Origin of the sequence: Gordonia sp. 'Campus' (assembly GCF_022206305.1) — a bacterium.
Lineage (GTDB): Bacteria > Actinomycetota > Actinomycetes > Mycobacteriales > Mycobacteriaceae > Gordonia.
Genome location: NZ_JAKOIW010000017.1, coordinates 57,672 through 115,342 on the forward strand (window position 1 = coordinate 57,672; position 57,671 = coordinate 115,342).

The 57,671-nt window shown below is 67.1% G+C and carries 51 protein-coding genes and 1 pseudogene (2 of these 52 cut by a window edge); 31 read left to right on the top strand and 21 right to left on the bottom strand.

Annotated features, from left to right (window positions below):
• From MAY35_RS17385 to MAY35_RS17395, 3 genes and pseudogenes are all read right to left on the bottom strand, one after another.
• Positions 1-16 carry the beginning of a GlsB/YeaQ/YmgE family stress response membrane protein gene (locus MAY35_RS17385; RefSeq protein WP_238422548.1) on the bottom strand. 263 nt of this gene lie to the left of the window's left edge, so 16 of the gene's 279 nt are visible here — the first part of the coding sequence; the start codon lies at positions 14-16; the stop codon falls past the left edge of the window.
• A gap of 200 nt (positions 17-216) precedes the next feature.
• Positions 217-663 carry a lipoprotein LpqH gene (locus MAY35_RS17390; protein WP_238422549.1) on the bottom strand — a complete coding sequence of 149 codons (447 nt, stop codon included), beginning with the start codon at positions 661-663 and terminating at the stop codon, positions 217-219.
• Positions 664-797: 134 nt separating this feature from the next.
• Positions 798-1,665, bottom strand: a pseudogene (locus tag MAY35_RS17395) (ParA family protein).
• Positions 1,666-1,977: 312 nt separating this feature from the next.
• Between MAY35_RS17395 and MAY35_RS17400 the strand changes: the two are divergent.
• The 4 genes from MAY35_RS17400 (at position 1,978) to MAY35_RS17415 (ending at position 6,266) form a co-directional block, all read left to right on the top strand.
• A complete protein-coding gene (locus MAY35_RS17400) occupies positions 1,978-2,616 on the top strand; it encodes a hypothetical protein (protein ID WP_238422550.1) in 639 nt (212 codons plus the stop codon).
• 227 nt (positions 2,617-2,843) lie between these two features.
• On the top strand, positions 2,844-4,679 hold the full coding sequence (locus tag MAY35_RS17405) for a hypothetical protein (RefSeq protein WP_238422551.1): 1,836 nt from the start codon (positions 2,844-2,846) through the stop codon (positions 4,677-4,679).
• On the top strand, positions 4,676-4,942 hold the full coding sequence (locus tag MAY35_RS17410; RefSeq protein WP_238422552.1) for a hypothetical protein: 267 nt from the start codon (positions 4,676-4,678) through the stop codon (positions 4,940-4,942). The genes MAY35_RS17405 and MAY35_RS17410 overlap by 4 nt, the downstream gene beginning before the upstream one ends.
• Complete coding sequence (locus MAY35_RS17415) at positions 4,917-6,266, top strand: hypothetical protein (RefSeq protein ID WP_238422553.1); 1,350 nt, start codon at positions 4,917-4,919, stop codon at positions 6,264-6,266. The genes MAY35_RS17410 and MAY35_RS17415 overlap by 26 nt, the downstream gene beginning before the upstream one ends.
• Positions 6,267-6,387: 121 nt before the next feature.
• Here MAY35_RS17415 and MAY35_RS17420 read toward each other — a convergent pair whose 3' ends face one another.
• Positions 6,388-6,588, bottom strand: coding sequence for a hypothetical protein (locus MAY35_RS17420; protein WP_238422554.1), 201 nt, complete (start codon positions 6,586-6,588; stop codon positions 6,388-6,390).
• Positions 6,589-6,674: 86 nt separating this feature from the next.
• A complete protein-coding gene (locus tag MAY35_RS17425) occupies positions 6,675-7,148 on the bottom strand; it encodes an NUDIX domain-containing protein (RefSeq protein WP_238422555.1) in 474 nt (157 codons plus the stop codon).
• A gap of 96 nt (positions 7,149-7,244) precedes the next feature.
• On the opposite strand from MAY35_RS17425, the gene MAY35_RS17430 reads away from it, so the two are divergent.
• From MAY35_RS17430 to MAY35_RS17510, 17 genes are all read left to right on the top strand, one after another.
• Complete coding sequence (locus tag MAY35_RS17430) at positions 7,245-8,432, top strand: pyridoxal phosphate-dependent aminotransferase (protein WP_238422556.1); 1,188 nt, start codon at positions 7,245-7,247, stop codon at positions 8,430-8,432.
• Between the two features lie 39 nt (positions 8,433-8,471).
• Entirely contained in the window at positions 8,472-9,698 is a 1,227-nt protein-coding gene (locus MAY35_RS17435) for a serine hydrolase (protein ID WP_238422557.1), read from the top strand.
• 255 nt (positions 9,699-9,953) lie between these two features.
• Positions 9,954-11,336 carry an FAD-binding oxidoreductase gene (locus MAY35_RS17440; protein WP_238422612.1) on the top strand — a complete coding sequence of 461 codons (1,383 nt, stop codon included), beginning with the start codon at positions 9,954-9,956 and terminating at the stop codon, positions 11,334-11,336.
• Positions 11,337-11,368: 32 nt separating this feature from the next.
• The gene (locus MAY35_RS17445) at positions 11,369-12,535 is read left to right on the top strand and encodes a helix-turn-helix transcriptional regulator (RefSeq protein WP_238422558.1); all 1,167 of its coding nucleotides are present in this window, start codon (positions 11,369-11,371) and stop codon (positions 12,533-12,535) included.
• 165 nt (positions 12,536-12,700) lie between these two features.
• Complete coding sequence (locus MAY35_RS17450) at positions 12,701-14,338, top strand: aromatic/alkene/methane monooxygenase hydroxylase/oxygenase subunit alpha (protein WP_238422559.1); 1,638 nt, start codon at positions 12,701-12,703, stop codon at positions 14,336-14,338.
• A 101-nt stretch (positions 14,339-14,439) separates the two neighbouring features.
• Complete coding sequence (locus MAY35_RS17455; protein WP_238422560.1) at positions 14,440-15,480, top strand: 2Fe-2S iron-sulfur cluster-binding protein; 1,041 nt, start codon at positions 14,440-14,442, stop codon at positions 15,478-15,480.
• 46 nt (positions 15,481-15,526) lie between these two features.
• Complete coding sequence (locus MAY35_RS17460; RefSeq protein WP_238422561.1) at positions 15,527-16,645, top strand: aromatic/alkene monooxygenase hydroxylase subunit beta; 1,119 nt, start codon at positions 15,527-15,529, stop codon at positions 16,643-16,645.
• A 2-nt stretch (positions 16,646-16,647) separates the two neighbouring features.
• Positions 16,648-16,986, top strand: a complete 339-nt coding sequence (mimD, locus tag MAY35_RS17465; protein ID WP_238422613.1) for a propane 2-monooxygenase effector subunit MimD — start codon at positions 16,648-16,650, stop codon at positions 16,984-16,986.
• 171 nt (positions 16,987-17,157) lie between these two features.
• Positions 17,158-18,204 (top strand): amidohydrolase family protein, encoded by a 1,047-nt coding sequence (locus MAY35_RS17470; RefSeq protein WP_238422562.1) that lies wholly within the window; start codon positions 17,158-17,160, stop codon positions 18,202-18,204.
• Positions 18,201-18,977, top strand: a complete 777-nt coding sequence (locus MAY35_RS17475; protein WP_238422563.1) for an iron-sulfur cluster assembly protein — start codon at positions 18,201-18,203, stop codon at positions 18,975-18,977. The genes MAY35_RS17470 and MAY35_RS17475 overlap by 4 nt, the downstream gene beginning before the upstream one ends.
• A 3-nt stretch (positions 18,978-18,980) precedes the next feature.
• Positions 18,981-20,006, top strand: a complete 1,026-nt coding sequence (locus tag MAY35_RS17480) for an NAD(P)-dependent alcohol dehydrogenase (protein WP_238422564.1) — start codon at positions 18,981-18,983, stop codon at positions 20,004-20,006.
• A 107-nt stretch (positions 20,007-20,113) separates the two neighbouring features.
• Positions 20,114-21,766 (top strand): chaperonin GroEL, encoded by a 1,653-nt coding sequence (gene groL, locus MAY35_RS17485; protein ID WP_238422565.1) that lies wholly within the window; start codon positions 20,114-20,116, stop codon positions 21,764-21,766.
• 292 nt (positions 21,767-22,058) lie between these two features.
• Positions 22,059-23,852, top strand: a complete 1,794-nt coding sequence (locus MAY35_RS17490; RefSeq protein WP_238422566.1) for a helix-turn-helix domain-containing protein — start codon at positions 22,059-22,061, stop codon at positions 23,850-23,852.
• Positions 23,853-23,986: 134 nt separating this feature from the next.
• On the top strand, positions 23,987-25,765 hold the full coding sequence (locus tag MAY35_RS17495; RefSeq protein WP_238422567.1) for an acyl-CoA dehydrogenase: 1,779 nt from the start codon (positions 23,987-23,989) through the stop codon (positions 25,763-25,765).
• A 64-nt stretch (positions 25,766-25,829) separates the two neighbouring features.
• Positions 25,830-26,591, top strand: a complete 762-nt coding sequence (locus MAY35_RS17500) for an SDR family NAD(P)-dependent oxidoreductase (RefSeq protein WP_238422568.1) — start codon at positions 25,830-25,832, stop codon at positions 26,589-26,591.
• Positions 26,592-26,680: 89 nt separating this feature from the next.
• On the top strand, positions 26,681-27,211 hold the full coding sequence (locus MAY35_RS17505) for a PH domain-containing protein (protein WP_238422569.1): 531 nt from the start codon (positions 26,681-26,683) through the stop codon (positions 27,209-27,211).
• Positions 27,198-28,694, top strand: coding sequence for a PH domain-containing protein (locus tag MAY35_RS17510; RefSeq protein ID WP_238422570.1), 1,497 nt, complete (start codon positions 27,198-27,200; stop codon positions 28,692-28,694). Before MAY35_RS17505 ends, MAY35_RS17510 begins: the two co-directional genes overlap by 14 nt.
• Before the next feature lie 8 nt (positions 28,695-28,702).
• On the opposite strand, the gene chrA is transcribed toward MAY35_RS17510, so the two are convergent.
• A complete protein-coding gene (gene chrA / locus MAY35_RS17515; RefSeq protein ID WP_238422571.1) occupies positions 28,703-30,082 on the bottom strand; it encodes a chromate efflux transporter in 1,380 nt (459 codons plus the stop codon).
• A 313-nt stretch (positions 30,083-30,395) separates the two neighbouring features.
• On the opposite strand from chrA, the gene MAY35_RS17520 reads away from it, so the two are divergent.
• Together MAY35_RS17520 and MAY35_RS17525 are read left to right on the top strand one after the other, a co-directional pair.
• Entirely contained in the window at positions 30,396-32,228 is a 1,833-nt protein-coding gene (locus MAY35_RS17520) for an FAD-dependent oxidoreductase (protein ID WP_238422572.1), read from the top strand.
• A gap of 38 nt (positions 32,229-32,266) precedes the next feature.
• On the top strand, positions 32,267-32,941 hold the full coding sequence (locus MAY35_RS17525) for a TetR/AcrR family transcriptional regulator (protein WP_238422573.1): 675 nt from the start codon (positions 32,267-32,269) through the stop codon (positions 32,939-32,941).
• On the opposite strand, the gene MAY35_RS17530 is transcribed toward MAY35_RS17525, so the two are convergent.
• Together MAY35_RS17530 and MAY35_RS17535 are read right to left on the bottom strand one after the other, a co-directional pair.
• Positions 32,866-33,387, bottom strand: coding sequence for an NUDIX domain-containing protein (locus MAY35_RS17530; RefSeq protein WP_238422574.1), 522 nt, complete (start codon positions 33,385-33,387; stop codon positions 32,866-32,868). The genes MAY35_RS17525 and MAY35_RS17530 overlap by 76 nt on opposite strands.
• A gap of 112 nt (positions 33,388-33,499) precedes the next feature.
• Complete coding sequence (locus tag MAY35_RS17535) at positions 33,500-33,874, bottom strand: cupin domain-containing protein (RefSeq protein ID WP_238422575.1); 375 nt, start codon at positions 33,872-33,874, stop codon at positions 33,500-33,502.
• Between the two features lie 189 nt (positions 33,875-34,063).
• Here MAY35_RS17535 and MAY35_RS17540 point away from each other — a divergent pair, with 189 nt between their 5' ends.
• The 4 genes from MAY35_RS17540 (at position 34,064) to rsgA (ending at position 37,092) form a co-directional block, all read left to right on the top strand.
• Entirely contained in the window at positions 34,064-34,294 is a 231-nt protein-coding gene (locus MAY35_RS17540) for a hypothetical protein (protein WP_238422576.1), read from the top strand.
• Positions 34,295-34,678, top strand: a complete 384-nt coding sequence (locus MAY35_RS17545) for a VOC family protein (protein WP_238422577.1) — start codon at positions 34,295-34,297, stop codon at positions 34,676-34,678. It begins immediately after the preceding gene.
• Between the two features lie 61 nt (positions 34,679-34,739).
• Positions 34,740-36,023, top strand: a complete 1,284-nt coding sequence (gene aroA, locus MAY35_RS17550; RefSeq protein WP_238422578.1) for a 3-phosphoshikimate 1-carboxyvinyltransferase — start codon at positions 34,740-34,742, stop codon at positions 36,021-36,023.
• A 22-nt stretch (positions 36,024-36,045) separates the two neighbouring features.
• Positions 36,046-37,092, top strand: a complete 1,047-nt coding sequence (gene rsgA, locus MAY35_RS17555; RefSeq protein WP_238422579.1) for a ribosome small subunit-dependent GTPase A — start codon at positions 36,046-36,048, stop codon at positions 37,090-37,092.
• A gap of 40 nt (positions 37,093-37,132) precedes the next feature.
• Here the strand turns inward: rsgA and MAY35_RS17560 are convergent, their stop codons facing one another.
• From MAY35_RS17560 to hpf, 9 genes are all read right to left on the bottom strand, one after another.
• A complete protein-coding gene (locus MAY35_RS17560) occupies positions 37,133-38,332 on the bottom strand; it encodes a fatty acid desaturase (RefSeq protein WP_238422580.1) in 1,200 nt (399 codons plus the stop codon).
• Between the two features lie 72 nt (positions 38,333-38,404).
• Positions 38,405-39,754, bottom strand: coding sequence for a fatty acid desaturase (locus MAY35_RS17565; RefSeq protein ID WP_238422581.1), 1,350 nt, complete (start codon positions 39,752-39,754; stop codon positions 38,405-38,407).
• Between the two features lie 161 nt (positions 39,755-39,915).
• Entirely contained in the window at positions 39,916-41,034 is a 1,119-nt protein-coding gene (locus MAY35_RS17570; protein ID WP_238422582.1) for a GNAT family N-acetyltransferase, read from the bottom strand.
• A 107-nt stretch (positions 41,035-41,141) separates the two neighbouring features.
• Positions 41,142-42,257 (bottom strand): ferredoxin reductase, encoded by a 1,116-nt coding sequence (locus MAY35_RS17575; protein ID WP_238422583.1) that lies wholly within the window; start codon positions 42,255-42,257, stop codon positions 41,142-41,144.
• A 77-nt stretch (positions 42,258-42,334) separates the two neighbouring features.
• Entirely contained in the window at positions 42,335-42,901 is a 567-nt protein-coding gene (locus tag MAY35_RS17580) for a hypothetical protein (protein ID WP_238422584.1), read from the bottom strand.
• 126 nt (positions 42,902-43,027) lie between these two features.
• Entirely contained in the window at positions 43,028-44,512 is a 1,485-nt protein-coding gene (locus MAY35_RS17585) for a wax ester/triacylglycerol synthase domain-containing protein (RefSeq protein ID WP_238422585.1), read from the bottom strand.
• A gap of 203 nt (positions 44,513-44,715) precedes the next feature.
• Positions 44,716-45,207: an Rv3235 family protein gene (locus tag MAY35_RS17590; protein WP_308192467.1), complete on the bottom strand. Its 492-nt coding sequence runs from the start codon at positions 45,205-45,207 to the stop codon at positions 44,716-44,718.
• A 192-nt stretch (positions 45,208-45,399) separates the two neighbouring features.
• Entirely contained in the window at positions 45,400-48,216 is a 2,817-nt protein-coding gene (secA, locus tag MAY35_RS17595; protein WP_238422587.1) for a preprotein translocase subunit SecA, read from the bottom strand.
• A gap of 183 nt (positions 48,217-48,399) precedes the next feature.
• The gene (gene hpf / locus MAY35_RS17600) at positions 48,400-49,218 is read right to left on the bottom strand and encodes a ribosome hibernation-promoting factor, HPF/YfiA family (RefSeq protein ID WP_238422588.1); all 819 of its coding nucleotides are present in this window, start codon (positions 49,216-49,218) and stop codon (positions 48,400-48,402) included.
• A 355-nt stretch (positions 49,219-49,573) separates the two neighbouring features.
• Between hpf and MAY35_RS17605 the strand changes: the two genes are divergently transcribed.
• Positions 49,574-50,245, top strand: coding sequence for a ComF family protein (locus MAY35_RS17605; RefSeq protein ID WP_238422589.1), 672 nt, complete (start codon positions 49,574-49,576; stop codon positions 50,243-50,245).
• 24 nt (positions 50,246-50,269) lie between these two features.
• Here MAY35_RS17605 and lpqB read toward each other — a convergent pair whose 3' ends face one another.
• The 4 genes from lpqB to tmk form a co-directional block, all read right to left on the bottom strand.
• On the bottom strand, positions 50,270-51,970 hold the full coding sequence (gene lpqB / locus MAY35_RS17610; RefSeq protein ID WP_374237976.1) for an MtrAB system accessory lipoprotein LpqB: 1,701 nt from the start codon (positions 51,968-51,970) through the stop codon (positions 50,270-50,272).
• Positions 51,971-52,032: 62 nt separating this feature from the next.
• Positions 52,033-53,709 carry an MtrAB system histidine kinase MtrB gene (gene mtrB / locus MAY35_RS17615; protein WP_238422590.1) on the bottom strand — a complete coding sequence of 559 codons (1,677 nt, stop codon included), beginning with the start codon at positions 53,707-53,709 and terminating at the stop codon, positions 52,033-52,035.
• On the bottom strand, positions 53,706-54,383 hold the full coding sequence (gene mtrA, locus MAY35_RS17620) for an MtrAB system response regulator MtrA (protein ID WP_004023513.1): 678 nt from the start codon (positions 54,381-54,383) through the stop codon (positions 53,706-53,708). Before mtrA ends, mtrB begins: the two co-directional genes overlap by 4 nt.
• 81 nt (positions 54,384-54,464) lie before the next feature.
• The gene (tmk, locus tag MAY35_RS17625) at positions 54,465-55,097 is read right to left on the bottom strand and encodes a dTMP kinase (protein WP_238422591.1); all 633 of its coding nucleotides are present in this window, start codon (positions 55,095-55,097) and stop codon (positions 54,465-54,467) included.
• Between the two features lie 200 nt (positions 55,098-55,297).
• Between tmk and MAY35_RS17630 the strand changes: the two genes are divergently transcribed.
• The 3 genes in view from MAY35_RS17630 to MAY35_RS17640 are tightly spaced (each overlapping or abutting the next) and all read left to right on the top strand, a layout consistent with a single transcriptional unit that may run on beyond the window.
• A complete protein-coding gene (locus tag MAY35_RS17630) occupies positions 55,298-56,257 on the top strand; it encodes a thymidylate synthase (protein ID WP_238422592.1) in 960 nt (319 codons plus the stop codon).
• Positions 56,254-57,066, top strand: a complete 813-nt coding sequence (locus MAY35_RS17635; RefSeq protein ID WP_238422593.1) for a metallophosphoesterase — start codon at positions 56,254-56,256, stop codon at positions 57,064-57,066. The genes MAY35_RS17630 and MAY35_RS17635 overlap by 4 nt, the downstream gene beginning before the upstream one ends.
• On the top strand, positions 57,063-57,671 hold the 5' portion of the coding sequence (locus MAY35_RS17640; RefSeq protein WP_238422594.1) for a hypothetical protein. 291 nt of this gene lie beyond the right edge of the window; 609 of the gene's 900 nt are visible here — the first part of the coding sequence; its start codon is at positions 57,063-57,065; the stop codon falls past the right edge of the window. The genes MAY35_RS17635 and MAY35_RS17640 overlap by 4 nt, the downstream gene beginning before the upstream one ends.

Below are 57,671 nucleotides of genomic sequence, written 5' to 3' on the forward strand. Positions count from 1 at the left end.
TGCCAATTCCCAGCATGTCTGCCTCCTAGGGTCGTCATTGATCCGTTGTGCGAATCGTCGAATCCCCCCGACCACGGATCGTTCGACTCGCTACACAGCGGAAGCTACCCAGAAGGCGGGGTCTTCACACATATCCGTCGAAACCGTGTACACATCGACACCGTGACCGTGACCCCAGCGAGATCAGCAGCGAACTCTGGACGCTCGAGCAGCAGGTCAGGGGCAGGTCACCTTGATCTCGTAGGCCTTCGTCACCTGCTGGGTGGGGTTGGCGAGATCGATACCCGACGCCTCACCCGAGACCGTGTAGGTGTCACCGTCCTTGGTCACCTCGGCGCTGCCCTGCCCGGCACCCTTCTGGTAGCCGAGGGTCACCCCGTCGAGAGAGCCCAGCCCCACCGATTCCACCTCGGGTGAGTCGCCGGAGGTGAGCACCACGCCGATCCCCGAGCCCGAACCGGAACCGATGCCGATCGTGACCTTGCCCGCGGTGTCGGTGCAGCCGACCGTCTTGTCGGACAGTTCCAGCTCCTTGCCGTCGACGGTCACCGAGGCCTCGGCGTCGGTGCTTCCCGACGATGACGAGTCGTCGGAACCGCACGCGGTGAGTGCGACGGCCACTGCCGCCGCGCCGAGGATCGAAGTGATGTGCACCTTGCGCATGATGGGCGCTCCTGTGGAGTCGTGGAGGGCGCCGCCGGTCGGCGGCTGAGATGAATTTAGATGCTCGACCTGCGCTTGGGCGTCGGTCGTGTGAATGGGATCGGGAACTTCGGGCGGTGGCGGATCGTCCGACCTCACGCCGGGGCGGCGAGCTTGGCCTCGGCCTCGACCATGACGGCGCGGGTCAGATCCCGGAACTGATCGAAGTGGCCGTGGTATCCGTACTTCGCGCGCAGGCTCGGCCAGGCCGCGAAGTCGGCAGCCGCACCGATCGCGTTGGACTCATGCAGGTACGCCGGCAGCACGTTCTGGATCGTGGGGTCCCGCCGCAGACGACGAACCGTGTCCTGGTGCAGCGTCGACGCCGGGCGGTACTTCGAGATCACGACGCCGAGTTCGACGATCTCGCGACCTAGTTCGGCGCCGAACTCCGCGACCTGCCGCTGTATGTGGGGAATCGCGTAGGTGGACAGCACGTCCGGAATGGTCGGGATCAGGTAGCCGCCGGCCATCGCCAGCCCGTTCAGGCTGAACGGGCCCACGTTCGGCGGACAGTCGAGCAGTACGTAGTCGTAGTCGTCGATGATCGGGGGCGAGCGCGGAGCGCAGGGCCTCGACGCCGGCCAGATGATCGTCGGCGGCCACCCGATATGCGCTGAGTTCCTCGGCGAGGTCGATCAGGTCCAGCGACGAGGGAAGCAGATCGATCCCGGCCAGACCGTCGACCGAGGACACGTCGCGCTGGACGCTGTGTTCCAGATCGAACGACCGGGTGCCGTCGAGCACGTCGGCGAACAGGGCTGCGACGGTGTGGCGTCGCCCGTTGCACACGGCCCACCGCTCCTGGCCGATCATCATCGTCGTCAGATTGGTCTGGGCGTCGAGGTCGACCAGGAGCACCCTCTTGCCGTGGACCCCGGCGAGGAAAGCCGCCAGACCGGCCGTGAGCGTGGTCTTCCCGACCCCGCCCTTGAGGCTGATGGTCGCGATCACCGTCGGCATGGGTCCCCGGTCTGTTCGGTCGGCCTGCGTCGGGGTCAGACTACCGAGCCCACGCCGACCCCACCGCTCATTGCCGCCAGATCTCGGCGGCCCGGAACAGCTCGGAAATCACCGATTCTGCAGTCCTCATTCTGCCGATATGCCGGAAATCTGCCAGAATGTCCGTGCCGACCTTCGGCGAACAAAGACGAATAGACTCGGTCGGCTCGATTCCGGATACATTTTCTCGGTATTCGTCTCGAATTCACGCTGTCGGCCGACACAGAATCTCGGACAATGCCGTCGACCCCCTCGCGGGGAAAGGACAATCGTATGAAGACCCGATTCCGTAGGATCTCCGCCGGCGTGGCGTTCGGTGCCGCCGCGATCGCCGGGGCGGCCCTCGCACCTGCGGCATCGGCCGCGCCCACCGACGTCACCGCGTCCCCCACGGTGTCCGGGAACACCGTATCGCTGACGGTCACGAACAACGCCGCCAAGCGTATCGGGTGCGAGATCTTCGGCGTTCGCGCAGGTGACGCTCCGTCGCAGGTGGTGTTCGGCTACCAGACACCGGAGGAGCTCGGCGCGCTCATCTCCCCCGGCTCCTCGAAGTCGGTGCCCCTGCGCATCTCTCAGGGCACGCCTCCCGCGCCGACCGGCTCGACCACGATCCCCGACGGGACCTATGACGTCTACTGGGGATGCACGACGATCACCCTGCCGCCGGGCACCCGCGCGAACGAACAGTTCTGGGGCACCAATCCCCCGCTCACCGCAATGACGCCGACCGCGGATCCCATCCGTGTGACGGTTCCGGGCGGCGAGACGACAACTCCCGCCCCGAAGCCGGAGAATCCCTCCATTCCCGATCTGCCGAGCATTCCCGGGCTTCCGCCCATTCCGCAGATCCCCGGAGTGGAATTGCCCGAGGAGATCTGCGCGATCTCGTCGTGCGCACCCGTCCGCTGACGGACATCGAACACACCGGCCGAGAGCCGGCCTCACAACCACCCCGGCACTGCGCCATCAGCGGCACCTCGGCGACACAAAGTCGCCGGGCACCGCCCCGAGGGCGCATGCGCGGGGTGGTTTTTCGAGTCGATGAGACCCCGGTTCCGACGCCGCTCGTCGGACCGAGACATCCGGTTTGACCGATCGGCTTCCGATACCCGGGTGAGGTTGTGCATACTTCGACCATGACAACACGCGATGGCGCGCCTTTGCAGCTGGCCGCCGAGGGCGGCGGGGCGGCGCTCGACCAGGTTTTCCTCATGTCCGCGGTGGCCGCCGTCGTGTCGATCGGTCTGCTCTGGATCGGCTACCTGCACCGCGCGCGGAAGATCACGTGGCTGACCACCCTGTCGGAGTGGGCCGCGCGCCGCGTGAACCGCCCACCATGGGCTGCGCTGCCGATCTTCCTGTTCACCAGCACGATCATCTGCGCCCTGTTCGGTTTCCTCTGGGACGTCAGCCTGCACATCGGTGACGGCCGCGACGAGGGGCCGCTGGCCAACCCCGCGCATTACTTCATCCTGGTGGGCCTGTTCCTGCTGTTCATCTCCGGCATGCTGTCGGTGTTCCTGCCCTTCGAGAAGCCGGGCCGCTCGGCGGTCCGGATCACCCGCCACTGGTACGCCCCGGTCGGTGGAATTCTGTTGGCCGGCTGCGGCTTCTACGCACTGCTCGGCTTCCCCCTGGACGACGTCTGGCACCGCATCTTCGGTCAGGACGTCACCCTGTGGGGTCCGACGCATCTGATGCTCATCGGCGGGGCGGGTCTGTCACTGATCGCGGTCGTGATCCTCGATCGTGAGGGCCGTGCCGCGATGGGTCCCGACGCACCGGAGGACGGGCGGATGCAGTGGCTCGTCCGATGCCTCGCCTTCGGCGGTCTCGTCATCGGCATGTCGGTCTTCCAGATCGAATACGACTTCGGCGTCGAGCAGTTCCGCCTCGTGCTGCAGCCCATGATGATCGCCGGCGCGGGGGCGTTCGCGCTCGTCGCCGCACGGATCACCCTCGGGCCGGGCAGCGCGCTCATCGCCGCGGTGTTCGCGATCCTGCTCCGCGGCGTGGTCGCGGTCGTCGTCGGCCCCGCGCTCGGCGCGCCGATCAACGTGTTCCCGCTCTACCTGGGCGCGGCAGTGGTCATCGAACTGCTCGCCCTGACCCCGCTGCTCAAACGGCGAGTGCTCTTCGGCGCCGTCGCCGGTCTCGGTGTGGCGACGCTCGGACTCTGGATCGAGTCGTGGTGGATCGCCGCGGCATACCCGTTCCCCTGGGTCACGGGCATGTGGGGAGAAGCGCTGGCGATGGCCATCCCGGTGGGCGTCGTCGCCGGCCTGTGCGGCGGATTGCTCGGCATCGTCTCGGTCGGTGAGCGACTGCCCCGACGCTGGATCAGCGTCACCGCGGTCGTGCTGTCGGTGGTCGTGATCGGCGGTGCCGTCGCGAACGGCCTGCGTGTGTCCGTGCCCGCGGAGACGACCGCTCGGGTTGTCCTGACACCGGCGGGACCCAACGAAGCCGCCGACCAGAACGTCACCGCCGACGTCTATCTCGACCCGGCCGACGCAGTCGGCGGCGACCCCGAGTGGGTCACCTTGATGTCGTGGCAGGGCGGGATCGACAACGACCGCGGCATCGTCATCGATCGGCTGGATCGCTTGGGCCCCAACCACTTCCGCTCCACCGAACCGATGCCGGTGTCGGGTTCGTGGAAGACCATCCTGCGCGTGCAGGACGGCACCACCATGGCCGGTGTGCCGGTGTACCTTCCGGCGGATCCCGCGATCGGCGCGGAAGGTGAACCCGCGCAGCAGACCTCGACGAAACCGTTCGTCGCGGAGATCTCGATCCTGCAGCGTGAGCGCACCTTCGACTACCCGTCGTGGCTGTTCGGCGCCGCCGCCCTGGTGGTGCTCGTGTGTTCACTGTTGCTCATCGCCGCACTGTCCTGGGGAGCCGGGCGGATCAATGCCCGCGAGGCGACCGCCGGCGCGCGGGAGCCCGAGTTGCAGCCACAGCCGTGACCGTCGGCCCTTCACCGGAACCGAGCGTCGTCGAGCTGGCGACCCATCCACTGATCCTCGCCCTGCCCGCGGTGATTCCGGCCTTCCTACTGGTCGGTGTCATCGTCGTGATCGCGATCGCCGACCGCCGGCGCGGGGACGACGAGGACGACGACGAGGACGCAGCCGAGGACCGGGACGAGACTCCCGATCCTGCCGCAGCGTCCACCACCGACCCATCGATCCGAGACGAGGCCGATGACCCCGAGCGCGAGACCGACTGACACCCTTCTCGCCCATGGGCTCGGGGGTTCGGAGTTCCTGCCGGTCCCGCTGACCGCGGTGTTGATCGGTGGCGCATGGGCGTTGACCATTTCCTTCGCGGTCTTCGCCTTCGCCTGGCGCACCCCGCGATACGGCCGACCCGAGGCCGGCCGGGCTCTACCCGACTGGGTCACGACGGCCGTGGACAACCGGTGGGTCCGCGGCGTGATCTCGGCGGCGGCACTGGTCCTGACGCTGTGGCTCATCGTCGCGGCGCTCGGTCCGGACACCGACGACAACCCGCTCACCGGGGCGTTCTACGTGCTCCTGTGGGTCGGCATGATCGTGCTGTCCGCACTCATCGGACCGGTGTGGCGACTGCTGTCACCGATCCGCACCGTCCTCCGGGTGGCACGTGGGGTCTTCGGTCCCGGCGTCGTCGGCCTCCGGGACTATCCCCGACGCCTCGGCTGGTGGCCGGCCGCGTTCGGATTGTTCGCCTTCGTCTGGCTGGAACTCGCCTCACCGGAACCGAGTTCGGTGTCGTGGGTGCGGGTCTGGCTGCTGTGCTACGTCTTGATCACCGTGGTGGGTGCCATCGTCTGCGGGCTGCGATGGACCGAGAACGCGGACCCGTTCGCGGTCTACAGCACCGTCGCGTCGCGACTCGCCCCGTTCGCTCGGACCACCGATGGACGCGTGATGCTGCGCAGCCCGATGAACTCGCTGACCACACTGCCGGTTCTGCCCGGCAGTGTCGCGGTTCTCGCGATCCTGTTGGGCTCCACCGCTTTCGACAGTTTCTCGGCGTTTCCGATGTGGCAAGACATCGTCGCCGACAGCTCCGGTGACGATCGAGCGATCGCCACCGGGGTCAACACGGCCGGGCTGCTGGTGTTCATCGGCATCGTGGCGGTGACCTTCTGGTCGGCCGCACGCGCGGTCGGCGGCGTGAAGCGTGATCTCCGGCGACAACTCCCGGGACTGATGGCGCACTCGCTCGTCCCGATCGTCATCGGCTACATCCTCGCGCACTACCTGCAGTCGCTCGTCGAACAGGGTCAGGAGGCCGTTCTCGCACTGGCCGATCCGTTGGACCGGGGCTGGAATGTGCTGTGGCTCGGCGACGCTCACCCCGTGTACGTGATGTCGGATCATCCGACGGTGACCGTGACGCTCAAGGTGGCGTTCGTCCTCGGCGGACACATGATGGGGGTGGCGGCCGCGCACGACGCCTCGCTGCGACTCCTCCCCCGCCGGCACCAGCTGACCGGGCAGCTCACCATGATGGTGACGATGGTCTTCTACACGTTCCTCGGGCTGTATCTGCTGTTCGGGGGCTAGTATCCGCGCACCGGGCCAGGGCTGGTCGGGCGCGGACGGGACCTGAATCCCGTTGCGATGCATCCCGGTTCCCGAGACAGACCGCGTCGCGATCCTCGACGGGGTGGTCGAAGCGCATCGCTCAGTAGGTGGTCGGCGGCGTGCCCTTCTTGTTCGAGCGGAACAGCATGTAGCCGCCGTAGAGGGCGAGTGCGACGAGGGCGATCCAGAACAGACCCTCGAGCAGCGGGCCGAGGACGGCCAGTGCGATCAACGCGATCGCGATGATGCCGAGGACCTTCCAGAAGGTCATACCGGATGTGGTGTTGGTGGATGTGCTCATGAGACCAGTCTCCGCCGCTGTCGGCCCGAAAGCGACACCCGACGCCACATCTGGGGCGAACTTCAGGGACTTCCCTGAGGCGTCCCCTATCGGCGGAACCACGCCCGTTCGTCGCCGCTGAGCGCCTTGTCGATCCGCAGACGAGAGGTGTCGCTGAGGTTCTCGGGCAGGGCATCGGGATCGAACCACGCCGCGTCGGAGTTCTCGTCGTCGGCGGCGCGCGGCTGTCCGTCGACGTGGCGGGCGAGGAAGCAGACGTCGAGGTAGCGGGTCTGGTCACCGTTCGGATAGGTGATGAGCGGGGTGACGTCGACGCTGGTCAACCGGATGATCTCGGCGGTGACGGCCGTCTCCTCGGTGACCTCGCGCAGTGCTGCGTGAGCCGGTTCCTCACCCGGCTCGAGGACACCGGACACGACGGCCCACTGCCCGTTGTCGACACGTCGGGTGAGCAGGATCCGCCCGGCATCGTCGAGGACGACGACGCTGACGCCGGACAGCCACAGCTCACGGTGACCCAGCTGGGCCCGCAGATCGCGGATGAATTCGGGAATCGGCACCCTCACATCCTGCACGGCCGCGCGCACCCTCGCCGGGGTGGTGTCGTGTGGGAGGCGTCGCGGGCCGCGTTTCGTCGAACGCGCACAATGACAGTCATGAAGATCTCCCGACGCGCCGAAGGGATCGCCCCGTTCTACGCGATGGAGTTCGCGAAGAAGGCCGCCGAACTCGAGGCGCAGGGCCACGCGGTCGTGCGGCTGAACATCGGCGAACCCGACTTCGGACCGCCGCCGGCAGTACTCGCCGCGGCGCGGGAGGCCTCCGACGGGCGCCCGCTGGCCTACACCGGCGCGATCGGTCTCCCTGAACTGCGAACGGCGATCGCGGAATTCTACGGCCAGCACTTCGGCGCCTCGGTCGATCCGTCGCGGGTCGCGGTCACCTCGGGCGCGTCGGCCGCGCTGCTCATGGCCTGCGCGGCGCTCGTCGATCCCGATGACGAGGTCCTGATCGGCGACCCGTCGTATCCCTGCAATCGCCAGTTCGCCCACGCTTTCGGGGCACGTGTCACCCTCCTGCCGACGACGCCTGCGAGTCGGTTCCAGCTCACCTCCGCCGAGGTCGACGCCGCGTGGAACGCCGACACCCGCGGGGTCATCGTCGCCACACCGTCGAATCCCACGGGCACCTCGATGCCCCACGACGAACTCGTCACGATGTGCGACCTGGTGGCAGATCGCGGGGGCTGGTCGATCGTCGACGAGATCTATCTCGGATTGTCCGACCCGGAACCCGACGGGCGTCCGCCGCGCAGCATCCTGGCCGCGGACACGCCCGGTGTCGCCGAGACCGTCGTCATCAACAGCTTCTCCAAGTACTTCGGCATGACCGGATGGCGGCTGGGCTGGTGCATCGTGCCGGATGACATGGTGCCGGTCCTCGAGCGACTGGCCCAGAACTTCTACGTCTGCCCGCCGACCCCGTCCCAGCACGCCGCCCTCGCATGCTTCACCCCCGAGTCGCTGGCGGTGGCCGAGCGCAATCGTCGGGAGTTCGTCCGCCGCCGCACTCTGGTCGTCGACGGGCTGGCCGCCATCGGCCTCGACGTCCCGGTGATCCCTGATGGGGCCTTCTATGTCTACCTCGATGTCAGCGCCACCGGGATGACGTCGGCGGAGTTCTGCGACCGCGCGCTCGCCGAGGCCCACGTCGCGATGACCCCCGGCAAGGATTTCGGTGTCGACGGCGCCGATCGCTACGTGCGGCTGTCCTACGCGGCCTCCACCGACGACCTCACGCTGGCGATCGACCGCCTCGCCACCTTTCTCGGCACCCGGCCCTGACACCCACCACCCACCCACAGACAGCATCGGAGTCCCCTCATGAGCTCTGTCCCCGCCGATCGACTGCCCCCGCGACGGATCGACACCGATCGCCTCACCGCCGAGGCAGGACGCGTCCTCGACGAGTGGGTGCAGGGTGAACGCCGTGTGCCGGGCATCGTCGCCGGGGTCACGACTCCCGAGCGGACCGTGTTCCTGGACGCATCGGGCGTCCGGGCGCTCGACGACGAGCAGCCGATGACCGTCGACTCGGTGTTCGGGATCTTCTCGGCCACGAAGGCGATCACCGCGACCGTGGCGCTGCAGCTCGCCGAGGAGGGCGCCCTCGACCTCCACGCCCCCGCACGGTCCTATGTGCCCGACATCGGTGAGCTGCAGGTGATCGACGGTTTCGATGACGACGGCGGCCTTCTTCTGCGCCCACCCGCCGCCGATCTCACGACCCACCAGTTGCTCACGCACACTGCAGGTTTCGGCTATGACTTCTTCAACGAGACCTACCGACGGCTGACCGCCGACCACGGCGTGCCCGCCGTCGCGACAGCCACCAGGGCGTCGTTGCGCACCCCGCTGTTGTTCGACCCCGGCACCGAGTGGGAGTACGGCTCCGGACTCGACTGGGCCGGACTTGTCATCGAGGCCGTCGCCGGGCGTCGTCTCCGCGACGTGATGGACGATCGGGTTCTCACGCCACTGGGCATGTCCGACACCGGATTCGCGCTCTCCGACGACGCCCGGCGCAGACGGGCTACCCTCCACATGCGCAAACGCGGTGAGCTCGTGCCCAATCACCGTTGGGCACAACCCACCGATCCCGAGATCGACATGGGCGGGCAAGGCCTGTACTCGACCGTTCCGGATTACCTCCGATTCCTCCGGATGTGGTTGCGGGGCGGTCGTTCCGACACCGGACAGCAGATCCTGCGTCCCGACACCGTCGAGATCGCCTTGCGCAACCAGATCGGGGACCTCGCCGTGCGCCGCCTGCCCGGCGTGATCCCACCGTTGAGTCATGACGTCGAATTCTTCTCGGGCACACCGAAATCGTGGTCGTACCCGTTCATGGTCAACGACGCCGACGCGCCGACCGGCCGACCGGCCGGGTCGCAGTCCTGGGCGGGATTGGCCAACCTCTACTACTGGATCGACCCGCACAACGGCGTCGGCGGATTCTGGGCGTCGCAGGTCTTCCCCTTCTTCGACCCCGCCGCGGTCGACGGGTATCTCGCCTTCGAGGCGGCCACCTACCGGGCCCTGGCGGACTAGCGGAACACCCTGCCGGAAACCGCCCGTCACAGCAGCACCGGTGACGCATCGTCGACGGTGCTGCTGTGACGGGCGGTTTTCGGGGGCTGTTCCGGGGACGGCGCGGGAGTTCGGCCGCGTCCCCCAGAGTTCTGGGAGGTGTCGCGTCCAGAACTCTGGCCGGCGCATTTCCCGCGTTCGAGGGATGGCGGGAACAAAAGGGAGTCAGCCACTCTGAGTCCCATGAACGCCGCCCCGATCCCCGAAGGAAACACCGTGTCCATCACCTCCGAACCCGTCGGCTCCACCGACTTCGACGCCCTGCTGTCGGCGGTCGCCGGCCCCGTACTCACCCCCGCCGACGAGGGCTACACCGCCGAACTGGCCGGGTTCAACCTGGCCGCGATACCGGCCGCACAGGTCGTCGTCGGCGCCACCGGAGCCGCCGACGTCGCTGCCGCCGTGCGGTATGCCCGCTCCGAAGGGCTCCGTGTCGGTGTGCGCGCCACCGGCCACGGAATGCCGATCGAGGGGCGCGGCACGCTCGTCGTGACGACCTCACGCATGACCGCGGTCGAGGTGGACCCGGTGGCGAAGACCGCCCGGGTGGGGGCGGGCGCGCGCTGGCGCGACGTCGCCGCCGCGACCGCACCGCACGGCCTCACCGGACTGGTCGGCTCCTCGTCGTCGGTGGGCGTCGTGGGGTACACCCTCGGCGGCGGCCTCAGTCCCCTGGGGCGCCGATTCGGTTATGCCGCAGACCATGTGCGTTCGATCGAACTCGTCACCGCGGACGGCATCATCCGCACGGTCGACGCTTCGGCCGGGTCCGACCTGTTCTGGGCCCTCCTGGGCGGCCGCGACGGATTCGGCATCGTCACGGCGATCGAGTTCGACCTCGTCGACCTCCCCACCTTCTACGGGGGCGGTGTCTTCTTCGCCGGCTCCGCGGCCTCCGACGTGCTGCACGCGTGGCGGGAATGGGCGCCGACGCTCCCCGAGGAGGCCGGGACGTCCATCGCGATCCTGCGGCTCCCGCCCGATCCCAACCTGCCCGCGCCGCTGCAGGGCCAGATCGCGGTCCATCTCCGGTACACCCACACCGGTGACCCGTCCGCCGCCGCCGCGCTGCTGGCACCGATGCGGTCGGCGGGCCCGATCCTGCTGGAGAACATCGACGTCCTGCCGACGGCCGCACTCGACGCGGTGCACATGGATCCCCCCGGGCCCATGCCGAGCGCCGAACGCGGGTGCGCGCTCGCCGACCTGCCGGCCTCCGCCGTCGACGCACTTCTCGCCGTCGCCGGGCCGCAGGTGGCGAGTCCGCTCGCGATCGTCGAGATCCGGTTGCTCGGCGGCCGGTTGCGCCAGGCACAGCGGGTGCCCAACGCGGTCACCGGCCGGGACGCCGCGTTCGTCACGCTCGCGATCGGTGTGCCCGCGGGGCCGCTCGGCGACCAGGTCGGGGCTCACCTCGCCGCCGTGAACGACGCGCTCGCCGACCACGCATGCGGTGCGCTGCTGAACTTCTCGGGACGTACGGCCACCGAACGCGCCGCACTCTGGCCCGACGATCAGCGGATGCGCCTGGAGACCATCCGGCGTCGCCACGATCCGAACGGTGTCCTCCAACCGGGTGATCCCACGATTGTGGGATAGACATCACCGCAGCTCACGCAGACAATTGTCGGATGACATCGAGTCTGACCGCCGAGCGTGTGCGCCGCGACATCGAGGTCGTGGCCCACGCCGGCCTGACTCTCGACGAGTTCTTCGCCGAGACCGTGGCCTCGCTGGGCCGCGCGGTGCCCGCCGACGCCTTCTGCATCGGCACCTTCGATCCCAACACCGTGCTGCTGACCAGCGCCCGCAAGTACGGCGCACTGCTCGGCCAGGATCATCGTGATCCCGATTGGGGTCTCCTCGAGTACGGCCAGGTGGAGCCGACCGCGTTCCGTCAGATGGTCGCCGAGCGGCGCGACGCCGTCGGCATGAAGTTGCTGGAGCGAGGTGCGCCCGAACAGTCGAACCGCATGTCGCAGTTGATGATCCCGGAGTACTGCTTCCACGACGAGGCCCGGCTCGTGCTGCGCGACGGGGACCGGGCGTGGGCCGGTATCTCGCTGTTCCGCAGCGGTTCCGGTTGCAGGCCGTTCGATTCCGACGAAGTGGAGTTCCTGGCCTCGCTGTCGCGCACGCTCGCACACGGCGTCCGGGTCGGTCTGCTGAGCAGCGTGGTCGCCGACATGCCGAACGTGCCCGGTCCGGTTCCCGCGGCCGTGCACGGTCCGGCGGTGCTGATCGTCAACCGGGACAACGAAGTGGTCCAGATGAGTGCCGGCAGCCGGGAACGCATCGACGACCTGTCGTCCGGCCCGAACGGCGCGGCCGTGATGAACCCCATCTACGGCCTCATCGGCGCAGCGCGGCGTTACGGGACGGGCGAGTCCACCGTCCCGCCGCGTCTGCGAGTGCGTGGTGCGTCAGGCATGTGGCTGGTCATCCACGCCTCGCCGCTGTCCTCGGCCGACGGCCGGGTGGGCGAGGTCGTGGTGACCATCGAGGAGGCGCGGCCGCCGGAGATCATCCCGCTCGTGGTCGAGGCATTCGGCCTCACCGCGCGCGAGCGAGACGTCACACAGATGGTGCTGCAGAGTGTCGCCACCAAGGACATCGCGACCGCGCTCCACGTGTCTGCCTACACCGTGCAGGATCACCTGAAATCGATCTTCGACAAGGCCGGCGTACGCAGTCGTCGCGAACTCATCGCCCGGATCTACTTCGATCAGTACGCGCAGCGTCTCAACGATCCGGTGTTGCCGTCGGGGTCGTTCGCCGCGCCCGCACAACCCGCTTAGCCGGCCTTCCACCCCGACACACCCGTCGTCTGCGATCCGCGGACGACGGGTGTTTCGTCTCCGTCTCACAGTGAGACGTTTGTTATCCACGTCACACGGTTGTATCGAAGTCGCTCCAGTCCATGCGGGCCGGCACCCGTCGGCTCTCCACAGAGGAGGCGCACTTTGAGCAGGCAGAGCTTGACAAAAGCCCATGCGAAGATCACCGAGTTGTCCTGGGAGCCCACCTTCGCGACCCCGGCCACCCGGTTCGGTACCGACTACACCTTCGAGAAGGCTCCCAAGAAGGATCCGCTGAAGCAGATCATGCGGTCGTACTTCCCGATGGAGGAGGAGAAGGACAACCGCGTGTACGGCGCCATGGACGGCGCCATCCGCGGCAACATGTTCCGTCAGGTCCAGGAACGGTGGCTGGAATGGCAGAAGCTGTTCCTGTCGATCATCCCCTTCCCCGAGATCTCCGCGGCCCGCGCGATGCCGATGGCCATCGACGCGGTCCCCAATCCAGAGATCCACAACGGTCTCGCCGTGCAGATGATCGACGAGGTTCGTCATTCGACGATCCAGATGAACCTCAAGAAGCTGTACATGAACAACTACATCGACCCGGCCGGCTTCGACATCACCGAGAAGGCCTTCGCCAACAACTACGCCGGCACCATCGGCCGCCAGTTCGGTGAGGGATTCATCACCGGTGACGCCATCACCGCGGCCAACATCTACCTCACCGTCGTCGCCGAGACAGCGTTCACCAACACCCTGTTCGTCGCGATGCCCGACGAGGCGGCCGCCAACGGCGACTACCTGCTCCCCACGGTCTTCCACTCGGTGCAGTCCGACGAGTCGCGGCACATCTCCAATGGTTACTCCATCCTGCTGATGGCGCTGGCCGACGAGCGCAATCGCCCGCTGCTCGAACGGGATCTGCGTTACGCGTGGTGGAACAACCATTGCGTCGTCGACGCGGCGATCGGCACGTTCATCGAGTACGGCACCAAAGACCGCCGCAAGGACCGCGAGAGCTACGCCGAGATGTTGCGTCGCTGGATCTACGACGACTACTACCGCAGTTACCTTCTGCCGCTGGAGAAGTACGGGCTCACCATCCCGCACGACCTGGTGGAGGAAGCCTGGAACCGGATCACCAACAAGCACTACGTCCACGAGGTGGCGCGCTTCTTCGCCACCGGCTGGCCGGTCAATTACTGGCGGATCGACGCCATGACCGACAAGGACTTCGAGTGGTTCGAGGAGAAGTACCCCGGTTGGTACAACAAGTTCGGCAAGTGGTGGGAGAACTACAACCGTCTCGCCTACCCGGGCCGCAACAAGCCGATCGCCTTCGAGAGCGTCGACTACGAGTACCCGCACCGCTGCTGGACCTGCATGGTCCCCTGCCTCATCCGTGAGGACATGGTCACCGAGAAGGTCGACGACCAGTGGCGCACCTACTGCTCGGAGACCTGCTACTGGACCGACGCGGTCGCCTTCCGCGGTGAGTACGAAGGCCGGGAGACACCGAACATGGGTCGCCTCACCGGGTTCCGGGAATGGGAGACCCTGCACCACGGCAAGGATCTCGCCGACATCATCGAAGACCTCGGTTACGTCCGCGACGATGGCAAGACGCTGATCCCGCAACCGCACCTGGATCTCGATCCCAAGAAGATGTGGACGCTCGACGACGTCCGCGGGAACGTCTTCAACAGCCCCAACGTGCTGCTGAACGAGATGTCCGACGCAGAGCGGGAAGCGCACATCGCCGCCTACCGAGCCAACCGCAACGGGGCCGTTCCGGCCTGAGGCGGCAGGGGTGGTGGACGGCGCGAACCTCCGCAACCGCGCCGTCCACCACATCCGCAACTGAACCGTTTCGTCGCACTTCCCTTCGCTCAGGAGCTTCCGTGGCCGACACACATCGCATCAATTTCGCCCCCGTCGACATCGAGATGGAGGTGGGCGAGGACGAGACCATCCTCGACGCCGCCTTCCGGCAGGGCATCCACCTCATGCACGGGTGCCGGGAGGGCCGGTGCTCGGCATGCAAGTCCTACATGCTCGACGGCGATGTCCAGATGGACGACTACTCGACGTTCGCCTGCAACGACGCCGAAGAGGCCGAGGGGTACGTACTGCTCTGCCGCACGTATGCCTACAGCGACTGCGACATCGAGTTGCTGAACTTCGACGAGGACGAATTGCTCGGCGGCGCACCAATTCAGGACGTTCGCACCCGCGTCGCCGCGGTGGAGCCGATGACCAAGGACATCGTGTCGCTGCGGCTCGACGTCGTCGAACCGGAGACCTTCGAGTTCAAGGCCGGCCAGTACGTGGACCTCATGATCCCCGGAACGCAGGAGAAGCGGTCGTTCTCCATCGCCACCACCCAGTCCACCCCGGACCGGCTCGAGTTCCTCATCAAGAAATATCCCGGCGGGGTCTTCGCCGGGATGCTCGAGAACGGACTCGAACCGGGGACCGAGATCATGGTCAACGGCCCCTACGGCTCGTGCACCCTCCGCAACGGACACGTGCTCCCGCTCGTCTGCATCGGCGGCGGGGCGGGAATGGCGCCGCTGCTGTCGCTCCTGCGGCACATCAGCGAAGCAGGAATTCAGCGCCCCGTGCGTTTCTACTACGGCGCCCGGAGCGCGGCCGACCTCTTCTGTCTCGACGAGATCGCCGCTCTCGGCGAGAAGATCGAGGATTTCGCCTTCACCGCGTGTCTGTCCGAATCCGCCGTCGACGTACCCGTAGGTGTCACGGTCGCCGAGGGCAACGTCACCGACATCGTCGACGGTCGCGAATCCGACCTCTCCCGAACGGAGGTGTACTTCTGCGGCCCCCCGCCCATGGTCGACGCGGCATTGGCTCTCGCCGAACAACATTCGGTGCCACGCGACCAGATCTTCTACGACAGTTTCACCAGCCCGGCATTCGACTAGTCCACCCACACCCCGACAGCCGCCGAGACCCCGAGGAGCGCGCAGCATGTCCGCACCCACCGCACCCAAACCCAGTCAGCGGGAACGCAGTTTCCCGTCCATCGAGTTCACCGACGCCGAAGCCGGCGCCAAGGAGTTCCCCAGTTCGCGAAGCCGCAAGTACAGCTACTACGAACCGGCCAAGAAACGTGCGACGACGTACGAGGACGTGACCGTCGACGTCCAACCCGATCCCGAGCGTCATCTGACGCAGGGTTGGATCTACGGCTTCGGTGACGGACCCGGTGGCTATCCCCAGGAATGGACGGTCGCCAGATCCGGCAACTGGCACGCCTTTCTCGACCCCAACGAGGAATGGGATCAGACCATCTACCGCAACAACTCCGCGGTGGTCCACCAGGTCGACCTGTGCCTGCAGAACGCCAAGCGCGCCCGCGCCTACGACTCCTGGAACGCGCCGTGGCTGAAGTTCATCGAACGCAACCTCGGCGCGTGGATGCACGCCGAGAACGGCCTGGCGCTGCACGTGTTCACATCGATCCAGCGGTCGGGTCCGACCAACATGATCAACACCGCGGTGGCGGTGAACGCCGCCCACAAGATGCGGTTCGCCCAGGACCTCGCACTGTTCAATCTCGACCTCTCCGAGGCCGAGGAGACATTCGACGGCAGCGCGCACATCGATGTGTGGCGATCCGCCACCGAGTGGCAGCCCACCCGCGAGGTCGTCGAACGGCTCACCGCGGTCGGCGACTGGTGCGAGTTGTTGTTCGCGACCAACATCGTCTTCGAGCAGCTCGTCGGGTCGCTGTTCCGGTCCGAACTGGTGATGCAGGTCGCGGCGCGCAACGGCGACTACATCACGCCCACCATCGTCGGCACCGGCGAACACGACTACGACCGGGACCTCGCATACACGCGCAACCTGTTCCGCATCCTCAGCCGCGACGAGCAATTCGGGGCGCAGAACAAGGAACTGTTCGGCCGATGGCTGTCGGTGTGGGTGCCGCGGTGCCTGGATGCGGCCCGTGCGCTGCAACCGATCTGGTCGCAACCGGCCGACAAATCCATCACCTTCGCCACCAGCCTGGACGCGGCGACCGCCAAGTTCACCGACCTGCTGACATCCATCGATGTCGCGATTCCCGAGGAGTTGACCAAGTGACCATGCAATTCGGCGCGGAGACCGAGTTCTCCAACATGTGCGGCGTGACCCTCATGAACACCCCGATCGGCCGCGTGGTGGCCGATGTGATGGGCGCCAAGGAAGGCGTCGAGCTCACCGAGTACCCGTCGATGATCCGGGTCGACGGCGTCAACCGGCTCGAGTTCGACTACGACGAGCTGACCGACGCGCTCGGCCAGGACTTCGACGGCTCGATCTTCGAGGAGATCAGCTCCACCCACTACGGGCGGATGGTGCACCTCGACGACCGGACCTTCCTGTTCGCCAGCCCGGAGGACGCCGCCGAGTACATCGGCTTCGACCTCACCGCATCCAGCTGAGCCGGACCCGAACCTACGTCGTGACCGCCGGCGGACCGCTCCCGGCGGTCACGACGTACACCAACACAACCCGCACTCCCTCCCCCGCCATCTCCTTTCGGGACAGCCCACATCCCGATCAACCCCGCCCCATCCGCCGAGACCACAGCCCACGATCGTCAGGAGCATCCGATGTACGAGAAGAACGGCGACAAGTACTTCATCGTCGACGCCCACGTCCACCTCTGGGATGGACGCGAATCCAACCAGAAGAACATCCACGGCAAGCAGTTCATCGATTGCTTCTACGACTATCACCGCAACCTCAGCCCCGAGGACAAGGTGTGGGACTACGACACCTACACCTACTACGGCCCGGACCGGTTGATGCGTGACCTCTTCGAGGAGGGACCCGCCGACCACGCGATCTTCCAGGCCACCATGTTGAGCGACTTCTACGTCAACGGCTTCGCGCAGGTCGACGACTCGCTCAAGCTGTGCGAGGACAATCCCGGTCTGCTGACCTACAACCACGCCTACGATCCCCGCCACGGCGAGGCGGGTCTCGAGCAGCTGCGCCGTGACGCCGAGGTGATGAACCTCAAGGGAGTCAAGCTCTACACCGCCGAATGGTTCGGCGACTCACGCGGTTACAAACTCGACGACGCCTGGTCGCGCCGCTACCTCGAGGAGTGCATCAAGCTCGGCATCAAGAACGTCCACATCCACAAGGGCCCCACCATCCGGCCGCTGGACCGGGACGCCTTCGACGTCGCCGACGTCGACAAGGTGGCCACCGACTATCTGGACCTGAACTTCGTCGTCGAGCACGTCGGCCTCCCGCGTCTCGAGGACTTCTGCTGGATCGCGACCCAGGAGTCGAATGTGTTCGGCGGCCTGGCCGTGGCCATCCCGTTCATCCACACCCGTCCGCGGTATTTCGCCCAGATCATCGGCGAGCTCCTCTACTGGATCGGCGAGGACAAGATCCTGTTCGCCAGCGACTACGCGCTGTGGACCCCGCAGTGGCTGGTCGAGAAGTTCGTCGACTTCCAGATCCCGGAGGACATGACCGAATACGCACCGATCACCGTCGAGCAGAAGAAGAAGATCCTCGGCCTCAACGCAGCTGCGCTGTACCCGCACATCGAGGTGCCCGAGGAGCTCCGATTGCCCACCAGCGCAGCCGATCCGGAGGCCGAGGTGGCAGCCGGCGCGAAGGATGCGGTGAACGCATGACCGCACTGGCCCACCGTCCGGCGCCCGGCGTCGGACCCGCGACCCGACTCGAGCACGACGTCCTGGCCGCGCTGGACACGGTCCTCGACCCCGAACTCGACGAGCCGATCACCGATCTCGCCTTCGTCCGGTCGATCCTGATCGACGACACCGGGGTGACGGTCCATCTGCGCCTGCCGACCTCGTTCTGCTCGCCGAACTTCGCCTACCTGATGGGTTCGGACGCCCTCGACGCGCTCGAGGACATCAACGGGATCGGTCAGGTACGGGTGCTGCTCGACGATCATCACGACAGCGAGAAGATCAATTCCGGTCTGGACGCCCACGCGGGGTACCGGGGCACGTTCGGGGTGGAGGCGCTCGACAGTCTCGACGAGCTACGAATGACGTTCCGGCGCAAGGCGCACACCGCCGCGATGGAGCGCTGCGTCGCGGCCGAGATCACCGCCGGTCGTGTGCTCGTGTCCGAGGTCGACCGCCTCGCGCTCCGCGACCTCCCCCGGGGTCACCGCAAGTCGGCACTGCTGCGCAGACGGATGGAGCTGGGCCTGAGCGTGTGCCCCAACAGCCTCGTCGTCGTCGACGAGGAGGGTCGGCCGCTACCGCCCGAGCAGGTACCGATGCGTCTGCGTTTCGCGCGCTCGGTGCGGATCTCGATGGAGGGCAACAGCCACTTCTGCCGCGGCCTGCTCGCCACCCGTTACGCCGACGACACCGCCTGCGACGGCCGGAGCGGGCCGGTCATCACCAACCTCCGAACGGAACAGGAGTAAGCCATGCGTGCAGTCCAGGTCGTGGGCTACCACGACAAGTTGCAGCTCAACGAAGTCCCCACGCCGACGGTGACCGGTCCCCTCGACGTGATCGTGAGGATCGGCGGCGCCGGCGTGTGTCGTACGGACCTGCACATCCTCGAAGGCCAGTGGGAGGAGAAATCCGGTGTGGCGCTGCCCTACACGATCGGCCACGAGAACGCCGGCTGGGTCGACGCGATCGGCGACGCGGTCACGAATGTCGCCGTCGGCGACAAGGTGATCCTGCATCCGCTCATCACCTGCGGTCTGTGCCGGGCCTGCCGATTCGGAGACGACGTCCATTGCGAGAACAGCCAGTTCCCCGGCATCGACACCAACGGCGGGTATGCCGAGTACCTCAAGACCACTGCCCGCAGCGTCGTCCGGATCGACGATTCGCTGGAACCGGCCGATGTGGCGGCGCTCGCCGACGCGGGACTGACCGCTTACCACGCCGCCGCCAAGGTCGCCCGCATGACGCGGCCCGGTGACACCTGCGTGGTGATCGGCGCAGGAGGACTGGGCCACATCGGGATTCAGGTCCTCGCCGCCATCTCCGCGCTGCGGTTGATCGTCGTCGACCGCAACCCCGACGCAGTGGCGCTAGCCGAGCAGATCGGCGCAGACGTCGGCATCGTCGCGGACGGTTCGCACGTCGAGAAGGTCCTCGAACTGACCGGCGGCCACGGCGCCGAGGCGGTGCTCGACTTCGTCGGCGAGGGCGGGGCCACTGCAGAGGGCACCGCGATGCTCCGCCGGGCAGGCAACTTCTTCGTCGTGGGTTACGGCGAGAACATCAACGTGCCGACGATCGACGTCATCTCCACGGAGATCAACTACATCGGCAACCTCGTCGGGTCCTACAACGATCTCGGGGAACTGATGGACCTCGCCGCTCGCGGAAAGGTCACGCTGCACACCAGCACCTACGCCCTCGACGACTTCCAGCAGGCGCTCGACGATCTCGACGCCGGCCGGGTTCGCGGGCGCGCGATCCTCGTCCCCTGACGGCGCCCCTGCTCCCTGAGGTGCGAGCGGAGCGAGCCACGAAGGGCAGCGAGCACAACACATTTCACGCAGTACACAGCCGAGAACACCGAACGAAAGGCAGGACCATGGCCAAGGAGTTGCGCTACAACGCCGAAGCGCGGCTGCGGCTCGAGCGAGGGGTCAACGCACTCGCCGACGCGGTCAAGGTGACATTGGGACCCAAAGGCCGCAACGCGGTCTTGGAGAAACTCACCGGCCCACCGACCATCACCAACGACGGGGTCACGATCGCCCGCGAGATCCAGTTACGGGATCCGTTCGCCAACATGGGCGCTCAGCTCGTCAAAGAAGTTGCGATGAAGACCAACGGCGTCGTCGGCGACGGGACCACCACGGCGACGGTGCTGGCACAGGCGATGGTTCGCGAAGGACTCCGCGCAGTGGAGCAGGGCGCCAACCCCATGCGCGTGCGACGTGGCATCGAACGCGCCATCACCGCGGTCATCGAATCGCTGTCCGAGCAATCCGTCGCCCTGGGCGGCCGCAGCGACCTCGAACGCATCGCCACCCTGGCGGCCAGCGACGACGAGGTCATCGGATCGGCGATCGCCGCGGCCGTCGAATACGTCGGCCGCAACGGCGTCATCACCACCGAGGAGAGCGACACCCTCGGACTCGGTGTCGACGTCGTCGACGGCATCGAGTTCGACCACGGGTACATCTCGGGCTACATGGTCACCAATCACGAACGCATGGAAGCGGTTCTCGAGAACCCGGTGGTCCTGCTCACGAACAAGAAGATCACCACGGTCCAGGAGATCATGCCCAGCATCGAGGCGGCCAAGCGCGCCGACCGGCCGCTGCTGGTCCTCGCCGAGGACGTCGACGGTCCCGCACTGCAGCTCCTCGTCGGCGGCAACATGCACAAGACGATGCAGTCGGTCGTGGTGCGTGCACCGGGTTTCGGGCACCGGAGGGTGGCCGAACTGGAAGACCTCGCCGTCGCCCTGGGCGGCACCGTCATCGCCAAGGACACCGGCCTCGAACTGTCCGAGGTCTCGGTCGACCACCTCGGGAAGTGTGACCGCGTCACCGTCACCGAGAACGCGACCACCATCGTGGGTGCACGCGGCGATCAGGACCTCGTGGATGCGCGAGTCGCCCAGCTGGAGGCGCAGCACGCCCGCGCCCGGATCGACGCCGATCGCGACAGTCTCGAACTGCGCATCGCCCGCCTGACCGGTCGCGTCGCGGTCATTCGCGTCGGCGGGGTGACCAGCGTGGAGCTCAAGGAACGGATGCTCCGCGTCGAGGACGCCCTCGCCGCCACCCGGGCGGCCGTCGAGGACGGCATCGTCTCCGGAGGTGGAACCGCGCTCGCACAGGCACATCGGGCGCTCGAGGCGTTCGACGAAGTGTCCGGTGACGAGGGGGTCGGCATCGATGTCGTACGCCGATCGATGGCCGAGCCGCTGTTCTGGATCGCCACCAACGCCGGGTTCGACGGCGACGAGGTGGTCAGGGTCGTCAGCGGTTTGCCCCTCGGCCACGGATTCAACGCGATGACCGGCAACTACGGCGACATGTTCGACGAGGGGGTGATCGATCCGGCGAAGGTCACCAAGGCCGCGCTGGAGAGCGCGGCATCCATTGCGGCGCTGCTGATCACGACGGAGACGGCAGTCGTCGAGGAGGTGCTCACCCACCCCGGCGCCATCGAGGCACCCGGCTTCGGCGATCTCGCCGAGGGCATGGTGCGGCCGTCGAACATCTATTAGCCCGGCTCGGCCATCAACACGCCGGCCGGCAACACGTACGGCCGGCCGCACGACCCCGGCGGGGACGTCACCGCACAACGGTGACGGGGGCCGGTCGCGATCGAATTCGTTCTCGGCGTGGATCGCGACCGGCCCACCACCGGCACACGTCGGCGCCCGGCGCAGGTGTCTGTACCCCGCAACGCAGTCGCCCGCCCCTGCGCGCACCCCGTTTCATGCCCGCGACCAGCGCCGATTCTGTACACTGCTGGTGATGTGAGACGTACATCACAGTAGGGAGTTGTCTACCCCGGTGAATGACCAGCCCGCAGCCCAGGCCCAGCACTCGACCATTTTCGTCGCGCAGGCGCGCGAGCGCTTCCTCAGTGACGACCCCGTTCCCGACGGCCGGATCGAGGAGACGGTCCGCGACGCCATCTCGACGTCGTGGAGACGCTCCCGCTCCTTCAAGGTGCAGGCGGACCGGCTCGAACTCCCCTTCGTCCGCGAGCCCAACACCGACAGCCCGTTGATGAGTGCGGCCCGGCCGGTCCTCGACCAGCTCGCCGTCGACCTGTCGGCCGAACCGGTCAGCATCATCCTGACCTCCCCTGACGGCGTGGTGCTCTCCCGGGCCACCGGCAGCGGGGAGCTGCTCGGCGCGCTCGACGCCGTCTCGCTCGCCCCCGGCTACAGCTACAGCGAAGAGCACGCCGGCACCAACGGGATCGGGACCGCACTCGAGACCCGGCAGGCGACACTCGTGACCGGCGCCGAGCACTACGCCGGATGCCTCGCCCAGCTCAGCTGCGCCGGGGTACCGATCCGAAACCCGTTCTCCGGCGGGATCGTCGGAGCTCTCGACCTCACCGGATGGGTCGAGGAGGGCGGATCCCTGCTTCTGTCCCTGGCCAAATCAGCCACCGTGCAGATCGAACAGCAGATGCTCGCCAACGCGAGTGAACGTGAATCCCGCCTTCTCGCGGCCTATCTCGCGACATGCCGACGGGCGCCGCAGATGATGGTCCTCGCTCTCGCCGCCGACGTCGTCCTGATGAACCGGAGGCTGCGCCAGAGCATCGACCCGCAGGACCAGGTGTCGATGCTCGAGCACGCCGTCGACCAGGCGCTCGACGTCTCCGCCGCCCGACGGGTCAACACCCTGCCCAGCGGACGAACCCTCCGCCTGGCACCGGTCGTCGAGTTCTCCGATCCCGACGCCGGGATCGCGGTGTTCCAGGTGCACCTCATGGATTCGGCACCGACACCGACGCCGCGGCAGCGCACGACCCCGACGACCCCCCTGCCCGGCATCGTCGGACGCAGTTCGTCGTGGCGACAGTGCTGCGACCGCATCGCGCAGCACGTCGGAGCCGGACGCTGGATCGCCGTCTCCGGTGAACGCGGTAGCGGGCGATCGGCGGTCCTGCGGGCCGCCGCGGGCCAATACCGCCGCGGCACCATCCGCGTCTTCTCGGCCGAGGACTTCCAGGACGCCGACACCATCGACAGCTTCGCCGCCGAGCTCGAACGCGACGATTTCGCGGTGATCCTGCGCGACATCGACGAGTTCGACGACGACATGCTCTTCGACGTGGCCGACGTCCTGCAGGGTCGAGAACATGCGGGCTGGCTGGGCATCACCCTGGGCGCCGGCGACATCCCGCCCGCGCTGGGAGCCACCCTCCTGCCGTTCTTCGCCCACACCATCGAGGTCCCGCCGCTGCGTCACCGCATCGAGGACCTGCAGGTCCTGGTACCGACGATCCTGCGGCAACTGACCCGCGGCCGGGAACTCGCCGTCGCCCCCGATGCGATGCGGCAGCTCAGCAAATACACGTGGCCCGGCAACGTCGCCGAGCTACGCCAGGCGTTGCGCGATGTGGTCACCCACCACCGCTCCGGGACGATCACGGTCCGCCAACTGCCCCCGACCTATCGCGCGCAGAGCAGACACACCCTGACCCGCATCGAAGCACTCGAACGCGACGCGATCGTCCGCAGTCTCGAGGAGAACGGCCACAACAAGCTCGCCGCCGCTCACGCGCTCGGCATCTCGCGCGCCACGATCTACCGCAAGATCAAGGAATTCGGCATCGACGTGTAGCGCCCGGTCATCCCGCCACGCCCACGCGTTCGGGCCGGATCTCGCGGCGTCGGCGGGCGGAGGCATGATGGACGGAGCCCGACGCGGACGTCACAGAGCAGACGGTCCGCCGGCCCGATCGACGAGGAAGTGCGATGACCACACCCATGTCCCGGCAGGACCTCGAGTTCCTGCTGTACGAATGGCTCGACGTCGAGGCGCTGACCTCGCGCGACCGTTTCTCCGCGCACTCACGCGACACCTTCGACGCAGTTCTCGAACTCAGCGCCGACCTCGCCATGAAGTGCTTCGCACCGGCCAACAAGATCGGCGACGCCAACGAGCCGTACATCGGTGACGACGGCAAGGTCGTCCTGCCCGACGAGGTGGTGGCCGGACTCACCGAGTACCGCAAGGCAGGCCTCATCTCCGCCTCCTTCGACGAAGAACTCGGCGGCATGCAACTGCCCACCGTCATCCGGCAGGCGTCCGCCGTCTGGTTCCAGGCCGCCAACGCCGCGATGTCGTCGTACAACTTCCTCACCGTCGGCAACGCCAACCTGCTCGCCGAATACGCCACCCCCGAACAACTCGACACCTGGGTCCGCCCCCTGGTCGAAGGCCGCTTCTCGGGCACCATGTGCCTGTCCGAACCGCAGGCCGGGTCGTCGCTGGCCGACATCACCACCAAGGCCGAACCCGCAGGCGACGGCACCTACCGCATCACCGGAACCAAGATGTGGATCTCCGCGGGCGATCACGAACTCACCGAGAACATCGTGCATCTCGTCCTCGCGAAGATCCCCGGCGGCGGACCCGGGGTCAAGGGCATCTCGCTGTTCATCGTGCCCAAGTACCTGGCCGACGGCACCCGCAACGACGTCGCGCTTGTCGGTCTCAACCACAAGATGGGCAACCGCGCCACCACCAACACCCTGCTCAACTTCGGCGACGGCACGTTCCCCGCCGACTCCGCTCCCGGCGCTGTCGGCTTCCTGGTCGGCGAAGAACATCGCGGCCTCTCCTACATGTTCCACATGATGAACGAAGCCCGCATCGGCGTCGGATTCCTCGCCACCGCACTGGGATATGCCGGTTACCGGGCGTCACTGGACTACGCCAAGGTGCGCACCCAGGGCCGTCCGGTGGACCAGAAGGATCCGGCGACCAAGCCGGTTGCGATCATCGAACACGCCGACGTCCGCCGCATGCTGCTGGCCCAGAAGTCCTACGTCGAGGGCGCACTGGCGTTCGGGTTGTACTGCAGCACCCTCGTCGACGAAGCGGCCACCACCGAAGACGCCGACGAGCGCGCCCGGTTGAACCTGCTGCTCGAGGTACTCACCCCGATCGCCAAGAGCTGGCCGTCGCAGTGGTGCCTCGAGGCCAACAGCCTCGCCATCCAGGTCCTCGGCGGCTATGGCTACACCCGCGAATTCGACGTCGAGCAGTACTACCGCGACAACCGCCTGAACCCGATCCACGAAGGCGCACACGGCATCCACGGCATCGACCTGCTCGGCCGCAAGGTCATCATGCAGGGCGGGGCCGGACTCGCCGCGCTCGCGGAGACCATCGGCGCCACCATCACACGTGCGCGCGGGGTCGACGCGGCCTCCGGCTACGCCGACACCCTGCAATCCGCCGTGGACCGCCTGGTGAAGGTCACCGCCCACATCTGGTCGGCAGGCGACCCCAAACTGTCGTTGGCCAACGCCACGATCTACCTCGAGACCACCGGGCACATCGTCCTGGCGTGGATCTGGCTGGAGCAGCTTCTCGCCGCCGACGGCCGCGAAGGCGATTTCTACGACGGCAAACGCGCTGCGGCGCAATACTTTTTCCGATACGAACTGCCGAAGACCGGCCCGCAGCTCGATCTGCTGACGGCCCTGGACAGCACGACACTGGACGTCGAACCGGCCTGGTTCTGACCGATTCCACCCCGCAGCCGGCGCACCCCGTCGGCTCATCGGCGAGTAGACAAGGGAGACAACGATGTCCGTGATGGATCTGTTCGACACCACCGGCAAGGTGGTCATCGTGACCGGCGCGTCGTCCGGTTTGGGCGTCTCGTTCGCGCGCGGTTTCGCCGAAGCCGGCGCCGACGTGGTGCTCGCCGCACGCCGGGCCGAGAAGCTCGCCGACACCGCGGCGGCCGTCGAGGCACTGGGGCGTAGAGCACTCGTGGTGCCCGCCGACGTCGTCGAGCCCGAACAGTGCCAGCGTGTCGTCGACGCCGCGATGGAGACCTTCGGCAAGGTCGACGTGCTCATCAACAACGCGGGAGTCGGCACCGCCTACCCGGCCACCCGCGAGACCCCGGAACAGTTCCGGAGCGTCATCGACGTCAACCTGAACGGCTCGTACTGGATGGCCCAGGCCTGCGGGCGGGTCATGCAGCCGGGAAGCTCGATCATCAACATCTCGTCGATCCTCGGCATCACCACCGCGGGACTGCCACAGGCCGCATACGCGGCGAGCAAGGCCGGCGTCATCGGTCTCACCCGCGACCTCGCCCAGCAGTGGGGCGCACGCAAGGGCATTCGCGTCAACGCCATCGCGCCGGGCTTTTTCGAGAGCGAGATGACCGACACCTATCAGCCGGGATACCTCGACTCGCAGATGCCGCGAGTCCTGCTCGGCCGCACCGGACACGGCGAAGAACTCGCGGCGACCGCCATCTGGTTGTCGTCGGCCGCCGCCGGATACGTCACCGGACAGACCCTGCCCGTCGACGGTGGCATCACCGTCACCTAGGACCGGCGGCATCAGTCACCCGTCCCTCCGAGGCGCGCTTCGCTCGCACCTCGGGGATCCGGGTTCGTCCACCCCTAGACTGAACAGCAATGGACCCTTCATCTGATTCGCCCCGGCCGACGCGCCCCGACGTGCACCCGACCCTGCGCGAACCCGCCAACAGCGTCGACCCGCGCGCGAAGACCCTGTGGCGCATCGGACCACTGGTCCTCGGGGTCCCGACACTGATCGCCGCGGTCGTGGTGGCCGTGGTCGTCGAGGAAGCACGATGGATCGCGCTCACCGCGGGGTTGGCCGCGGCCGCCCTCACGGTCGCGTACACCACCGTGGTGCCGTTGTGGCGCTACCGCTTCCATCGGTGGGAGGTCAGCGAGGACGCGGTGTACTCGCAGTCGGGATGGTTCGTCCGGCACCGGGTGATCATCCCCATCGCGCGGATTCAGGTGGTGGACACCGAAGCCGGTCCCATCGAACAGTTCCTCAGGCTCGCGAAGCTGACGGTCACCACCGCGTCGTCGGCCGGGACCATCCACATCGTCGGCCTCGACGCCGAGGTCGCGCGCACGACCGCGGCCGATCTGACCATCCGCACACAGGCTTTCACCGATGACGCGACCTGACCGACTGCACATCGACACCGCCGACGAATGGCACCGGTTGTCGCCGTGGATGATGGCGGTCAAGCCGGTCGAGCTCCTCCCGTCGCTGGTGCCGGTCCTGATCGCCCTCGTCTTCGCGGGGCAGGGAGCACCGCTGTTCACCATGATCGCGACGGCCGTGATCGTGCCCCTGGTCACCGTCGTCCCCTGGCTGACGACCCGCTATCAGGTGACCGACGACCACGTCCGGGTCCGGAGCGGACTCGTCACCCGTCGCGTCGCCACCGCACGTCGGGACCGCATCCGCAGCGTCGATCTCACGGCGTCGCCGGTCCACCGGTTGCTGAAATTGCAGAAGGTCAAGATCGGCACCGGCGGCGACGACGAATCGTCGGCGGTCACGCTCACCGCGCTGCCCATCGATGAGGCCCGCGCCCTGCATGACAACCTCATGGCCACCCGTCCCCACGGCGCGATGTCGACCGCACAGGACGGCGAGCCCCCGGCATCGGCGGATCACGACACCGAGGTCCTGGCCCGGTTCGAGACGTCGTGGCTCCGGTACTCGCCGTTCTCGGTGGCCGGACTCGCGCTGGCGGCGGGCGCCGCCGGCCTCGCCGCACAGATAGCCAACGACGCCGGGGTGTTCTCCGACGGGATCGGGATCGCACGCGACGCGTTCGACGCGGTGCGTCAGACCGCCATCGGCCTCGTGATCGCCGGCGTGGCGCTCGTCGTCACCGTCGTCGGCGCGCTTCTGTCGGTCCTCGCCTATGTGTTGAACTACTGGAACTTCCGGCTCATCCGCCATGCCGACGGAACCCTTCGGACCGAGCGTGGTCTCCTCACCACCAACGCGATCAGCTTCGACGAGCAGCGGATTCGCGGCAGCCACCTCACCGAGCCCGTACTGATGCGACCGCTGAAAGGTGCGCGCCTGCACGCGATCGCGACGGGCAGCACCAAACACCCGCTGCTGCTCCCGCCCGCCCCGATCGACGAGGCGATGCGCGTCGCCGGTCTCGTGACCCACGAGCGGGCCGAGCTCACCACACCGCTGGTCCGACACGGTCGTACGGCATCACTCCGTCGCCTCACCCGCGGATTCCTGTTCGGGGCGATCATGTGCGCCGGCCTCGTGGTCGCGGTTGTCGCAGGCGCCGTGCCCGCGCCGTGGGTGGCGGTGGGTGTTCTGGCCGTTCTCGTCTCGACCGCACTCGGCGGGGTGCGTGCCCGGCATCTGGGACACCGGGTCACCGCACGCTCGGTGGTCATCGCCCCGCCGACCGTCGCCCGCCAACGCATCGTCATCGACCGTGACGGCGTGCTCGGCTGGGCCGACCGGTCGTCGATCTTTCAGCGCCGCAACGGGATCAGCACCCTGACCGTCGCGACCGCGGCCGGCGCCGAACACTACGCGATGGTCGACGTCGACGACAGAACTGCCGCCGCGATCACCGGCGAGGTGTCGGGCGACTGGATGCGACCGTTCCTCACCCCCTGACCTGCCGCTCAGGCCAGCGGCAACCCGACCGCGGCGGCGAGCACCCCGAGTGCCGCGCAGATGCCGAGGGTGCGGAGCACCGATTGTTGGAGCGGGTAGACGAGGACGACTGCGACCACTGCGATCACGACCGCGAGTGGGCGCAGCGTATCGAGGTGCGGTACCGCGAGGTGCAGTGGTCCGGCGGTGACGACCGTGGTGTCGCGAAAGAGCGTGTGCAGGGCGAAATACAGCGCGAGGTTCGCGATCACGCCCACCACCGCAGCGGTGACGCCGTTGAGCGCGGACGTGAGATGCCGGTTGTTGCGGAGCTTTTCGATGAACGGCGCCCCGAGGACGATGAACACGAAACTCGGCACGAAGGTGACCCAGGTGGTCAATAGCGCGCCGATGGTCGCCGCGACCCACGGGTCGATGCCGCCGGGGTCGCGGTAGGCGCCCAGGAACGCGACGAACTGGACGACCATGATCAGCGGACCGGGCGTCGTCTCGGCCAGCCCGAGCCCCCGCACCATCTCGCCCGGCGACACCCAGCCGTAGACGTCGACCGCCTGCTGGGCGATGTAGGCGAGCACCGCGTAGGCACCGCCGAAGGTGATCAGTGCGGTCCAGGTGAAGAAGGTGCCCTGCTGGGTGAACACACTGCCCGCCCCGGTGGTCGCCACGACGATTCCCATGGGGACCACCCACGCGAGACCGCCGACGAGCAGCACGATCCCGGCGCGCCGCCAACTCGGCGACGCCGTGTGGATGGCGTCGTCGGCGATGACCGGGGCAGGCCCGTCATCGGATGGCTCCGAGTCGGATAACTCGCCGCCGGTGGTGACCTGATGGCGCCCGGTCAACCAGCCGACGACGCCGGCCGCGACGATGACGATCGGAAAGGGAACGGCGAACACCGCGAGGGCGATGAATGCGGCGACGGCGATCGCGACCTGAACCGGACCGATGAGTGCCCGCTTGCTGACCCGGGTGACCGCCTGCGCGACGATCGCGAGCACGGCCGGTCCGATACCGGCGAACAGTGCCGCCACGATCGTCGTCGCACCGAACGCCACATAGATCGCCGACAGCCCGAGCATCGCGACGACCCCGGGCAGGACGAACAGGATGCCGGCGATGAGGCCGCCCGCCGTGCCGTTCAGCAGCCAACCGACGTAGACGGCGAGTTGCTGGGCCTCCGGACCGGGCAGCAGCATGCAGTAGTTCAGGGCGTGCAGGAATCGCCGCTGACCGATCCACCGCCGGTCGTCGACGAGCGCCCGCTGCATCACCGCGATCTGACCCGCGGGCCCGCCGAAGGTCTGCAGGGAGATCAGGAACCACGCCCTCGTCGCCGCGCGCAGCGAGACACCCGTCGCCGTGCGGACAGTGGGTGCGCCCCTCACCCTGCCGTCCTCGTCAGACACAGGTGTCGTCCCCTTCGTCGTGTTCTTCCGTCGAGGCACGGAGGCCCCGAGTTGCTCTCACCTGATGCAACGCGGGTGACGATCCGGTTGTCCAGGATTGAACTCGGGGTGATCCGTAGGTGACACCTACCCCCCGGGATCTTCGCGGGAGTTCGGCGTCGACGAGAACACGACTGAGACGATTTCCGGAAACCGTCCGACCGGTTTCGGCGCTGTGGTAGACATCACACCAGATCAGTCATCACTGACTGTTCTCACCGACTGCGGTGTCACCGACCAGGGGGTCACACTGATGACAGACGTCGAGAACACTTCCCGCACAACTCTTCACCAGGGGCTACCGCGCCGCGCGGTGCTGCGCGGGTCCGCGGCCGCCGCCGTGCTCGCCGGGACCGCGGTGGCGTTGCCGGGAGTTGCCGTCCCGTCCGCGCAGGCGGTGCCCCGCCGAGGCGGCGGGCGAGGACGCGACGTCGCGATCTTCGGTGGCGGGATGGCGGGCCTGTCGGCGGCACACGAACTCATCGAGCGCGGCTTCGCGGTGACCGTCTATGAACCGTCCCGACTCGGCGGCAAGGCCTTCAGCCACGACGTGCCGGGCACGGCGCGTGGCGGACGAATGGCTCTGCCGGGCGAACACGGCTTCCGGTTCTTCCCCGGCTGCTATCAGCATGTGCCCGACACGATGGAACGCATCCCCGTCGGCGGCAGCAACGTCCGGGACCGGCATCTCATCAACGTCGAATCCGCCGTGATCGCGTTCGACGATGCCGGGTACGCCCCGACCACCGCCCCGGCGTCGATCATGGGGTTCGTCGAGCACGCCCCCGAGATCGTCACGCTCGACAACCTGCGCAACGCGTTGATGACCGGTCTGGAGTTCGTCGTCGACGTTCCGCCGCCCGAGCTGACATTCTTCGTCACCCGCGAACTGATCATCGCGACGAGCTGCACCGAACGACGAATAGGCCAGTGGGAGAACCAGTCCTGGATGCAGTTCGTCAAGTCCAAGGGAAAGTCCCGGGCGTATCAGCGATACCTCGTCGGTGCGCTCACGCGGGCCCTCGTGGCGGCGAAGCCCGACACCGCCTCGGCACGAACGATCGGCCAGATCGGTCTCGCGCTGGCAACGTCGGCGACCGGCCTCGTCAGCGGTTACGACGCCGGCCCGGTCCACGGTGGCGTCGACCGAATCCTCAACCGGCCCACGAACCATGCGTGGATCGACCCGTGGGTCGCGCACCTGAGAGGTCGCGGTGTGCGCTTCGAGATGGGGACGGGCCTGGCTCACCTGGATTTCGCCCGCGGACGTGTCGGCGGTGCTCGACTCACGACGGGCGCGTCGGTGGACTCCGACTGGTATGTCGCCGCCATGCCCATCGACCGGCTCCGGCCACTGCTGTCCCCCGAACTCGTCGATGCCGACCCGTCGCTGGCTGGAATCCACGCACTCAAGGACGACTGGATGGTCGGCATCCAGTACTTCCTGTCACGCCGGGCCGACATGCCGCCGAGTCACATCGCCGCGCTCGGAACCCCCTGGGCGTTGACCGGACTGTTCCAGGCCCGGCCGTGGAACGTCGACTTCGCGCGCAAATACGGCGACGGTCGCGTCCAGGACTGTCTGTCGATCGACATCTCGGAGTGGGAGAAACCCGGGATCCTGTACGGCAAGCCCGCGAAACAGTGCACCAAGCAGGAGATCGCCCGGGAGGTGTGGGCCCAGATGAGCCGCGCGATGAACTCGGGAGGTCGCAAGCTCCTGCGATCGGAGGAGATCGTCACGTGGTCGCTCGACCCGGGGATCACCTGGTCGCCCTCGATCGCCAACGCGACGCCACTGATGGTCAACACCGCGGGGTCGTACAAGAACCGCCCGCACGCCTACACCTCGATTCCCAACCTGTTCATCGGTGGCGACCACGTCCGGAGCAACATCGACCTCGCGACGATGGAGGGCGCCAACGAGTCCGGCCGACGGGTGACGAACGCGATCATCGCGGCGGCGGACAGCCCCGCCCCGGACGCGACGGTCTTCCCGCTGTGGGAACTTCCGATGCTCGAGCCGCTCAAACAGATCGACCGGGATCGCTACCGCGCCGGTCTGCCGCACATCCTCGACGTGTGAGGACGAACCGGGATCGTGCGCGCACTACGATCTCCCCCGTGACCACCTCCCCCGGTGCCGCCCGTCCGCCGCGGCAGCAGCGCAGCGGGGTGACACAGACCCGAATCCTCGACGCCGCGATCCGCGTGCTCGTCGACCGCGGGTATTCGGCCGCCAGCACGGTCGCGATCCAGAACGAGGCCGGTGTCAGCCGCGGTCGTCTGCTGCACCACTACCCGTCCCGCGATGTGCTCCTGATGGCGGCGGTGGGCCACCTCGCGCGCACCCGGATCGCCGAGTTGCCCAGCCGCGTCGACTGGCCCGTCGACCCGATCGAGCGGATCGCACTGGCCACCGAAGTCGGCTGGTCGACGTTCCACCAGCCGTACTTCGTGGCGTCGATGGAGCTGTGGGTCGCGGCCCGCACCAACGCGAACCTGCGGACCGCACTCCTCCCGACCGAACGCGAGATCGGTCAGACCGTGCGCCGGGCCGTCGCCGGTTTCCTCGGTATGGAGCTGACCTCGTCGCCGCGGTACGCCGACCTCTATCCGTTGCTGCTGTCGAGCATGCGCGGCGCGGCCACGACCTATCTCATCGACCGGCGCGACCCGCTGACCGATCCCCACCTGCCGTTATGGCGTGAGCTCACCCGCGTCTACCTGCTCGACGACCCCGACCCCGCGGCCGGGACGTCGAGGGCATCGAGCAGCCGATCGACGAACGGCGCCTGAGCGGGGTTGAGCTTGGCCCGCGCGACCTCCGGGGTGAACCATCGGGCGCGATCGATCTCCGGGAACGACTGCATCCGGCCCGACCGCGGCGGCCACATGAGATCGAAGGTGTTGCTCACGACGGTCGTGGTGTCCAGATCTCCCTCCACTGCGAAGCCGACCACCGTCTTACCGCTCTTCAGCCGGACCTCGCCGAGATCGATCGGCGTCCCGTCGGGCACCGGGCTGCCGATCTCCTCGGCGTACTCGCGCTGCGCAGCGTCCCAGTCGGACTCGCCGGGATCGACGAGCCCCTTCGGCACCGACCACGAACCGGCGTCCGGTTTGCGCGCCCAGATCGGCCCGCCCGGGAACGCGACGAGGACTTCGACGCCGCTGCCGTCGGGCACCGGAACACGCCGGTAGAGCAGGATGCCCGCGCTGCGGCGGGAGGTGGTTGCGATCACCGCTACATCATCACGGACCTGTGCGGGGCCTTGTCACCGTTCCGACCGTGTTCGGGGGACGTTCCTCGGCCGACCACGCCCCGGTCGCCCACGCGCAGCCCCGAAAGACCGCTCAGCCGGTCGTTTTCGCATAGTTGCTCGCGCCGTAGAAGTCGACGAGAATCACCGGTTCGTCGCCGACGACCCACGCGTCATGGCCCGAGGGCAGCGAGGTGATCTGTCCGGGTCCGGCCTCGAACTCGGTTCCGTCAGCCATGGCCACATGCAGCGTGCCGGCGACGTGATACTGGAAATGCGGTGCCTCGCAGAGCTCGGTGCCGGCGATCGGTTTGACGTCGACCGACCACCGCCATCCGGGCTGCAGGACCAGCCGGCCGATGTCGGACCGGCCGACAGTGACTAGTTCAGTCTGCCCGTTCCCGAAGGTCCGTACCTCGTCGGGTTCGGCGAAGTCACGGTGCTCGGTGCGATGCTCGGTGCTGGTCATTCTGATCCCCTCCGGTGGTTTCGTGAGATACCCCCGACGGTCTCCGACCCTAGGACTCCCAGCTTGCGTTTCCCTTGCGGCGAGCACACGATCGGGCATCGGTCGTCACCGAACCACGTGTCCGCAGCGGTTCCGACGACCCGCCGTAGAAGCCTTCCCCCGGCAACGGATCGGCCTATCGTGGAGAACATGTCCGGACGTGACCCCGAGCCAGCCCCCGACGACGGTCGCATCGTCGACCCCGACCTCCCGCACGAGTGGCCGCACCGGTCGGCCTTCGCCTTCGGCGACTCGACCCCGATCGGCGAGACCGAGCGACTCGCACGGCAACGCGCGGCGTACGAGGCGGCGGGACACGGCAGCGACCACAATCGCGGGCACGCGCTCGGTGGCTCCGACGGCACCACCGAGGGACAGTAGATGGAGGTCCTGTCCAGCCGGGTGCTGTTGCTCTCGGCCGACCCCGAACGTTTGCAGTCGTTCTATCGCGACAGCCTCGGCCTGCCCGTCTACCGGGAGTACCCGGGTGGCGTGGTGTTCTTCGCCGGCAACGGCCTCGTCGAGATCTCCTCGCACATGAAGGCCGACGAGCCGGACACGACGAGCAACGCGGTCCTGTGGCTGCAGGTCCGCGACGCCGACGCCGTGGCGCGCGAATTCCGCGAGCGGGGCGTCACCGTGGCCCGCGAACCCCGCGAAGAGCCGTGGGGCCTGATCGAGATGCACGCCACCGACCCGGACGGCCGCACGCTGATCATCGTGCAGATTCCGGCGGACCACCCGTTGCGCGCCGACACCCGCTAGCCGGCCACCCCCTCCCGGTCGGCAACCGGAGGCGCGCCCCGGGCATGACAAACTGGTCCGCATGACTTCCTGGAGTGCACCGACCTGCACGCACGACCTCGACGGGACAGTCGTCCTGCCCGGTTCGAAGTCGATCACCAATCGTGCGCTGGTCCTCGCGGCGCTCGCCGACGGACCGTCGACCGTTCGGGGCACTCTGCGCAGCCGGGACACCGACCTCATGCTCGGCGCGCTCGACGCGCTCGGCGTCGAGATCCGGGTCGACCCGGCGGACGACACCACGGTCTCGCTCGCCCCCGGTCCCCTGCGCGGCGCCGACGTCGACTGCGGTCTGGCGGGCACCGTCATGCGGTTCCTCCCGCCGGTGGCGGCGCTCGCCTCCGGCCCGGTGCGGTTCGACGGCGACCCGCACGCCCGCGTACGGCCGCAGACCACCATCCTCGACGCACTGCGAGGCCTCGGCGTGTCCATAGACGGCGATCGGTTGCCGTTCACCGTGGACGGCGTCGGTCGCGTACCGGGTGGCGAGGTCGTCATCGACGCGTCGGGGTCGTCGCAGTTCGTCTCGGGACTCCTGTTGTCGGCGGCCCGGTTCGACGAGGGCCTGGTCGTCCGGCATGTCGGTCCGCCGGTGCCGTCGACCCCGCACATCGACATGACCGTGGACATGCTGGCGACGGCCGGCGTCGCCGTCGACACCTCTGAAGCGGATGTGTGGCGCGTCGCGCCCGGTCCGATTCGCGCCGTCGACTGGACGGTCGAACCCGATTTGTCGAATGCCGCCGCGTTTCTCGCCGCCGCGGCCGTCACCGGCGGCGTCGTCCGCGTCCCGCACTGGCCCGCGGTGACCACTCAGCCGGGTGCGCGGATCGCCGACGTCCTCGCCGAGATGGGCTGCACCGTCGAGCATCTCGACGGCACGCTCTCGGTGCGCGGGCCGCGAGTCCTCCACGCCGTCGACCTCGACCTGCGGGACATCGGCGAACTCACGCCGACGATCGCCGCGCTGTGCGCGCTGGCCGACGGCATCAGCGAACTGTCCGGCATCGCCCATCTGCGCGGCCACGAGACCGATCGCCTCGCCGCCCTCACCACAGAGATCACCCGCCTCGGCGGCTCGTGCGCCGAGACCGACGACGGCCTGCGCATCACCGGCACGGCAGGCACCACGGACTCGAGCCTGCACGGCGGCACCTGGGAGTCGTACGCCGACCACCGCATGGCCACGGCCGGCGCGATCATCGGCCTGGTCACTCCGGGGGTGGAGGTCGACGACATCGAGACGACGAGCAAGACCCTTCCCGACTTCCCGGGCATGTGGCAGCGAATGCTCGGACGCGCATGAGTTCTCGAGGGCAGGCGCGCCGTTGAGCCGCCGCGCGGCGAGCTACGACGAATCCGATGTCCGGGTTCGTCCGGGCAAGGGCACCCGACCGCGCACCAAGACGCGACCGTCGCATGAGGACGCCGAGCAGGCCATGGTGGTGTCGGTGGACCGGGGGCGCTGGGGCGTCGTGCTCGGTGGCGACCCGGCCCGGCGGGTGGTCGCGATGCGCGCCCGGGAACTGGGGCGCACCCCCATCGTCGTCGGCGACGATGTGTCGGTCGTCGGCGACCTGTCCGGACGACCCGACACGCTGTCGCGCATCGTGCGCGTCGCCGAGCGACGAACCGTGTTGCGCCGCACCGCCGATGACTCCGATCCGTATGAACGGATCGTCGTGGCGAACGCCGATCAGCTGCTCATCGTGACGGCCATGGCCGACCCGCCACCGCGCACCGGGTTCGTCGAACGGGCCCTGGCCGCCGCCTACGTCGGTGGGTTGTCGCCGATCCTGTGTCTGACGAAATCCGATCTCGCCGATCCCACCGAGTTCACGGCGGCTTTCGCCGATCTCGAGTTGCCGGTCATCTGTGCGGGCCGCGACGACCCGCTCGACGACATCGTGGCCGCCCTACAGGGCCGGATCACCGCGTTCATCGGACATTCCGGAGTCGGCAAGTCGACGCTCGTCAATCGTCTTGTGCCGGACGCCTATCGGGCCACCGGCGTGGTGTCGGGAGTCGGCAAGGGGCGACACACCTCCACACAGTCGGTGGCGCTTCCGCTCCCCGGGGACAGTGTGCCGCGGGGCTGGGTCGTGGACACCCCGGGTATCCGATCGTTCGGTCTCGCACATGTGGGACCCGACGACATCGTCGCCGCGTTCGACGATCTCCGTGACGCGATCGACGACTGTCCGCGCGGCTGTACGCATCTCGGCCCGCCCGCGGACCCGGAGTGCGCGCTCGACGGACTCGAGGGGCACTCCTACCGACGAGCCATGGCGGTGCGGACTCTCCTCGCCGCGGTGACTGGCGAGAGTGATCCCGGCGACGAGCAGGCACCACACGAGCCACAGCCTTCCGGCTGAGCGGGCCGACGCGGAGTCCGGCCACGACCACCGGAACCGGTCAGCGACGCCGCCGGCGCGCGCGCAACTCGGAGATGGCGGTCTTCAGCCCGGTGGCCCGCGGCTTCATCCCGGCGAACCGCTTCTCCGACGCGGTCTCGGGGGCATCATCGGCCGTCGCGCGCAGCAACGAGTCCGGCAGCGCCAGCTTGTTGATCGTCCGCAGCGTCTGAAGGTATTGCACGACAATCGATCCCGTGGTGTACGGCAGATCGTACTTGTCGCACAGGTCACGGACGCGGACGGCGATCTCGGCGTACCGGCTGCTCGGGAGGTCGGGGTAGAGGTGGTGCTCGATCTGATAGCAGAGATTGCCGCTGAAGAACGCCATCGCGGGGCCGGCGTTGAAGTTGGCGGTGCCGAGCATCTGCCGGAGGTACCACTGACCCTGCGTCTCGTTCTCGAGCGTGTCCGCGGTGAACTTCTCCGCACCGTCGGGAAAGTGACCGCAGAAGATGACCACGTACGCCCACACGTTGCGGATCAGGTTCGCGCTCAGGTTGGCCGTCAGCGTGTACTTGAAGTTCGGCCCCGTCAGCGCCGGGAAGAGCACGTAGTCCTTGGCGAGCTGCTTGCCGACCTTGCGGGCGAAGACCTTCAGCTGTGGGATCGCGACCTCCTTCGGCTTCTTGCCGGAGATCGCGTCCTTCAGGTCGAGGTCGTGGAGGCCGATACCCCACTCGAACAGCAACGCGAGCAGCACGTTGGTGACCGGCTGGAGGATCTGCTTGGGCTGCCACGGCTCGTCGCGGGTGACCCGCAACGTCTTGTAACCGACGTCGTGGTCCATGTCGAGGACGTTGGTGTACTTGTGATGGATGTAGTTGTGGGAATGCTTCCAGTGCGGCGACGCGCACACCATGTCCCATTCCCAGGTGGTCGAGTGGACCTCCGGGTCATTCATCCAGTCCCACTGCCCGTGCATCACGTTGTGCCCGAGCTCCATGTTCTCGATGATCTTCGACAACGCGAGCGCGGTGGTCCCCAGTAGCCAGAGGGGTTTCGACCGGCTCCCGAGCAGTGCGGCGCGACCCGCGACCTCGAGGGCGCGGTGCGCCAGGATGGTGCGCCGGAGATATCGGACGTCACGCATGCCGCGGTCCGCCTCGATCTCACGACGGAGCGCATCGAGCTCCGCACCGAGCGCTTCCACGTCGGCGTCGGTGAGGTGTGCGTACTCGTTGATGTCAGTGATTGCCATTACGCCTCATTATGCCCTTGTCGTGGGCAGATGCGGTTTCTCGACGGGATGGGACCACCTGACCTGCGGGGATCAGGCGGCCTGCTCATCGCGACGGACGGTCAGGTCGGTGACCTCGGCCCGAACCTGTCGGGAGCGCAGCGAACGGATCAGCCGTTCTCTTCTCCGGGTGCGCAGCGCGGAGATCGCGGACCGCAGACCGCGACGGGTGCCGGAGCTCTCGTCGATGGTCGCCTGCAGGCGGGCTCCGTCGGGAAGGCCTTGCTTGAAGCGACGCTCGGACGCGGTCTCGGGAGCATCGTCGGCGGTCGCCGACAGGTACTTGTCCGGCAGCGAGAGCTTGGCGATCGTCCGCCACGCCTTGGCGTACTGCACCGGGAACGGACCCGTCGTGTAGGGCAGGTCGTACTTGTCGCAGAGCGCGCGGACGCGTTCGGCGATCTCGGCGTACCGGTTGCTGGGCAGATCCGGGAAGATGTGGTGCTCGATCTGATAGGACAGGTTGCCGCTGAGGAAAGCCAGCACGAAGCCCGCATCGAAGTTGGCACTGCCGAGCATCTGGCGGAGGTACCACTCAGCCTGGCTCTCGTTGTCGACGTCCTGCTTGGTGAACTTCTCCGCGCCGTCGGGGAAATGGCCGCAGAAGATGACCGCGTTGCTCCAGACGTTGCGGATGACGTTGCCCAGCGCGGTGGCCGTGGCGGCCTTGGCATAGGCGCGGCCGTAGCCGACCCGATGCCCGGTCGCGGCACTGACCAGCGCCGGGTAAGCGAGGTAATCCTTGGCGACCTGTTTGCCGATCTTGGACAGGACGTCGTTGCGGTTGCGTCGGAACTCTTCCTGCGCCTCGGGGGTCTTGCGCTTCTTCCCGAGCTCGAGGTGCTGGACCGCCACGCCGTACTGGAAGGCCAGGGCGAGGATGGTGTTGTAGACGAGGTTGCCGTAGTTGAACGGACGCCACCGCTGGTCACGGGTCACGCGCAGGAGGCCGTAGCCCACGTCGTCATCCATGCCCAGCACGTTGGTGTACTTGTGATGGATGTAGTTGTGGGTGTGCTTCCAGTGCGCGGACGGATCGGTGTTGTCCCACTCCCACGTGGTGCTGTGCACCTCCGGATCGTTCATCCAGTCCCACTGCCCGTGCATCACGTTGTGCCCGAGCTCCATGTTCTCGACGATCTTCGCGACGCCGAGCGCACACGCACCCGCCCACCAGGCCGACTTCTTCGTCGAACCGAACAGGAGCGCGCGTCCGGTCACCTCGAGTCCACGCTGGAAACGGATGGTGTTGCGCAGGTAGCGGGCGTCACGCTCGCCACGGTCGGCTTCGATGTCGGCACGGATCGCGTCGAGTTCGGCACCCAGCGCGGCGACGTCGTCGTCGGTCAGGTGTGCGTATTCGGGGATGTCGGAGATCGCCATACAAGTGGTCCCTTCGCCGATGGTGAGCCGCGCGGCGGGCAGCGCTTCTCAGCACGTCCGCCTACGCCTACGTTTCCGTAACTTACGCAAGCGTAGGTTAGCGACGGCGATGTGTCCAGTGCGGCGACGTCAGTGCGGATGGGCGTCAGGGCGGATGGGCGTCAGGAGCCGCGGGCGGCCTCGTAGTCGTCGCGGAAGAGTTCGAAGCCGACGAGGTCTTCGAACACGCCGTCCGAGCGGGCCGCGAGCTTCTGCGTACCGAACTCGCGAAATCCGGCGGTGCGGGCGAGTTTTTTGCTGCCCTCGTTGCTGTCGGCGGCGAACAGGGTGAGCCGACGGAATCCCAGCTTGTCGAAGGCGTACTGAACCGCTGCCGGAAACGCTTCTCCCAGTACGCCTTTCCCTCGCGCCTCGGGATGGGTGTAGAAGCCCGCCTCGGCTCCGGTCACCTCGTCGATGTGCAGCAGGGTGATGTCGCCGAGGTAGTCGTCGGTCTCGCGATCGGCGACGGCCCACGTACAGGTCAACCCCTGGGCGGCGGTCCACCACTTCCGCAGGCGCTCCGCCGCGGCGTGCTCGAGTTCCAGCGGGTCGGGCCGCTCGAAGAGGTACTTCCGCGAGATCGGATCGTCGAGTGTTTCCCGGATGCGCGGGTCGTCGGACTCCGCCAGCGGCCGGAGCCGGAAGCGCTCGGTCTCGAACACGTCGGTGCGCCAGTCGGTCTTGGGATGCTGTGCGTCGGTCGCGTGCAGCGACCCGACCCATGCGTCCCGGATGTGGCCGCGGACCTCGATGCCGTTCTGGACCGCCGCGTCCAGCCGGAAACCGCACGAATGGGCAACACGCAAGGCATCGATGTTGCCCGCGACGGTCGTCCAGCGCACGACCTCTTTGCCGGCCTCGCCGAATGCGTAGTTCACCGCGAGCAGCACGGCCCGCTTCATCACTCCCCATCCGCGTGCATCGGGATGCAGGTCGTAACTGAGCCGGGTGAGCGGCCCCTCGCCCTCGATGTCGACGGTGCCGACGAACCGCCCGTCGAACTCGACGGCCCAGAGCATCCGGGACCCTTCGGCCCAGCGCTGCGGAGCGAAATCCAGCGCGAAGCGCTCAGCCGCAGCACGGCTGTACGGCGCAGGGATGGGGGTCCACCGCATCATGGCCGGATCTGCTGCCAGCTCGACCATCCGATCGAGGTCGCGGGGCTCATGCGGCCGCAGCGTGACGCCCCCGTCGCTCAGGACGGGAATGCTGCTGAGTTCCGGTGCCTCAGCCTTCACTGATGCCTTCGCGGACGATTTCCCGGAACCCGTTTCGGTGACCACGCACGGATCTCACCCTACCGGCTCGGCCGCGTCGGCGAGCCGTACGGAGCGCAAATTCCTGGTCAGACGTCCAGGGTGCAATCACCGGCAGCCGCGCTGACGCAGGTCTGGATGCGCTCACCCTCGACGTGTTCTACGCCGGACCGCAGGTCGCGGACACAGCCCTTGTCGAGCATCACCACGCAGCTCTGGCAGATGCCCATGCGGCAGCCGAAGGGCATGATCGCACCGGCCGACTCCCCCGCCTCCAACAGAGTGGTCGCGCCGTCGACGGTCGCTGACTTGCCCGAACGGCCGAAGGTCACGGTGCCGCCCTGCGCGCCCACGACGCCGCGTTCCAGCGCGAAACGCTCGATGTGCAGCTGGTCACCGAGTCGCGCATCGGTGTAGAGGCGGTGGAGACCGTCGAGGAACCCGGCGGGCCCGCACGCCCAGGTCTGCCGCTCCCGCCAGTCGGCGCACAACGACGGGAGGCTCTCGGGCGTCACCTGCCCGTCGGTCCGGGTGTACTGGACGTGCAGGTCGATGATCCCGTCCGCCGCGAGCTCGGCGAGTTCGTCGGCGAAGAGCAGGTCACCGGGCGTCGGAGTCGAGTGGACGAGCCGGATGTCGGTGTGCTGCTTGCGGTGTCGGACCGTGCGCAGCATCGAGATGATCGGCGTGAGTCCGCTGCCCGCGGTGACGAAGAGGACCTTCTGCGGCAGTGGGTCGGGTAGTACGAACTCGCCGCGAGGCGCCGCGAGGCGGACGACCGTGCCCTCCGTCAGCCCGTTCACCAGGTGGCTCGACAGGAACCCCTCGGGCATCGCCTTGACCGTGATGGAGATCGTCTTGTCGCTCGCCGACGCATCGGGCGTGGAGGTCAGCGAATACGACCGCCAGGTCCAGCGGCCCTCCATCAGCACGCCGATGCCGACGTACTGACCGGGCGCGTAGTCGAAGGAGAATCCCCATCCGGGCCGGATCCGGATGGTCGCGGTGTCCTCCGTCTCGCGGGTCACCGACACGACCTTGCCGCGCAGTTCCCGTGCCGACCACAACGGATTGGCCAGATGCAGGTAGTCGTCAGGAAGCAGCGGCGTCGTGATGCGGGTGAGGGCGGCCCGGACCCACTGCGTGCCGCGGTTGCGGGCTGCGACACCGGAGACCGGTTCCTCGAACCGCTCGAGCAGACCCATCGCACATACCGCCTTCGACGTCAGGGAAGCACTGTCGAAACACAGTAACCTACGCAACCGTAGGTTGTGGAGACGACTCAGAGCAGCTCGAGCAGAAAGGGCAGCTCTTGCGTCGCGTACCAGGCCAGATCGAAGTCCTCCACGTCGCCGACGGCGAGTTCGGCGTCGAGGTCGCCCATGTCGGCGGCGTCGATCACGACCACCGCCGCGCGGACCTTGTCCTCGGCCTCGGCGACGTCGACGTGGACGGACGCGATCGACGACAGCGGGATCGGGACGCCGACCTTGACCACGGCGTCGTCGAGGTCGGGCCGCAGCGTGACGTCTTCGACGTCGGCGGCGACCACGACCCGTCGAGGGGGCAACGACGCGGTCCCCCCGGGCCCTGTCGACGCCTCGTCCGCCGAGAGTTCGGCGTCCGCGTCGGCGTCGCCGGGTTCAGGTGCCTCCCCGGCGAGCAACCGCAGCGACGCCCGTGCGGCCTCGCGCAGCGCGACCTCCGAGAGTTCCTCGTCATCTCCCGAGACGAACGCCTCGCGCAGCGCGGGTGTCAACGCGAAGCCCGTCCCGCCGAGCGGACGGAACTCGCCATCGGCGTTGAGCTGCAACAGCATCGCCAGCGTCGCCGGCAGGTACACCCTCATGCGTTCTCTGTCTCCTGACGGTTCGGCGTGCGGTGGTACCGACCACCCTATCGGTGGCGCGGGGGCAGGACGCGGTACACCGACCCGCCACAACCGGCGAGACCCGCCCAGTCCGAGTGGACCCGCTCAGTCCGAGTGGACCAATTCTTCGTACGACTCGAAGACGTAGTCGGCCATCGCGGGCAGATCCCCGATGACTCCCCGATCGGCGACAAAAGCGAAGTGGAGATGATCGCCGTATTCGATGACGCTGATCGCGAGCGCCCGCTGGGACACGAGTGTCGGGATGGAGTACATCTGCCGCACGGGCGTGCCGAAGACGAACCGGTCCGGGATGGGGGCCGAACTCATCGCGACGGGCACGTTGTAGGCGCGACTGTTGAGCGAGCGGAATGCGCGCGAACTGATCTCCGGGAACGGCACGACGCCGAGTTCGGAGAAGAGTGGACTCGGCCCGCGGGTCATCCGTCGCGACGATTGGGCGTAGCGGTCCGCGAGCCCGGCGACCTGCGCGAGACGGACAGTCGGATTGTCTTCTCCCACTGGAAGATCCGTCACGAAGCTGGGCTTGCCGACACCGATCCAGCCCGGGTCGGGATCGGCGGTGACTTCCACTCCCGGATCGCGCACCGCCAACGGCACCACCACGCGGACGGTGTCTGCGGGGCCCTCGGCCGGATCGAACGACAGCATCCACTTTCGCATCACGCCGGAGATGATGGCGAGCTCGACATCGGTGACGGTGCAGGCGTGGCGCTCGGCGATCTTCGCGCACCCGCGGCGAGGCAGTTTCGTGGAGGTGAAGGACCGGGTCGTCGTGCCCGCGTTGTTCAGGGGGCTGCGGGGTGCGGAGTCGGTCAGCTGGGACACGACGTCCCCGACCCGGCGCGCGGTGGTCCCGACGGCCGAACGCATCTCCGAGACCAGCCCGTTGCCTCGAATCATCGTCTCGACCAGGTCGCCGGGGCGGGCCAGCGCCTCGGCCAGCGCACCGACGACGAGGCTCGTGTCGCCGGGAGGCGACCCCGGCATCCAGAGATCCTCGGGCAGCGATTCGGGTGCGTCGGTGCCGTCGCAGATGACCTCACTGATCTCCCGCGCCGCGTCGCCGTCGATGAGGCAGCGGTGGGACTTGGTCAGGATGGCCAGCCGCCCGTCCGCGAGGCCCTCGATGAGGTACATCTCCCACAGCGGGCGGGTGCGGTCGAGTGGGCGCGACATCACCCGAGCGACGAGGTCGTCGAGATCGAATGCCCCGCCCGGCCGGGGCAGTCCGGCGCGACGGATGTGGAAGTTGATGTCGAAATCGGGGTCGTCCACCCACACCGGTCGCGCGAGTCCCAGGCTGACCTCGCGAACCACCTGCCGGTAGTGCGGGATGAGCTGCAGCCGGTTCTCCACCAGCGATACCAGCTCGGCGTAGTCCAGCGTCGGCCGTGGCGGATCGTCCGGGGATGAAACAGACGGGCCAGATTCAGATGGGTCCCCACCGTCGTGAGCGGGGTCGGCGCCGGCCGGCTCCAGGATCAGCAACGCGCCGAGATGCGTCGTCGACCGCGAATCGTCGAGGAAGTAGTACATCGCGTCACGGGGCGACAGCCGGTTGACCACGACGCCGATCCTAGTCGCCCGATCCGAGTGCGGCCCGGTTCCGGACGTTCCGCGGCGCGGTCCCGACAAGACCATGCGCGACGACCGACGGCTCGACCATGAACCCCGTGCCGATCATGAACCCCGTGCCGACCATGAACCCCGTACCGGTCATGAACTCGCGCCGATAATGAAACCCGGGCCGATCATGAATCCCGAGCCGATCAGTGGAACTCCAGGGCGACCAGCTGCCAGCGGTACTCGACCTGACCGAGCGACCGACGAGTGCCGGGCTCCCGCGGGCCGCGGACACGGCACGGCTTGCGTTCGATGCGGCCGGCGAAGGCACGGACCCGCGCACCGGCGGCATACGAACCGAAGATCTCCGCGGCGCTGATGTCGCACATCTGCACATGCACCCGCTGCAGCACGGTTCCCACCGGGGCCTGTGTCAGCGGGGACGCGGGGTCGACGATCCGGAACGCGTCGTGCCGGACCAGCACCCCGACCTGGTCGGCGACCGCGGGTGAGACGACGTCGCCGAGATGACCGATCGCCCGCCGACGGTCTATCACCTCGAACAGCAGACGGGAGACGGCGATCGAGAAACGACGGGCCTCGGCCGCAGCCGCCACGGTCTTGCGCGCGGAGCCGGCGCTCGGGCCGGCCCCCACGGTGGAGCGGCGCGACTCGGACGTAACCGCCCGACCGGCCATATCGGCACCGGCCGGCTCATACGGCGGGGCGGTGCGGACCCTGACCCTGGGTGTCTGGGTCGGGAGGATCGTCTGGGCGGGGAGAAGCGTGTGCATGGGGTTTGGACGCACCAGCACCCCAGCCGGTTCCATCGATGTCCGCACGAATGTGCGCGGGCACCCCGTCGCCGCCGCGGGCGGCGGCGACGGATGTCAGCGACGCTGCTTCTTGGCCTTCGGCGGCTTGGGTCGGGTGCCCTTGGTGTTCGCGCGGGCCGCGGCGCGACGCTCGCGCCGGCTGGCCGACTCCGCAGCACCCGAGAGCTCTTCTTCCTCGGAGTGCACGACCGTACCGCCGCCCTCCCCCGGGCCGGAGTAGGTGACCTCGGGATCGACCGACTGGCCCGATGCGCGCAGGGCGGCAGGGGCCTGGTTACCCGAGTCGGCGAGCGGCGCCGGAGCGGGTGCGCCCGCACCGACGGCCGCACGCAGATCGGCGGCGCTCGGCAGCGGCTGCTGCTGGGCGGGCTGCTCGGTCTGCACCTGGGCATTGAACAGGATGCCGAGAGCCTCTTCCTTCAGGCCTTCGAGCATCCCGTGGAACATGTCGAAGCCCTCGCGCTGGTACTCCACGACCGGGTCGCGCTGCGCCATCGAGCGCAGGTGGATGCCCTCGCGCAGGTAGTCCATCTCGTACAGGTGGTCGCGCCACTTGCGATCGAGGACGCTCAGCAGAACACTTCGCTCGAGCTGCCGCATCGCGCCCTCGCCGGCGATCTCGTCGATCTGCTTCTCACGACGGTCGAAGGCGTCGCGGGCGTCGGCGACGAGCTTCTCGCGCAGTTCCTCGGCCGAGATGTCGTCGCGCTCACCGAATTCGGTCTCGCCTACCACGTCCTTGGGATCGAGCTCGATCGGGTACAGCGCGCGCAACGCGGTCCACAGCTCGTCGAGATCCCAGTCCTCGGCATACCCCTCGGCGGTGGCACCCTCGACGTACGCGGACACCACGTCGTCGATCATCTGCTTGACCTGCTCGTGGTGGTCCTCGCCCTCGAGGATCGTGCGACGCTCGGCGTAGATGACCTTGCGCTGCTCGTTCATCACCTCGTCGTACTTGAGGACATTCTTGCGCATCTCGAAGTTCTGCTGCTCGACCTGCGTCTGCGCGCTCCGGATGGCCTTCGTGACCATCTTCGCCTCGATCGGCACGTCGTCGGGCAGGCGATTCATGATGGCCTCGAGCGCACCCCCGTTGAAGCGACGCATGAGTTCGTCGGCGACCGAGAGGTAGAACCGGGATTCCCCCGGGTCGCCCTGGCGTCCGGAGCGACCGCGCAGCTGGTTGTCGATACGCCGCGACTCGTGACGCTCGGTACCCAGGACATAGAGCCCACCCGCCTCGCGGACGGCTTCCGCCTCTTCGGCGGCATCCTTGCGCGCGACCTCGATGGCCTCGTCCCACGCCGCCTCGTACTCGTCGGGGGTCTGCACGGGATCCAGTCCGGCCTTGCGCAGCCGGGTGTCGGCGATGATGTCGGGGTTGCCGCCGAGTACGACGTCGGTACCGCGACCGGCCATGTTGGTGGCCACCGTGACCGCGCCGAGCCGGCCGGCCTCGGCGATGATCTGCGCCTCCTGCTCGTGGAACTTCGCGTTGAGGACGCTGTGCGGGATCTCGCGCTTCTTGAGCTGCCGGGACAGGTACTCCGAGCGCTCGACGCTCGTGGTGCCGATCAGCACTGGCTGACGCTTCTCGTGACGTTCGGTCACGTCGTCGACGACCGCGGCGAACTTGGCCTCTTCGGTCTTGTAGATCAGATCGCCCTGGTCCTTGCGGATCATCGGCTTGTTGGTCGGGATCGGCAGCACGCCGAGCTTGTAGATCTGGTCGAACTCGGCCGCCTCGGTCTCGGCGGTACCCGTCATGCCGGACAGCTTGTCGTAGAGGCGGAAGTAGTTCTGCAGCGTGATCGTGGCCAGCGTCTGGTTCTCGGCCTTGATCTCGACGCCCTCCTTCGCCTCGATGGCCTGGTGCAGGCCCTCGTTGAAGCGGCGTCCGTCGAGCACACGCCCGGTGAACTCGTCGACGATCATGACGTTGCCGTTGCGGACGATGTAGTCCTTGTCGCGGTGGAACAGCTCCTTGACCTTGATGGCGTTGTTCAGGTAGCTGACCAGCGGCGAATTCGCGGCCTCGTAGAGGTTGTCGATGCCGAGGCGGTCCTCGACGAACTCGACGCCCGCCTCGTGGACGCCCACGGTCTTCTTCTTGATGTCCACCTCGTAGTGGACGTCGCGCTCGAGCAGCGGCGCGATCCGCGCGAACTCGGTGTACCACTTGCTGGACCCCTCGGCGGGTCCGGAGATGATGAGAGGGGTCCGGGCCTCGTCGACGAGGATCGAGTCGACCTCGTCGACGATGGCGAAGGTGTGCCCGCGCTGGACCAGGTCCTCGAGGGAGTGCGCCATGTTGTCGCGCAGGTAGTCGAAGCCGAATTCGTTGTTGGTGCCGTAGGTGATGTCGGCTGCGTAGGCCTCGCGACGGGCCGCCGAACTCATGCCGGTGAGGATCACGGCGGTGTCGAGGCCCAGGAAGCGGTGCACGCGTCCCATCCACTCGGAGTCGCGCTTGGCCAGGTAGTCGTTGACGGTCACGACGTGCACGCCGTCACCGGCCAGTGCGTTGAGGTACGCGGGGAGCACACAGGTCAGGGTCTTGCCCTCACCGGTCTTCATCTCCGCGATGTTGCCGTAGTGCAGAGCCGCGCCACCCATGATCTGCACGTGGAAGTGCTTCTGGTCGAGCACGCGCCACGCGGCCTCGCGGGCCACCGCGAATGCCTCGGGCAGCAACTCGTCGAGCGTCGTACCGTCGGCGAGCCGTTCCTTGAACTCGTCTGTCTTGGCGCGCAATTCGGCGTCGGACAGCGCCTCGAACTCGTCGGACAGGGTCTCGACGTGGGACGCGATCGCGTCGAGTCGCTTGACCATGCGGCCTTCGCCGACACGCAACAGCTTGTTCAGCACCGTGGATCGAGTTCCTCACCTGTAGAAAACACACGGAATCCGGCCCGTGCATACGCACAGACCGGATCCCATGGTACCGAGGTGAGCTGAGCAGACCCTGATCGGATCACCGGGAAGCCCCTTCTCGGGTCATCACGGGTTCCGAGCCGGGGCACCGAGGCCACGATCGGCCGGCCGCTCACATCACGTCAGGCGGATGAGTCCGTAGTCGAACGCATGCCTGCGGTAGACGACGGAGGCCTTGTCGGTCTCCTTGTCGTGGAACAGGAAGAAGTCGTGTCCCACCAGTTCCATCTCATAGAGGGCGTCATCGACGGTCATCGGCACCGCGGTGTGTTCCTTCACGCGCACGATCTGACCGGGCGTGTACTCCTCGACGCCGTCATCCCACTGATCCGCCGAGCCGGCACCCGAATCGGTCTCGCCGACGAGCGCGTCGACCGAGAGTTGGTTGTCGCGCAGCGGTGGCGCCCCGATCTCGGTGGCCTCGGCGACCGACAGCGGACGACGGTTGCCGTGGTGGACGCGTCTGCGGTCCTTGACCCGGCGGAGTCGGGACTCGACCTTGTCCAGTGCGTGTTCGAGCGCGGCGTAGAAGTTCTCACCGCACGCCTGCGCACGGACGATCGGGCCCTTGCCGGTCGCGGTGATCTCGACCTGTTGACAGGACTTGGACTGCCTGCGGTTGCGTTCGTGGTTCAGCTCAACGTCGAAGCGGAAGATCGTCGGATCGAATCGCTCGAGGCGCGCGAGCTTGTCGCCGACGTAGACGCGGTAGTGGTCGGGGATCTCGACGTTGCGTCCGCTGAACACCAGGGTGGCGGTGGGTTGTGCCGGGTCGTCGGACTCCACCGTTCCCGGTGGCCGGACGAAGGCGAATTCTGGATCGTAGGAGTCGGTCTGGGCGGGCGGATGGTCGGGCGCGAGGCCCTCCTCCACGGTCGGCCTGGGGTCGGCGGTTTTCGGTTCGCGCTGGCCTTTGCGATGGATGACTGTGGACATTCAACTACCTCCTGAATTGTCCCGACGCCGGTGGATCATCGTGATCTGTTGTCGCACTGATGATGTGAACGGCACCGAGGATGTGTCCATGTCAGCTGACAGCTGACACTCAAAGACAGGGGCATCACCTCCCGACAAAGCGGTCGCGGCCGGCACGAGTCCTCGTCGGACCTTTCCGGCAACCTGCTGTACCCCCGACCGTAGCCGCAACTTCGGGTCTCGGCCACGTTTTGCCGAGCGGTGTCGGCATGTCGGGACAATCGGGGCACAAGGTCCCACCCGACGGGGGCACGGGTTGTCCACAGCGGCGTCGGAGGTCCCGTCCGCGCCGGCCCGCACGGAATACGGTCGGCCGATGACGTGGCGACGACAGGTGGTGGAGGCGGGCGCCGATCTGGTGTTCCCGCTGCTGTGCGGAGGGTGCGGCCGACCCGGGGTCCGATGGTGTCCCCGATGTGACGCCACCCTGTCCGACGCACCGATCTCGGTGAGTCCACGCGTCTCCCCCGGGGTCCCGGTCTGGGCACTCGGACGCTACCGCGGTCCGTACCGCCGGGCGGTCATCGAGATCAAAGAACACGGCAGGCGCGATCTGATCCCCCCGCTCGGCGAGGCGCTCGCGCACGGCATCCGCATCCTCGCCGGCTGGCGGGAACTGCCCGACGCCGACGAACTCCTCCTGGTTCCCGCCCCGACGCGACGCTTGACCGCCCGTCGCCGCGGCGGTGACCCGGTCACCGCACTCGCCGCGCACGCGGCACGCCGGCTCGGTCGGCGGGTCCTCGTCGCGCCCCTGCTGGTGACGGTGGCGACCGCGCGGGATTCCGCCGGGCTCGACGCACGGTCGCGGTCCCGCAATCTCCGCGGCGCGGTGCGACTCCGTGCCGGTGCCGAGCCGATCCGCGGGGCGAGCGCGATCCTCGTCGACGACGTCATGACCACGGGCGCCACCGCGGCCGAATCGGTTCGGGTGCTGTCCAACGCCGGGATCGGCGTCGCGGCCGTCGTCGTGGTGGCCGCGGCCTAGCGGGTCACCACACCTGGTCGCGCCTCACGGCAGGACCGGGATGGCTCCTCGGATCATCGCCGGTTCGACCTCGGTCCAGTACTGGTCGGGTTGGCCGTTGCTGCTGCCCAGACGCAGGACGCCGCGCTGATCGCCGACGTAGATCGTGGACGTGTTGGCGACGACGGCCCGCACCGGCGGCGAGACGTTTCCGCTGAGCAGGCCGACGGCGGGCGTGCCGTCGATCGACAGCTGGACGACAGGTGACTCCGGGGCCTCCCGCGCGATCATCAGGGTCGTCGGCGATGCCCAGTCCACCGAGACGGCGCGGTTGCCGATGTTGTAGGCGGCGATTCGCGGGCTCGTCAGCGACACCTGTCCCTCGGTGTTGGTCGACAGCACCGCGTACACGATCTGCCCGCCCACGACGAGGGCGGCCCGGACGCCGTCGGGGGCCACCTGCATCTCGGTGATGGCACCGCGCGCCACGGTCGGGATCGACGACGCCTCCACGGGCACCGTCCGGGTGCCGTCGTCGTCGCGCTGCCACTGCATCGGACGACCGTCGACGACGACGTACACGGTGTTCTCGTCCGCACCGAAGGACGGCCGGGTGATGGACGCCCCGCCGATGATCGGACCGACGTCACCGCCGTAGTCGCCGGTCACCGCCTCGAGCCGGGCGTCGGGTCCGGACAGGCTGCGGACCGCGGCCACTCGGGCCCCGTTGTCGGAGATGCTCGCCGACCGCAGGTCGCGGGATGTCCCGAGCGGACCGCGAACCGGCACGGTCGCGGTGTCGGTGACCGCGCGCAAGGCCCCACCCGTGATGATGTTCAACCCGACATCGGTCGCGGGTGTCGAGTTGGGGTCGAAGGCCCGGACGTCTGCGGTCTGCCACCCGGAGGCCCGTTCGGCGGCGAGCGGCGCCCCGTCGGCGTCGATGACATACGGGCCGGCGATGTCAGCGCCGTCGAGGGTCCAGATCACCTGCGCCGCCAGAACGGTGCGGTCCCGGATCGGCGCGCTGCCGATGCCGTCGAGATCGACGCGGACCCCGCCGCCGGCCAGTCCGACGACCGGGCCGCGCAGCGTGGCACCGTTCGGGAACCCGCTGTCGACCGCCGCTGACAGGTCGGCCGCCGGTCCCCCGATGAGCCGGTTCACCAGTACGGTCGGGTCGGTGGCCTGGCCCGAGTAGAACCACCGTGGGTCCGGAACCAGGCGACGCCCGGTGCGGTCGCTGAAGTACAGCGACACCGGTCGATAGGTGCTGTCGAACTGGTCGCGGTCGATCATGGTCCCGTTGGGCAGTGGCCCGTCGATGCGCCACTGGTCTCCCGACCGGGTGAGGCTGATGCTGGTCTCCACGCGTCCCGATGCCGGGAGCAGCTGACCGTCGGACTTGAGGGTGCCGACGTTGTCGCCGATCAGGCGCATGCGCACCGAGTCCTCGTTGCGCTGATCCACGAAGGTGTTGATCTCGTCCATGATCAGCGCGTCGCCACGATCGTCCCACTGCTGGGAGGCGACCGGTGTGAGGAAGGCGCGCGCCGCACCGTGACTCGAATCGGGGTCGACCGTGGATTTCAGAAATGCCCGGACCAGTGCCTCGGGGTCCATGTCCGCCTGCGGAACCGGTACGGCGTTGGTGGCTCCCTGCCGCTCGAAGGACTTGATCGGCTGCGGCGAGGAATCGTTGGGTATGGCGCCGCACGCGGTCAGTGCGAGCAGAGCCGCCATCATCAGCACCAGCGTTGCGGCACCACGGCGCGGCCGGCATGTCCGGTTCATTCCGCCCCCATCGATCATTCCGCCCCCACCCCGGACCCGCCGGCCGCACGGCCGGACGGCTTGGACGTCGATGTCCGTTGCAGCGTCCCGACGGACTTCAGCGGGAGCGGCGAACCGAGCACCTTGTGGCCGCGTACGAGCGGCAGGGTCAGCCGGAAGCAGGCCCCCTTGCCCGGTTCACCCCAGGCCTCGAGCCGACCCTGGTGCAGCCGTGCGTCCTCGATGCTGATGGCCAGGCCGAGTCCGGTGCCACCGGAGCGTCGGAACCGCGAGGGGTCCGACCGCCAGAACCGGTTGAACACCAGCTTCTCCTCCCCCGGCCGCAGACCGATCCCCTGATCGCGCACGGTGATCGCGACCGCGTCCCCGTCCGAACGCATCGTGAGGGTGACGGGTTTGCGCTCGCCGTGGTCGATCGCGTTGGCAAGCAGGTTTCGGAGGATGCGTTCCACACGACGCGGGTCGATCTCGGCGAGCACCGGCTCGGCGGGCAGGTCGAGGATGAGCTCGGTGCCGGTCTCCTCCGCGAGATGACCGACGGTGGCGAGGGCTCCGTCGATGGGAATCGCCATGTCCATGCGCTCGGCGGCGAGTTCGGCCATGCCCGCGTCGTGACGGGAGATCTCCAGGAGCTCGTTCAAGAGCGTCTCGAACCGGTCGAGTTCCTTGTCGAGCAACTCGACCGAACGCTTGCGGACCGGGTCGAGATCTTCGCGGCCTTCGTAGAGCACGTCCGAGGCCATCCGCACGGTGGTCAGCGGAGTGCGCAGCTCGTGACTGACGTCGGAGGTGAACTGCCGTTGCAGCCCGCCGAACTCCTCGAGGTGGGTGATCTGCTTGGACAGACTCTCGGCCATGTCGTTGAACGACATCGCCAGTCGCGCCATGTCGTCCTCACCGCGCACCGGCATTCGTTCCTTGAGGCGCCCGTCGGCGAAGCGCACGGCGATCCGGGACGCCGACCGCACCGGGATGACGACCTGCCGCGACACGAGCCAGGCGATGGCCGCGAGGAGACCGAGCAGCACCACACCGCCCGTCAGCAACGTGCCTCTGACCAGGTCCAGCGTGTTCTGTTCGGCGGTGAGCGGGAAGACCAGATACAACTCGAGACCCGGGACCGACGCGTTGGTCGGCGTACCGACGATCAGCGCGGGCGCCCGCCCGCCGGAACCGTCGGGGACCTGGGTGTACTGGTAGGCCACCTGCCCACCGCGCACCATGTCACGCAGGTTCGACGGAATCTCCGCGGTGGGTCCGACGCCACTGGCGATGCCGGTGTCGGAGCCCCCGGGCACGAGCAGGACGGTGTCGAAGGCACCGACCGCGCCCGACGCCTGCCCGGTGTCGGCATCGCGGTCGGTCAGCAGCGACCGCGTCTGGCGGAGACGGTTCTGCACCGACATGTTCCCCGCGCCGCTCGACAGATCTCGTTCCACCGAGATCCGGGCGCGGTCGATCTCCTCGGTCGCCGCCGCGAGCTTCACGTCGAGCAACCGGTCGGTGATCTGGGTGACGAGCACGAAACCGAGTATCAGGAGCACGACAATCGACAGCACCAACGTGGACACCACGATCCGCAACTGCAGCGAGCGCCGCCAGATGTGCCCGAAGACACGCCCGACAGCGCCGGCAGTGCGGGTGAAACGTCCGAGAGTGCTGTTGACCCGTCGCCGAGATCGACCGATCACGGCGGGCCGGCCTTGTAGCCGACCCCCCTCACCGTCAGGACGACCTCAGGATTCTCCGGGTCGGTTTCGACCTTCGCGCGTAACCGCTGGACATGCACGTTGACGAGTCTAGTGTCCGCCGGATGCCGGTATCCCCACACCTGTTCGAGCAGGACGTCGCGGGTGAACACCTGACGAGGCTTGCGGGCCAGCGCGACGAGGAGGTCGAACTCGAGCGGGGTGAGGGAGATCGGCACGCCGTCGCGGGTCACCTTGTGCGCGGGCACATCGATCTCGACCGGACCGATCGACAGCAGCTCGGCGGGTTCCTCGTCCGTGCGGCGCAGACGCGCGCGGACCCGGGCGACGAGTTCCTTCGGCTTGAACGGCTTCACCATGTAGTCGTCGGCGCCGGACTCGAGACCCAGCACGACGTCGACGGTGTCGGACTTCGCGGTCAGCATGACGATCGGCACGCCGGAATCGGCACGCAGCACGCGGCAGACGTCGATGCCGTTCATGCCGGGGAGCATGAGGTCGAGCAGCACCAGGTCGGGACGGATCTCGCGCACCGCGGTCAGCGCCTGCGTACCGTCGCCGACCACGAAGGGCTCGAAACCCTCGCCGCGCAACACGATCGTCAGCATCTCGGCGAGTGCGGCGTCGTCGTCGACGACAAGGATGCGGGGCTTCATGCCCTCAATGGTGACACCACCGTGATGCAACCGTGGTGATCGACGCGCCGGGACGCGCAAGGCGATGTAGTTCCCTACCGTCTACGTACTGTGAAGCCATGGACCTACAAGCTTCAAGGCGTCGTTAAGCACGGCAGACGCCGGTTGGTCCCCATTAACCTTCAGCACCGGTCCGATCGGTTCTTCGGCCGCAAAGAACGCCTCATATCTAACGCTGGCTTGCTCCAGCGACGCCGCGCGATGAAACAGCTCATCCTTCCCACTTCTCCGCGCTATGCGCTCGAGGCACGTCGCGATACTCGTATCTACGTATATTGTCAAGTCCGGTGGACGGGCGTGCCGGTTTATGGTTCGCACCCAGTCCCCACCGCCGGTCGCGCCCCCTTGATACGCAAAGGACGAAGCCAAGTACCGATCGGATATGACCCAGTGACCGCTCGCCAACTGCCGCTCAATCCCGTTCGCCGCATTTCGCAGGTGGTCCAGCCGGTCGGCTGCGAACAGCAGCGCTAGGATGTCTGCATCGAAGTCAAGCCGTCGGTCAATCGCTTGGCGGATGACACTCCCGACGGGACCCGCAGTTGGCTCATGGGTCGCCTCCACCGGGACCGACTGCGACCGAAGCCACTCAACGAGGCTAGCAATCAAAGTTGTTGTTCCCGCGCCATCAAGTCCCTCCACGGCGACAAACTTGCCCTCGGAAAAGGTGTCCACAACGAGGACCCTAGCCCGTGTCACCTGAAATACCAGTCAGACACCGCGAGTTCGACGCCGCACGTATGCCAGCCACACGTATCATGCGTCAAGATCACACGCACTCACGCAACGGGCCAAGACTTTAAAAATGGCTCGATCCCAGAGGGGGTCCTGACATAGTTACTCCGACAGTCGCGGTAGGCGACACCGCGAACGACGTGACTTTTCAACTGTGGCAAGCGCTGTCAAAGACTTCGGCCCGGCGAGCGGGAGGAACCGGACCGACGTCCGAGTCTCTGCATGCATTATTGCAGATTGCGGACTCGCGTCAACGCTGGGTCAGCAATCGAATACCTTCCATAAATCCAGCCTTTGCCGTGGCCGAAGTGATCTGGATAGTACAGGGCCGCTCCGACATCGGATTTCTGTCAGCGTGGAACTCGAACATTGTGAACTTTTTAGGTCACGGAGCGCACACCACCGGAGCCTATGGCCCCAGATTGCGTTCCTATAATGGTATCGATCAATTGGAACGCGCGTACGCAGTCTTGCGCGAGAATCCCGACAGTCGGCAGGTCGTGCTTCAAATCTGGGACCCACCTCGCGACCTTCCACATAAGGACGGCACCTCGACATCGATAGACATACCGTGCGCGGTCACATCTCTACTCAAGATCAGCGAAAACACACTTGAATGGACACAGATCCTCCGCAGCAACGACATCATTATGGGTCTGCCTTACAATATTATCCAGTGGTCAATGCTGCAAGAGGTTCTAGCGGGATGGCTCGACGTCCAACCGGGTAACTACACTCAACTGAGCGACAGTCTCCACTTATACGATCGAGATCGCAGCCTATTCGAGTACGGGCCCTCTCATGACGCACACTGGACCTACGACTTCCGGCTCAAGAAGGATGACAGCCACAAGGCGTTCTCGGCTCTCGAAACTTTTGCGGAGAATCTACTCCGATCAGAAAGTCCACTGGATGTCTCAGTTGAACTCGGCGCGGTGTCTGAGCTTCCAGCGGCCTACTTTGCGTTGGCATCGACATTAGCGTCAGAACGCGTTCGCAGGCTCGGTTCCATCAGTGCAGCGGTCGACCTTGCCTATCAAAATACAGGAGGAACCTTGAGGAACTGCTTGCTTAGTTGGTTAGGGCGGTGGAACCGATGAGCGACTCGATTCAAATAGCACATATCAGTGACCTTCATTTCCACGCGGACGATGGTGATCTGGACCCAGCGGAAGCACTCGAAATGTTCGCCGACCAAGTTGCAAGGCTAGGATATCGGCAGGAGAATGTTGTCCTGGTAATTTCAGGAGACGTTACCACAAAAGGACGAACAGGCGGCTTTTCGAGCGCGGTTAGAAACGTGCGAGATAAAGTCTTGAAACGCGGCCTTTTCTCACAAATCATTGTTTGCCCAGGTAACCACGATATTAGTGTATCTCGTCGGAAGTTTCACGAATTCAACGATTTCGCTTTCGCGGTCACCAATGATGAGAAACAGCTGTTCACCGAGGATAGCTCGGTCGTTGTCACGAAATTTCGTGATTTCGACTTTGTCGCAATCAATAGCGCTCACCACGGGGACCATCGCTTCGGGTCGATCAACTTACACCAAGTCCATCGGGCTTTATCGACATGCGGACCTAAGACAATTCTTGTTACCCACCACAGCCCGATTTCCAGTCGTTACGGTGGCCACGGCCTTGAGCACTCGCACGAGCTTCTGACGCTCGCGTCACAACATGGTGCGCTCGCCCTGCTTCATGGAGATATACACAGCGATCAGGTCTTAACCGTCGGACGTACTAGAACAAAGATTCTTGGAGTTGGGTCGCTTGGTTTTGTTCCCGGCTCTAACATGAACAATCAATTCACAGTCTACAATATATCCGAAACCAATTTCAGCGGAGTCCTATTCATCTACAAAAAGAATCGAAACGATTTCGTCCCAACGGAGCTGCAGGTACCATGACTACTATCTTCAAGACTAACTTCGGCGAAGCTATCAGTAAATCGAAAGAGCTATGCGCGGATGGCCCAGTTCACAATATGGTTCTAACTGTGGAAGAATCAGGAACAACCCTTAGCGATCCTTTTCTCGAACGCTATCGCAGGAAAGCCGAGTTGTGGCAACAACCGAGCTGTCCACCAAATATGCACTTCAATCATGGAGAGTACATCAATCGCTTCGGTGACGGTATCCAACGGGCAATCGAAGAGTTGAAGAATAAGGCGACCTCCAACCGTGCTGTTGTCTCGTTAGTTGACAATCGAGACATCGAGGCCAGCGAGGACGGCAAGTTGCCCAGTTTGCTACTAATTCAAGCCGGACTCGATGCCGACAACCAGAACACACTATATCTGACGGCATATTACCGCGCACTCGAAGTCGGCACGTTCCTACCCGTTAACTGCGCCGAGATGAGAATCATCGCTGAGCGGATCATATCGCACATGCCCACCGTTCATACGCGGGTATTTACGATCTACGCCTTTCGTGCCCACCTAGTACCCGACATCAGACCGCTCGAGAAGAGCCAAATCGATATCGCAAACGGCACAAGCGGTGTAATCGAC

Coding starts and splice junctions, on each gene's coding strand:
- MAY35_RS17390 (WP_238422549.1), bottom strand. CDS start 663: ATGCGCAAGGTGCACATCACTTCGATCCTCGGCGCGGCGGCAGTGGCC.
- MAY35_RS17400 (WP_238422550.1), top strand. CDS start 1,978: ATGAAGACCCGATTCCGTAGGATCTCCGCCGGCGTGGCGTTCGGTGCC.
- MAY35_RS17405 (WP_238422551.1), top strand. CDS start 2,844: ATGACAACACGCGATGGCGCGCCTTTGCAGCTGGCCGCCGAGGGCGGC.
- MAY35_RS17415 (WP_238422553.1), top strand. CDS start 4,917: ATGACCCCGAGCGCGAGACCGACTGACACCCTTCTCGCCCATGGGCTC.
- MAY35_RS17420 (WP_238422554.1), bottom strand. CDS start 6,588: ATGAGCACATCCACCAACACCACATCCGGTATGACCTTCTGGAAGGTC.
- MAY35_RS17430 (WP_238422556.1), top strand. CDS start 7,245: ATGAAGATCTCCCGACGCGCCGAAGGGATCGCCCCGTTCTACGCGATG.
- MAY35_RS17435 (WP_238422557.1), top strand. CDS start 8,472: ATGAGCTCTGTCCCCGCCGATCGACTGCCCCCGCGACGGATCGACACC.
- MAY35_RS17445 (WP_238422558.1), top strand. CDS start 11,369: ATGACATCGAGTCTGACCGCCGAGCGTGTGCGCCGCGACATCGAGGTC.
- MAY35_RS17460 (WP_238422561.1), top strand. CDS start 15,527: ATGTCCGCACCCACCGCACCCAAACCCAGTCAGCGGGAACGCAGTTTC.
- mimD (WP_238422613.1), top strand. CDS start 16,648: ATGCAATTCGGCGCGGAGACCGAGTTCTCCAACATGTGCGGCGTGACC.
- MAY35_RS17470 (WP_238422562.1), top strand. CDS start 17,158: ATGTACGAGAAGAACGGCGACAAGTACTTCATCGTCGACGCCCACGTC.
- MAY35_RS17475 (WP_238422563.1), top strand. CDS start 18,201: ATGACCGCACTGGCCCACCGTCCGGCGCCCGGCGTCGGACCCGCGACC.
- MAY35_RS17480 (WP_238422564.1), top strand. CDS start 18,981: ATGCGTGCAGTCCAGGTCGTGGGCTACCACGACAAGTTGCAGCTCAAC.
- groL (WP_238422565.1), top strand. CDS start 20,114: ATGGCCAAGGAGTTGCGCTACAACGCCGAAGCGCGGCTGCGGCTCGAG.
- MAY35_RS17495 (WP_238422567.1), top strand. CDS start 23,987: ATGACCACACCCATGTCCCGGCAGGACCTCGAGTTCCTGCTGTACGAA.
- MAY35_RS17500 (WP_238422568.1), top strand. CDS start 25,830: ATGTCCGTGATGGATCTGTTCGACACCACCGGCAAGGTGGTCATCGTG.
- MAY35_RS17505 (WP_238422569.1), top strand. CDS start 26,681: ATGGACCCTTCATCTGATTCGCCCCGGCCGACGCGCCCCGACGTGCAC.
- MAY35_RS17510 (WP_238422570.1), top strand. CDS start 27,198: ATGACGCGACCTGACCGACTGCACATCGACACCGCCGACGAATGGCAC.
- MAY35_RS17520 (WP_238422572.1), top strand. CDS start 30,396: ATGACAGACGTCGAGAACACTTCCCGCACAACTCTTCACCAGGGGCTA.
- MAY35_RS17535 (WP_238422575.1), bottom strand. CDS start 33,874: ATGACCAGCACCGAGCATCGCACCGAGCACCGTGACTTCGCCGAACCC.
- MAY35_RS17540 (WP_238422576.1), top strand. CDS start 34,064: ATGTCCGGACGTGACCCCGAGCCAGCCCCCGACGACGGTCGCATCGTC.
- MAY35_RS17545 (WP_238422577.1), top strand. CDS start 34,295: ATGGAGGTCCTGTCCAGCCGGGTGCTGTTGCTCTCGGCCGACCCCGAA.
- aroA (WP_238422578.1), top strand. CDS start 34,740: ATGACTTCCTGGAGTGCACCGACCTGCACGCACGACCTCGACGGGACA.
- MAY35_RS17560 (WP_238422580.1), bottom strand. CDS start 38,332: ATGGCAATCACTGACATCAACGAGTACGCACACCTCACCGACGCCGAC.
- MAY35_RS17565 (WP_238422581.1), bottom strand. CDS start 39,754: ATGGCGATCTCCGACATCCCCGAATACGCACACCTGACCGACGACGAC.
- MAY35_RS17575 (WP_238422583.1), bottom strand. CDS start 42,257: ATGGGTCTGCTCGAGCGGTTCGAGGAACCGGTCTCCGGTGTCGCAGCC.
- MAY35_RS17580 (WP_238422584.1), bottom strand. CDS start 42,901: ATGAGGGTGTACCTGCCGGCGACGCTGGCGATGCTGTTGCAGCTCAAC.
- MAY35_RS17590 (WP_308192467.1), bottom strand. CDS start 45,207: ATGGCCGGTCGGGCGGTTACGTCCGAGTCGCGCCGCTCCACCGTGGGG.
- hpf (WP_238422588.1), bottom strand. CDS start 49,218: ATGTCCACAGTCATCCATCGCAAAGGCCAGCGCGAACCGAAAACCGCC.
- MAY35_RS17605 (WP_238422589.1), top strand. CDS start 49,574: ATGACGTGGCGACGACAGGTGGTGGAGGCGGGCGCCGATCTGGTGTTC.
- lpqB (WP_374237976.1), bottom strand. CDS start 51,970: ATGATGGCGGCTCTGCTCGCACTGACCGCGTGCGGCGCCATACCCAAC.
- mtrA (WP_004023513.1), bottom strand. CDS start 54,383: ATGAAGCCCCGCATCCTTGTCGTCGACGACGACGCCGCACTCGCCGAG.
- MAY35_RS17635 (WP_238422593.1), top strand. CDS start 56,254: ATGAGCGACTCGATTCAAATAGCACATATCAGTGACCTTCATTTCCAC.